This window comes from Mesorhizobium sp. M0960 (genome assembly GCF_040319055.1).
In the GTDB taxonomy this organism is placed as follows: domain Bacteria; phylum Pseudomonadota; class Alphaproteobacteria; order Rhizobiales; family Rhizobiaceae; genus Mesorhizobium.
In genome coordinates this window covers 112063-168012 of sequence record NZ_JAMYNN010000013.1, presented here as the reverse complement: position 1 = coordinate 168012, position 55950 = coordinate 112063, and the positions used below count along the sequence as shown (strand labels likewise).

The 55950-nt window shown below is 62.5% G+C and carries 56 protein-coding genes, 1 tRNA gene and 1 pseudogene (1 of these 58 only partly in view); 32 read left to right on the top strand and 26 right to left on the bottom strand.

The genetic code is table 11. The features are described from left to right. Positions 1-2: 2 nt before the first annotated feature. From rsmG to mnmE, 3 genes are all read right to left on the bottom strand, one after another. A complete protein-coding gene (gene rsmG / locus NKH63_RS22260; protein WP_352789145.1) occupies positions 3-641 on the bottom strand; it encodes a 16S rRNA (guanine(527)-N(7))-methyltransferase RsmG in 639 nt (212 codons plus the stop codon). Continuing rightward, positions 638-2527 (bottom strand): tRNA uridine-5-carboxymethylaminomethyl(34) synthesis enzyme MnmG, encoded by a 1890-nt coding sequence (gene mnmG / locus NKH63_RS22255; RefSeq protein WP_352918757.1) that lies wholly within the window; start codon positions 2525-2527, stop codon positions 638-640. Before mnmG ends, rsmG begins: the two co-directional genes overlap by 4 nt. 294 nt (positions 2528-2821) lie before the next feature. After that, entirely contained in the window at positions 2822-4150 is a 1329-nt protein-coding gene (gene mnmE / locus NKH63_RS22250; protein WP_352918755.1) for a tRNA uridine-5-carboxymethylaminomethyl(34) synthesis GTPase MnmE, read from the bottom strand. A gap of 59 nt (positions 4151-4209) precedes the next feature. Between mnmE and NKH63_RS22245 the strand changes: the two genes are divergently transcribed. Further along, positions 4210-6228, top strand: a complete 2019-nt coding sequence (locus NKH63_RS22245; protein WP_352918753.1) for a thioredoxin domain-containing protein — start codon at positions 4210-4212, stop codon at positions 6226-6228. A gap of 183 nt (positions 6229-6411) precedes the next feature. On the opposite strand, the gene rho is transcribed toward NKH63_RS22245, so the two are convergent. From rho to hemE, 3 genes are all read right to left on the bottom strand, one after another. Continuing rightward, positions 6412-7677, bottom strand: a complete 1266-nt coding sequence (rho, locus tag NKH63_RS22240) for a transcription termination factor Rho (RefSeq protein ID WP_023718755.1) — start codon at positions 7675-7677, stop codon at positions 6412-6414. Between the two features lie 161 nt (positions 7678-7838). Beyond that, positions 7839-8384, bottom strand: coding sequence for a protoporphyrinogen oxidase HemJ (gene hemJ, locus NKH63_RS22235; RefSeq protein WP_031193949.1), 546 nt, complete (start codon positions 8382-8384; stop codon positions 7839-7841). Positions 8385-8386: 2 nt separating this feature from the next. Continuing rightward, positions 8387-9415 carry a uroporphyrinogen decarboxylase gene (hemE, locus tag NKH63_RS22230; protein ID WP_352918751.1) on the bottom strand — a complete coding sequence of 343 codons (1029 nt, stop codon included), beginning with the start codon at positions 9413-9415 and terminating at the stop codon, positions 8387-8389. A 401-nt stretch (positions 9416-9816) separates the two neighbouring features. On the opposite strand from hemE, the gene NKH63_RS22225 reads away from it, so the two are divergent. The 5 genes from NKH63_RS22225 (at position 9817) to dnaQ (ending at position 13643) form a co-directional block, all read left to right on the top strand. After that, positions 9817-10635: a pyruvate, water dikinase regulatory protein gene (locus tag NKH63_RS22225; protein WP_023718758.1), complete on the top strand. Its 819-nt coding sequence runs from the start codon at positions 9817-9819 to the stop codon at positions 10633-10635. A 170-nt stretch (positions 10636-10805) separates the two neighbouring features. After that, the gene (locus tag NKH63_RS22220) at positions 10806-11405 is read left to right on the top strand and encodes a Maf-like protein (RefSeq protein ID WP_352592214.1); all 600 of its coding nucleotides are present in this window, start codon (positions 10806-10808) and stop codon (positions 11403-11405) included. After that, positions 11398-12240, top strand: coding sequence for a shikimate dehydrogenase (locus tag NKH63_RS22215; RefSeq protein ID WP_352918748.1), 843 nt, complete (start codon positions 11398-11400; stop codon positions 12238-12240). Before NKH63_RS22220 ends, NKH63_RS22215 begins: the two co-directional genes overlap by 8 nt. Then, complete coding sequence (gene coaE / locus NKH63_RS22210) at positions 12237-12839, top strand: dephospho-CoA kinase (RefSeq protein ID WP_352592217.1); 603 nt, start codon at positions 12237-12239, stop codon at positions 12837-12839. Before NKH63_RS22215 ends, coaE begins: the two co-directional genes overlap by 4 nt. Positions 12840-12923: 84 nt before the next feature. Continuing rightward, positions 12924-13643, top strand: coding sequence for a DNA polymerase III subunit epsilon (gene dnaQ / locus NKH63_RS22205; RefSeq protein ID WP_023718762.1), 720 nt, complete (start codon positions 12924-12926; stop codon positions 13641-13643). A 271-nt stretch (positions 13644-13914) separates the two neighbouring features. On the opposite strand, the gene secB is transcribed toward dnaQ, so the two are convergent. Both secB and NKH63_RS22195 read right to left on the bottom strand, forming a co-directional pair. Beyond that, complete coding sequence (gene secB, locus NKH63_RS22200) at positions 13915-14415, bottom strand: protein-export chaperone SecB (protein WP_023718763.1); 501 nt, start codon at positions 14413-14415, stop codon at positions 13915-13917. Positions 14416-14528: 113 nt separating this feature from the next. Next, positions 14529-15020: an FxsA family protein gene (locus tag NKH63_RS22195; protein WP_023718764.1), complete on the bottom strand. Its 492-nt coding sequence runs from the start codon at positions 15018-15020 to the stop codon at positions 14529-14531. A 198-nt stretch (positions 15021-15218) separates the two neighbouring features. On the opposite strand from NKH63_RS22195, the gene NKH63_RS22190 reads away from it, so the two are divergent. Genes NKH63_RS22190 through NKH63_RS22175 form a run of 4 tightly spaced genes read left to right on the top strand, consistent with a single transcriptional unit; the run spans position 15219 to position 17996 of the window. Next, complete coding sequence (locus NKH63_RS22190) at positions 15219-15926, top strand: Tim44/TimA family putative adaptor protein (protein WP_352918746.1); 708 nt, start codon at positions 15219-15221, stop codon at positions 15924-15926. A 23-nt stretch (positions 15927-15949) separates the two neighbouring features. Further along, positions 15950-17056 carry a murein transglycosylase A gene (gene mltA / locus NKH63_RS22185; RefSeq protein ID WP_352918744.1) on the top strand — a complete coding sequence of 369 codons (1107 nt, stop codon included), beginning with the start codon at positions 15950-15952 and terminating at the stop codon, positions 17054-17056. Further along, the gene (locus tag NKH63_RS22180; RefSeq protein WP_352481333.1) at positions 17053-17589 is read left to right on the top strand and encodes a Smr/MutS family protein; all 537 of its coding nucleotides are present in this window, start codon (positions 17053-17055) and stop codon (positions 17587-17589) included. Before mltA ends, NKH63_RS22180 begins: the two co-directional genes overlap by 4 nt. A gap of 38 nt (positions 17590-17627) precedes the next feature. After that, positions 17628-17996, top strand: coding sequence for a helix-turn-helix domain-containing protein (locus NKH63_RS22175; RefSeq protein WP_352481334.1), 369 nt, complete (start codon positions 17628-17630; stop codon positions 17994-17996). Positions 17997-18005: 9 nt separating this feature from the next. On the opposite strand, the gene NKH63_RS22170 is transcribed toward NKH63_RS22175, so the two are convergent. From NKH63_RS22170 to NKH63_RS22160, 3 genes are all read right to left on the bottom strand, one after another. Beyond that, positions 18006-18623, bottom strand: a complete 618-nt coding sequence (locus NKH63_RS22170; protein WP_023718769.1) for a transglutaminase-like cysteine peptidase — start codon at positions 18621-18623, stop codon at positions 18006-18008. A gap of 212 nt (positions 18624-18835) precedes the next feature. Further along, positions 18836-20113 (bottom strand): polyhydroxyalkanoate depolymerase, encoded by a 1278-nt coding sequence (locus NKH63_RS22165; RefSeq protein ID WP_352481335.1) that lies wholly within the window; start codon positions 20111-20113, stop codon positions 18836-18838. 253 nt (positions 20114-20366) lie between these two features. After that, positions 20367-20726, bottom strand: a complete 360-nt coding sequence (locus tag NKH63_RS22160) for a septal ring lytic transglycosylase RlpA family protein (RefSeq protein WP_352481336.1) — start codon at positions 20724-20726, stop codon at positions 20367-20369. A gap of 304 nt (positions 20727-21030) precedes the next feature. On the opposite strand from NKH63_RS22160, the gene NKH63_RS22155 reads away from it, so the two are divergent. Next, positions 21031-21216 carry a hypothetical protein gene (locus NKH63_RS22155; RefSeq protein ID WP_023718772.1) on the top strand — a complete coding sequence of 62 codons (186 nt, stop codon included), beginning with the start codon at positions 21031-21033 and terminating at the stop codon, positions 21214-21216. Between the two features lie 59 nt (positions 21217-21275). Here NKH63_RS22155 and NKH63_RS22150 read toward each other — a convergent pair whose 3' ends face one another. The 4 genes from NKH63_RS22150 to tauA all read right to left on the bottom strand — a co-directional run bounded on the left by NKH63_RS22150 (position 21276) and on the right by tauA (position 24209). Then, complete coding sequence (locus tag NKH63_RS22150) at positions 21276-21464, bottom strand: hypothetical protein (RefSeq protein ID WP_023718773.1); 189 nt, start codon at positions 21462-21464, stop codon at positions 21276-21278. 19 nt (positions 21465-21483) lie between these two features. Continuing rightward, a complete protein-coding gene (locus NKH63_RS22145; RefSeq protein ID WP_352481337.1) occupies positions 21484-22350 on the bottom strand; it encodes an ABC transporter permease subunit in 867 nt (288 codons plus the stop codon). Then, complete coding sequence (locus NKH63_RS22140) at positions 22347-23120, bottom strand: taurine ABC transporter ATP-binding protein (RefSeq protein WP_352481338.1); 774 nt, start codon at positions 23118-23120, stop codon at positions 22347-22349. Before NKH63_RS22140 ends, NKH63_RS22145 begins: the two co-directional genes overlap by 4 nt. A gap of 75 nt (positions 23121-23195) precedes the next feature. Then, positions 23196-24209: a taurine ABC transporter substrate-binding protein gene (gene tauA, locus NKH63_RS22135; protein WP_352918741.1), complete on the bottom strand. Its 1014-nt coding sequence runs from the start codon at positions 24207-24209 to the stop codon at positions 23196-23198. Positions 24210-25052: 843 nt separating this feature from the next. On the opposite strand from tauA, the gene NKH63_RS22130 reads away from it, so the two are divergent. The 3 genes from NKH63_RS22130 to NKH63_RS22120 all read left to right on the top strand — a co-directional run bounded on the left by NKH63_RS22130 (position 25053) and on the right by NKH63_RS22120 (position 27605). Next, complete coding sequence (locus NKH63_RS22130) at positions 25053-25505, top strand: RrF2 family transcriptional regulator (protein WP_352918739.1); 453 nt, start codon at positions 25053-25055, stop codon at positions 25503-25505. Between the two features lie 61 nt (positions 25506-25566). Then, the gene (locus tag NKH63_RS22125; protein ID WP_352481341.1) at positions 25567-26916 is read left to right on the top strand and encodes an FAD/NAD(P)-binding protein; all 1350 of its coding nucleotides are present in this window, start codon (positions 25567-25569) and stop codon (positions 26914-26916) included. 338 nt (positions 26917-27254) lie between these two features. Continuing rightward, on the top strand, positions 27255-27605 hold the full coding sequence (locus NKH63_RS22120) for a winged helix-turn-helix transcriptional regulator (RefSeq protein ID WP_352481342.1): 351 nt from the start codon (positions 27255-27257) through the stop codon (positions 27603-27605). A 111-nt stretch (positions 27606-27716) separates the two neighbouring features. Here the strand turns inward: NKH63_RS22120 and NKH63_RS22115 are convergent, their stop codons facing one another. Further along, entirely contained in the window at positions 27717-28364 is a 648-nt protein-coding gene (locus NKH63_RS22115) for a cysteine hydrolase family protein (RefSeq protein ID WP_352918737.1), read from the bottom strand. Continuing rightward, on the bottom strand, positions 28361-28690 hold the full coding sequence (locus NKH63_RS22110; RefSeq protein ID WP_023718782.1) for a hypothetical protein: 330 nt from the start codon (positions 28688-28690) through the stop codon (positions 28361-28363). The genes NKH63_RS22115 and NKH63_RS22110 overlap by 4 nt, the downstream gene beginning before the upstream one ends. Before the next feature lie 172 nt (positions 28691-28862). Between NKH63_RS22110 and NKH63_RS22105 the strand changes: the two genes are divergently transcribed. The 9 genes from NKH63_RS22105 to NKH63_RS22065 all read left to right on the top strand — a co-directional run bounded on the left by NKH63_RS22105 (position 28863) and on the right by NKH63_RS22065 (position 38298). Further along, positions 28863-29030: a hypothetical protein gene (locus NKH63_RS22105; protein WP_352918735.1), complete on the top strand. Its 168-nt coding sequence runs from the start codon at positions 28863-28865 to the stop codon at positions 29028-29030. Positions 29031-29051: 21 nt separating this feature from the next. Further along, positions 29052-29261 (top strand): RidA family protein, encoded by a 210-nt coding sequence (locus NKH63_RS22100; RefSeq protein ID WP_352918733.1) that lies wholly within the window; start codon positions 29052-29054, stop codon positions 29259-29261. A gap of 186 nt (positions 29262-29447) precedes the next feature. Continuing rightward, entirely contained in the window at positions 29448-30872 is a 1425-nt protein-coding gene (locus NKH63_RS22095; protein ID WP_352481345.1) for a pyridoxal-phosphate dependent enzyme, read from the top strand. Further along, positions 30869-32050 carry a cystathionine gamma-synthase gene (locus NKH63_RS22090; RefSeq protein WP_352481346.1) on the top strand — a complete coding sequence of 394 codons (1182 nt, stop codon included), beginning with the start codon at positions 30869-30871 and terminating at the stop codon, positions 32048-32050. Before NKH63_RS22095 ends, NKH63_RS22090 begins: the two co-directional genes overlap by 4 nt. A 162-nt stretch (positions 32051-32212) precedes the next feature. After that, complete coding sequence (locus tag NKH63_RS22085; RefSeq protein WP_352481347.1) at positions 32213-33190, top strand: GlxA family transcriptional regulator; 978 nt, start codon at positions 32213-32215, stop codon at positions 33188-33190. A gap of 292 nt (positions 33191-33482) precedes the next feature. Next, positions 33483-34787: a M24 family metallopeptidase gene (locus NKH63_RS22080; protein WP_352918731.1), complete on the top strand. Its 1305-nt coding sequence runs from the start codon at positions 33483-33485 to the stop codon at positions 34785-34787. Positions 34788-34807: 20 nt separating this feature from the next. Beyond that, positions 34808-35485, top strand: a complete 678-nt coding sequence (locus NKH63_RS22075; RefSeq protein WP_352481348.1) for an isochorismatase family protein — start codon at positions 34808-34810, stop codon at positions 35483-35485. Between the two features lie 16 nt (positions 35486-35501). After that, positions 35502-36509, top strand: coding sequence for an alpha/beta hydrolase (locus tag NKH63_RS22070; RefSeq protein ID WP_352918729.1), 1008 nt, complete (start codon positions 35502-35504; stop codon positions 36507-36509). A 148-nt stretch (positions 36510-36657) separates the two neighbouring features. Next, positions 36658-38298: an ABC transporter substrate-binding protein gene (locus NKH63_RS22065; RefSeq protein ID WP_023718789.1), complete on the top strand. Its 1641-nt coding sequence runs from the start codon at positions 36658-36660 to the stop codon at positions 38296-38298. A gap of 27 nt (positions 38299-38325) precedes the next feature. Here the strand turns inward: NKH63_RS22065 and NKH63_RS22060 are convergent, their stop codons facing one another. After that, on the bottom strand, positions 38326-39813 hold the full coding sequence (locus NKH63_RS22060; protein ID WP_352481350.1) for a pyridoxal phosphate-dependent decarboxylase family protein: 1488 nt from the start codon (positions 39811-39813) through the stop codon (positions 38326-38328). 25 nt (positions 39814-39838) lie between these two features. Further along, a complete protein-coding gene (locus NKH63_RS22055) occupies positions 39839-40924 on the bottom strand; it encodes a PLP-dependent cysteine synthase family protein (RefSeq protein ID WP_352918727.1) in 1086 nt (361 codons plus the stop codon). A gap of 222 nt (positions 40925-41146) precedes the next feature. Here NKH63_RS22055 and NKH63_RS22050 point away from each other — a divergent pair, with 222 nt between their 5' ends. Further along, positions 41147-43180, top strand: coding sequence for a transcriptional regulator (locus NKH63_RS22050; protein ID WP_352918725.1), 2034 nt, complete (start codon positions 41147-41149; stop codon positions 43178-43180). A gap of 125 nt (positions 43181-43305) precedes the next feature. On the opposite strand, the gene NKH63_RS22045 is transcribed toward NKH63_RS22050, so the two are convergent. From NKH63_RS22045 to NKH63_RS22035, 3 genes and pseudogenes are all read right to left on the bottom strand, one after another. Continuing rightward, complete coding sequence (locus NKH63_RS22045) at positions 43306-43524, bottom strand: hypothetical protein (protein ID WP_031212349.1); 219 nt, start codon at positions 43522-43524, stop codon at positions 43306-43308. Between the two features lie 135 nt (positions 43525-43659). Then, positions 43660-44336 (bottom strand): annotated as a pseudogene (locus tag NKH63_RS22040) (L,D-transpeptidase). Between the two features lie 11 nt (positions 44337-44347). Then, positions 44348-45319, bottom strand: coding sequence for an ABC transporter substrate-binding protein (locus tag NKH63_RS22035; RefSeq protein WP_352918723.1), 972 nt, complete (start codon positions 45317-45319; stop codon positions 44348-44350). Positions 45320-46224: 905 nt separating this feature from the next. Here NKH63_RS22035 and NKH63_RS22030 point away from each other — a divergent pair. The 8 genes from NKH63_RS22030 to NKH63_RS21995 all read left to right on the top strand — a co-directional run bounded on the left by NKH63_RS22030 (position 46225) and on the right by NKH63_RS21995 (position 53933). Then, a complete protein-coding gene (locus tag NKH63_RS22030; RefSeq protein WP_352717243.1) occupies positions 46225-46614 on the top strand; it encodes a hypothetical protein in 390 nt (129 codons plus the stop codon). A gap of 34 nt (positions 46615-46648) precedes the next feature. Beyond that, on the top strand, positions 46649-47134 hold the full coding sequence (locus tag NKH63_RS22025) for a hypothetical protein (protein WP_352918720.1): 486 nt from the start codon (positions 46649-46651) through the stop codon (positions 47132-47134). A gap of 67 nt (positions 47135-47201) precedes the next feature. Further along, positions 47202-48197: a PDZ domain-containing protein gene (locus NKH63_RS22020; RefSeq protein WP_352918718.1), complete on the top strand. Its 996-nt coding sequence runs from the start codon at positions 47202-47204 to the stop codon at positions 48195-48197. 39 nt (positions 48198-48236) lie between these two features. Beyond that, on the top strand, positions 48237-50561 hold the full coding sequence (locus tag NKH63_RS22015; protein WP_352918716.1) for a lysozyme inhibitor LprI family protein: 2325 nt from the start codon (positions 48237-48239) through the stop codon (positions 50559-50561). Between the two features lie 16 nt (positions 50562-50577). Continuing rightward, positions 50578-50994, top strand: a complete 417-nt coding sequence (locus NKH63_RS22010; RefSeq protein ID WP_352717238.1) for a lysozyme inhibitor LprI family protein — start codon at positions 50578-50580, stop codon at positions 50992-50994. Positions 50995-51009: 15 nt separating this feature from the next. Next, entirely contained in the window at positions 51010-52887 is a 1878-nt protein-coding gene (locus NKH63_RS22005; protein WP_352640388.1) for a M60 family metallopeptidase, read from the top strand. Positions 52888-52972: 85 nt separating this feature from the next. Then, the gene (locus NKH63_RS22000; RefSeq protein ID WP_352495428.1) at positions 52973-53473 is read left to right on the top strand and encodes a hypothetical protein; all 501 of its coding nucleotides are present in this window, start codon (positions 52973-52975) and stop codon (positions 53471-53473) included. An 88-nt stretch (positions 53474-53561) separates the two neighbouring features. After that, positions 53562-53933: a DUF4087 domain-containing protein gene (locus NKH63_RS21995; protein WP_352495429.1), complete on the top strand. Its 372-nt coding sequence runs from the start codon at positions 53562-53564 to the stop codon at positions 53931-53933. Between the two features lie 121 nt (positions 53934-54054). Here the strand turns inward: NKH63_RS21995 and NKH63_RS21990 are convergent. From NKH63_RS21990 to NKH63_RS21975, 4 genes are all read right to left on the bottom strand, one after another. Further along, a tRNA-Leu gene (locus NKH63_RS21990) sits at positions 54055-54139 on the bottom strand. Between the two features lie 73 nt (positions 54140-54212). Then, positions 54213-54833, bottom strand: a complete 621-nt coding sequence (locus tag NKH63_RS21985; RefSeq protein WP_352495430.1) for a 2,3-bisphosphoglycerate-dependent phosphoglycerate mutase — start codon at positions 54831-54833, stop codon at positions 54213-54215. Between the two features lie 25 nt (positions 54834-54858). Beyond that, on the bottom strand, positions 54859-55683 hold the full coding sequence (dapB, locus tag NKH63_RS21980; RefSeq protein WP_036244690.1) for a 4-hydroxy-tetrahydrodipicolinate reductase: 825 nt from the start codon (positions 55681-55683) through the stop codon (positions 54859-54861). A 5-nt stretch (positions 55684-55688) separates the two neighbouring features. Next, positions 55689-55950 carry the end of an ABC transporter ATP-binding protein gene (locus tag NKH63_RS21975; protein WP_352918712.1) on the bottom strand. It continues 1598 nt past the right edge of the window, so 262 of the gene's 1860 nt are visible here — the last part of the coding sequence; its start codon lies off the right edge, out of view — the gene reads right to left on this strand; it ends in the stop codon at positions 55689-55691.

The window sequence follows — 55950 nt, the reverse complement described above, 5'->3', positions numbered from 1 at the left end:
CACTAGCCAGGGTGCTGTCGCAAGTCGGATATTTCGAGAACGACGCCCTGCGCGTCGGTTACACTGGCATGTTCTACCAGATCGAAAGACCATCGTTGAGCGCTTTCTGCCACTTCGGCGCGGTAATCCCGGCCTTTGTGAAACAGGCCGCGCGCGCCCTTCGTCAGCCACGGCGCCGCCAGGTGGAGCAGGGCCGGCAGCGAGGCGAGCGCCCTGGCCGTGACGATTTGTGGTGCAGGAACAAGAGGATAGCTGTCGTCTATGCGCCGCGCGATGACCTTGGCAGGCAGGCTGAACTGTCCGACGACCGCTTGCAGGAACGATGCTTTTTTCCGGTTGCTTTCAACCAGGTCGATGCTGGCCCCTTCACGCTCGACCAGCAGAAAGGCCAGCACAAGCCCGGGAAAACCGCCGCCGGAGCCGAGATCGACCCAGCGCTTCGCGTCCGGTTTGATTCGCGCCAGCTGCGCGCTGTCGAGGATGTGGCGGCGCCAGACATCGTCCTGCGTCGATTGCGCGGCTAGATTGATCCGGCGATTCCATTTCTGGAAGACGGCCTCGAACTCGACCAGACGACCGAATGTTTCACGTGAAACCGGGCCTGCTGCCTGTTGTAGGTTCGCCCAGGACGCAGCGCTCACGCGACCTGCTTTCGCGCGGCCGCCTCGGCGTTGCGGACATGCGCGACGATAATCGCCAGCGCCGCCGGCGTCATGCCTTCCATACGCTGCGCGTCAGCGATGGAACGCGGCTGGCGTGCCAGCATCTTCTGCTTCAACTCATTGGACAGGCCGGGAACAGAAGCAAAGTCGAGCGACTCGGGAATAAGCCGGCTCTCCTCATGCCTGATCTGCGAGACGTCGGCCTGCTGGCGGTCGAGATAGACGGAATATTTGGCTTCCGTTTCAAGACGTTCGGCCGTTTTGGCGTCGATAGCGCCAAAAGCAGGTTCGATGCGCCCCAGCCAGGCGATATCGACGCCGGGATAGGCCAGCAGCTCATAGACCGAGCGGCGCACGCCGTCCCGGTTGATCTCGAGCCCATGGCGCGCCGCCTCATTGGGGGTCATCGTGGTGCCGAGGGCGAGCTGCCGCGCCTTCTCAAGGTCTTGCACGACAGTGTTGAACCGTTGCGTTCGCTCCGGCGAGGCGATCCCCAGCCTCATCGCCAGCGGCGTCAGCCGCTCATCGGCATTGTCCGCACGCAGCGACAGCCGGAACTCGGCCCGCGAGGTGAACATGCGGTAGGGCTCGGCGATGCCGCGGCTGGTCAAGTCGTCGACCATCACGCCGATATAAGCTTCGGTGCGGCTCAGCACGATTTCATCGCTCGCCGACGCCTTGCGCGCTGCATTCAAGCCGGCAAGCAGCCCTTGCGCGCCAGCCTCCTCGTAGCCGGTGGTTCCGTTGATCTGGCCGGCGAGGTAAAGCCCGGCGATCCGCTTGGTTTCCAGCGTCGGCTTGAGTTCGCGCGGGTCGACATGGTCATATTCGATGGCATAGCCGGGCTGCAGCATCGTTGCCCGCTCCAGCCCCGGAATGGTTTTCAGGATGTCGAGCTGTACGTCCTCGGGCAGCGAGGTCGAGATGCCGTTCGGGTACACCGTGTCGTCGTCGAGCCCTTCTGGCTCCAGAAAAATCTGGTGGCCTTCGCGGTCACCGAACTTGACGATCTTGTCTTCGATGGACGGGCAATAACGCGGCCCGACGCCTTCGATTGACCCCGAATACATAGCCGAGCGGCCAAGATTGGCGCGAATCAGCTCATGCGTGACATTGGTCGTGCGCGTAATCCCGCAATGGATCTGCGGGTTTTCGATGCGGTCGGTGAGCAGCGAGAACGGCACGGGATCTTCATCCGCCGCCTGGCTCTCAAGCGACGCCCAATCGATCGTCCTGCCGTCCAGCCGCGGCGGCGTGCCGGTCTTCAGCCGCCCGAGCCTGAAGCCGGCGCGGCTCATCGTCGCCGACAGGCCGATGCTCGCTTGCTCGTTCATGCGGCCGGCGACGATTTTCTTCTCGCCAATATGAATCAGCCCGCGCAGAAAGGTGCCGGTCGTCAGCACCACGGCGCCACAGGCGAGCCTGCTTCCATCCGCCAGCAGCACCGCCGCGATGCGCCCATCGTCGATTTCCCCGTCATTGATGTCGAAGTCCAGCACCTCGCCTTCAATGACATCGAGGCCGGCCTGCTGCCGGATTGCCGCCTGCATGGCGAGCCGATAGAGCTTCCTGTCGGCTTGCGTCCGCGGACCGCGGACCGCTGGCCCCTTACGACGGTTGAGCAGACGGAACTGGATGCCGGCCGCATCGGCGACGCGCCCCATCAGCCCGTCCATGGCATCAATCTCGCGAACCAGATGGCCTTTGCCGAGGCCGCCAATCGCCGGGTTGCAGGACATCACGCCGATCGTGTCGAAGCGCAGCGTCACCAGCGCGGTTCTGGCGCCAGCCCGCGCGGCAGCACTGGCCGCCTCGCAGCCAGCATGGCCGCCACCCACCACAATCACATCATAGCGATTGGTCATCTGTATATTCCGATTCAAATCTGCCGACACATGTGCCCGCCGGGACGAGCTGTCAAGAACAGAGAGGCTTCAGGCGCATAACTGCGCTGACCATTGCAGATAGAGAACGCCCGGCGCTGCCCTGTCTGCCTTCTCCCCTTGTGGGAGAAGGCGAGAGCTGCACCTAACCCCCTCAACCTGCAGCACCTGCGACATTTGCACAGCGAATCGTTTCACGTGAAACAATGCCCTCCACTGCCCGCCCAGCGTTTCACGTGAATCCTGGGGCGTATTCTTCCCAATGTTTCACGTGAGTCATTTCCCAATACAGAATTGCGAAAAGATCACGTCGAGCATGTCCTCGACATCGACCGCGCCGACGATTCGTCCGAGCCGATCCGCCGCCAGGCGCAGTTCCTCGGCGCGCAATTCCTGTCCGCGGTCACTACTTGCCGCTGCCGCAAGCAGGAAGCGTTTCGTCTCATTGAGCAGCTCGACGTGCCGCAGCCGCGACGGCAGGATATCGCCGGCCTGGCCGATCTGCGCTGCGGCGTGCCGCCCGATCTCGTCCAGCAATTCGGCCACTCCCGTGCCGTCCTGCGTCGAGATAGCGATATCGTAGTGCGCCGCAGGCGAGGGTGATTTGCCCCTCAGAAGATCAACCTTCGTTCCCACCCTCAGCGCCGGAATGGCGCCCGGCAGCACACCGATCGCCATTGGCTCAGCCATCTCCTCAAGCAGCAACAGCAGGTCCGCACTGTGCGCCTTGGCCCTGGCCTTCTCGATGCCGATCGCCTCGATCTTGCCGGACGCCTCGCGCAGACCGGCGGTGTCGGTTACCCGGACCCGCACCCCTTCGAGGTCCAGCACCACCTCCAGCAAGTCGCGGGTCGTGCCCGGCTCATCGGTGACGATCGCCGCCTCGCGCCGCGCCAGAGCGTTGAACAGGCTGGATTTGCCGGCATTCGGCGCACCGAGGATGACGACTTCGAACCCGTCGCGAATGATTTCGGCAGCGCGGAAGCCGGCGACATGGCGCTCGATCTCGGCGATCATGGCCCGCACGTCGGACCAGACTGTGTCGGCGACCGAACCCGGCACGTCGTCCTCGTCGGCAAAATCGATCTCGGCCTCGATCATCGCGCGGGCGTGGATCAGCCGTCGGCGCCAGCCCAGATAGAGTTCGCTCTGCACGCCTTCGGCATTGTGCACGGCAAAGCGCCGCTGCGCCTCGGTTTCGGCATTGATGAGATCGGCCACCGCCTCGGTTTCGACCAGATCGAGCTTGCCGTTGACAAAGGCGCGGCGGGTGAATTCACCCGGCTCGGCATGCCTGACGCCGTCGAAGGAGGTGATCGTTTCCAGCATCTTCGCCACGACGGCGCGTCCGCCATGCACATGGAACTCGGCAACGTCCTCGCCGGTAAAACTGTCGGGACCGGCAAAGAAGACGACCAGGCCGCTGTCCAGCACCGATCCGTCCGGCGCCCGTAACTTGCGATAGCTAGCAACGCGGTTCGGCACGGCCGATCCGGCAATCGTTTCGACTGCGAATCGACTCTGCGGCCCCGAAATTCGGATCACCGCAATGCCGGCCGGCAGGCGCCCGCTCGACAGTGCCACGATGGAGTCTTTTGAAATCATTTGCCCGCCCTGCCGAAGCGCCCTAGCTATGCCTGTTCAATCCGCCATCGAGTTGCGCCGTGACATTGCCTGCACAAAACCTGCTTGCCGAAGAGGCCAGTCCCTATCTGCAGCAGCACAGCGGCAATCCGGTGCACTGGCGGCCATGGTCGCCTGCCGCTCTGGCCGAAGCACAGGCGCTGCAGCGTCCGATCCTGCTGTCAGTCGGCTACGCTGCCTGCCACTGGTGCCACGTCATGGCGCATGAGAGCTTCGAGAACGACGGCGTCGCCGCCGTCATGAACCGTCTCTTCGTCAATATCAAGGTCGACCGCGAGGAGCGCCCCGACATCGACCAGATCTACATGGCGGCGCTGTCCTCGATGGGCGAGCAGGGCGGATGGCCGCTGACCATGTTCCTGACGCCGGACGGCAAGCCGTTCTGGGGCGGCACATACTTCCCTCGCGAAGCCCGCTACGGGCGCCCGGGCTTCGTCCAGGTGCTGGAGGCGGTCGACAAGGCTTGGCGGGAGAAGAAAGAAAGCGTTAACCAAAGCGCCGACGGTTTGACTACGCATGTCGAGGCGCGGCTGGCGGGCAGCCATGCCAAGGCCGTGCTCGACGGCAACACGCTGGCGAGGCTCGCCAACGGCATTGACGGCATGATCGACCGCGAGCTGGGCGGCCTGCGCGGCGCGCCCAAATTCCCCAATGCGCCGTTCATGCAGAGCCTCTGGCTGTCCTGGCTGCGCGACGGCACCGCAGCCTATCGTGACGCCGTTCTCCTCAGCCTCGAAAAGATGCTGGCCGGCGGCATCTACGACCATGTCGGCGGTGGCCTCAGTCGCTACTCGACCGACGCCGAATGGCTGGTGCCGCATTTCGAAAAGATGCTCTACGACAATGCCCAACTCGTCCGCTTGTGCAATTGGGCCTATGCGTCAACCGGCAAGGAATTGTTCCGGTTGCGAATCGAAGAGACGATTGCCTGGCTGTTGCGCGAAACGAGGGTCGAGGGCGGTGCCTTCGCTGCCAGTCTCGATGCCGACAGCGAAGGGGAAGAAGGGCTGTTCTATGCCTGGAGCAAGGATGAGGTCGAGCGTGCCCTTGATGACGAATCAGCATTGTTTTTCAAGTACTTCACACTTGCCGCCCCGCATGGCTGGGAGGGCAAGCCGATCATCCGCCAGACAGAAGCCCAGCAGACGCAAAGTGTGATCGACCGCCAACAGCTCGTCCCGCTGAAAGAAAAATTGCTCGCGGCGAGGGCACAGCGCATCCGGCCAGGGCGTGACGGCAAGGCACTGACCGACTGGAATGGTCTGATGATCGCAGCGCTTGCAGAGGCCGGGCGATCGCTTGGCCGATCCGACTGGATCGTAGCGGCGGCAGCGGCCTTTGCCGCCATTGCGGCTGCCGGGCGCGATAACCGTCTGTCGCATTCGATGCTCGGCGCAAAGAGGCTGTTCCCGGCCCTGTCGAGCGACTATGCCGCCATGACCAATGCGGCGGTCTCACTGTTCGAGGCGACCGGCAATCCCGACTATATCGATCGCGCCGGGAACTTCATTGAGCAACTCGATCTCTGGCACCGGGACAGCGACAAGACCGGCTACTATCTGACCGCATCGAACAGCACGGATGTGCCGATCCGCATCCGCGGCGATGTCGACGAGGCCATTCCTTCCGCCACTGGGCAGATCATCGAAGCCATGGTCCGATTGTCGTCGCTGACCCGCGATCTCGAACTCTGGGAAAAAGCCTGGACAGTCGCCGAGCATGCGGCCGGGCGGGCGGAGCACCAGCCCTATGGCCAGGCAGGAATCGTCAATGCCTGTGCCCTGGCGCTCGAACCGCTGAAACTGGTGATCGTGGATAAACCCGAGAATCCAAGGCTTGTTCCGGTTGCGAATCGAAATCCGGACCCACGTCGGGTGGACATCGTCGTGCCTGTTGGCTCGGCGACAAATCTGCCGGCCTTGCCGGGCGGCGTCCTGCCGCCAACGGCCGAGCCCGGCGCCTGGCTGTGCACGGGGCAGGTCTGCCTGCCGGTGGTAACGGAAGCTGAAGAGCTGGAAGGGTTATTGCGCCGAAGATAGGATTCGTAATCCTATGGCGAAGCAAGGAGTGAAGCGACGCAGCGCAGACCATAGGATCCATGCCGTGACTTTCGCGCGCTGCAACGGCGCAAATTCTGCTCCGCTGCTTTCTCCGGTAGAGCTCACGGCATGGATCCTCGGGCCAAGCCCGAGGATGACGAAGGCAACGGCCAGCCCCCAACCCTACGTATTCATCGAATCGAAGAAGTCCGCATTCGTCTTGGTCTGCTTGAGCTTGTCGATCAGGAACTCGATGGCATCGGTAGTTCCCATCGGCGCCAGGATGCGGCGCAGCACGAAGATCTTCTGCAGATCCTGCTTGGAAACCAGCAGGTCTTCCTTGCGGGTGCCGGACTTCAATATGTCCATGGCCGGATAGATGCGCTTGTCGGCCACCTTGCGGTCGAGCTGGATTTCGCAGTTGCCGGTGCCCTTGAACTCTTCGAAGATGACTTCGTCCATGCGGCTGCCGGTGTCGATCAGCGCGGTGGCGATGATGGTCAGCGAGCCGCCTTCCTCGATGTTGCGGGCGGCGCCGAAGAAGCGCTTCGGCCGCTGCAGCGCGTTCGCGTCGACACCGCCGGTCAGCACCTTGCCGGATGACGGCACGACGGTGTTGTAGGCGCGACCGAGACGCGTGATCGAATCCAGCAGGATCACCACGTCGCGACCGTGCTCGACCAGGCGCTTGGCCTTTTCGATCACCATCTCGGCAACCTGGACATGGCGTACCGCCGGCTCGTCGAAGGTCGACGAGATCACCTCGCCCTTCACCGAGCGCTGCATGTCGGTAACCTCCTCCGGCCGCTCGTCGATCAGAAGCACGATCAGATAGCATTCCGGATGGTTGGCGGTGATCGAGTGGGCGATGTTCTGCATGAGAACCGTCTTGCCGGTGCGCGGCTGCGCATTGATCAACGCACGCTGCCCCTTGCCGATCGGCGCGACCAGGTCGATCACGCGCGGCGAGATGTCCTTGGTGGTCGGATTGTCGATCTCCATCTTCAGCCGCTTGGTCGGATAGAGCGGCGTCAGGTTGTCAAAGTGGATCTTGTGGCGGATTTTTTCCGGATCGTCGAAATTGATTGTGTTGACCTTGAGCAGCGCGAAATAGCGCTCGCCCTCTTTCGGGCTGCGGATAGGGCCTTCAACCGTATCGCCGGTCTTCAGCGAAAACCGCCGGATCTGCGAGGGTGAAATATAGATGTCGTCGGGACCTGGCAGATAATTTGCGTTGGCCGAGCGCAGAAAGCCAAAGCCGTCCTGCAGCACTTCGACGACGCCGTCGCCGATGATCTCGATATCCTGTGCCGCCAGCTTCTTCAGGATCGCGAACATCAGCTCCTGCTTGCGCATGACGCTGGCGTTCTCGACCTCGAGCGATTCCGCATAGGCGATCAACTCTGGTGGTTTCTTGTTCTTGAACTCGGTGAGTTTCATTTCTTGCATGGACGGACTCTGAATGAGCTTTGGGAAAAATATCGGCGGGATGCGACAAATGCCGGGCGCGGCCGAAAGCGATGACGGGCGGCGCATGACGGGAAGGAAGACCCGTCTTTTATCGTCGGTCGGGTGAAAGAGCAAGCCGCCTTTTGCGGGCACCGAATACGTCAGAATGGTTTCACGATAACCAGGACGACGATGACGACCATCAGCAATGTGGGGATCTCATTGACGATCCGCCAGTGCCTTGCCGGTTTTTCATTGCGGTCTTCGGCAAATTTCCGGACGGCGCCGGCGAAATAGCCATGCACGGCCGACAGACCCACCACCGCAGCGATCTTGGCATGCAGCCAGCCGCCTTGAAAACCAAAGCCTTTCCAGGCGAGCCACAGGCCGAACGCCCAGGTAATCACCATCGCCGGATTGATGATGCCGCGCAGCAGGCGGCGCTCCATTACCTTGAAGGTCTCCGACTGGACGGAGCCTTTTTCGGCATCGGCATGATAGACCAGCAAGCGCGGCAGATAGAGCATGCCCGCCATCCAGGAGATGACGGCAATCACATGGATCGCCTTTGCCCAGGGATAGAAATCATCGGGCCCGAAGAGAAACAGCAGCCCGGCCAGCACGAGGAAAATGGCGATCGCGATTGCCGCGCGGCGCGTCGCCCCGCTACCGCTGTTCGTGCTGTTCGCATTGTCTGCGCCCATCATCGTCACGACGCGCTCCGCACCAGTTTGACCATCTGCTCGACATGCGCGAGCGGCGTCTCCGGCGTGATGCCGTGGCCGAGGTTAAAGATCAGCGGCCGGTCCCCTAACACCTTCAGGATCGCCCCCACGCCGTCGGCAAGCGCCTTGCCGCCGGCCACCAGCCGCAGCGGATCGAGATTGCCTTGCACGGCGCCGTCACGCTGCAATTCCTTCGCAGTCGACAATGGCACGGTCCAGTCGAGGCCCAGCCCGGTCACGCCGGTCGTCTGGCGATAGCTCCGGTAGTGATCTCCGGCGCCTTTGGGAAAGCCGATGATTGAAACGTCGGGATGGACAGCCTTCACCTGCCGGACAATCTCGGCCACCGGCCGGACGCAGAACAACTCGAAAGACGCTTCGTCGAGCACGCCGGACCACGAATCAAAGATCTGCACCACGTCGGCGCCGGCTTCGATCTGCCGGATCAGATAGGCAGCCGAATGATCGGCGAGCACTTTCAGGAGCCGAAGAAAGGCCGCCGGCTCGCGATAGGCGAACAGCCTGGCCGGCGCCTGGTCGGGCGTACCGTGGCCGGCAATCATGTAGGTCGCCACCGTCCAGGGCGCACCGCAGAAGCCGATCAGCGTCGTTTCATCAGGCAGTCTGGCGCGCAATCGCCGCACCGTCTCGTAGACCGGCTCGAGATTCACGTGAAACGTTTCGCCGTCGAGAGCCTCGATCTCCGCAGCCGAGATCGGCGTCAACAGCGGGCCGCGTCCTTCCTCGAAGCGCACGTCGCGGCCGAGCGCATGCGGCACGACAAGGATATCGGAAAACAGGATCGATGCGTCGAAGCCGAAGCGTTCGATCGGCTGCAGCGTCACTTCGACGGCGAGATCCGGGTCGTAGCAAAGATCGAGGAACGATCCGGCCCGTCTCCTCGTCTCCCGGTATTCCGGCAGATAGCGGCCGGCTTGGCGCATAATCCAGAGCGGCGGCGGAAACGCTGCCTTGCCTCTCAACACGTCCAGCACGATCCGGTCTTGAGGCATTGAGCGCTCGCCTTTCCAGGCTTCCCTATAATTAAATATTCTATTTTTAGGAATCTTATGATTCTAAGAGTCTGTTGGTTGTGGTGGTTGTCTCCTGTCCCGCTTTGCCCTGGAAAAGACCAGCCAGCATATTGTCGCGCGCTTCTCCAACGGGATTGCAGGACTTTGTGGAAAGCCGGGAATTTCCGACTGGAGTCAATGCGTTGCCGCCAGGCCAAGGAACTTGCCCTTGTGGATGAAGCGAAGGCAAAAAGCTCCGTCCCCGGACTTGTCCCCAACCGCCCGAAGAAGCCGACAGCACATCGAATTGTGGACAAACCGGCATCTGATACAGTCGCTTGGCGGTGGCCGAGTTTTCCGCCCGGCTTATCCACATCGGCCCACAGCCTGGAATGTATCCTGTGAACAAACCGCAGAGCTTCTTTCACCTTCACCTGATTTCCGACGCCACCGGCGAAACGCTGCTGGCCGCCGGCCGCGCCGCTTCCGCGCAATACAAGGATGCGCGCGCCATCGAACACATCTACCCGCTCATCCGCACCGAAAAACAGGTGACGAAAGTGTTCGAGGACATCGAGGAGGAGCCGGGCATCATCCTCTACACCGTCGTCGACCAGAAGCTTGCCCGTGGCATCGATGAACGCTGCGCGGCGATGGGCCTGCCTTGCGTCTCGGTACTGGAGCCGGTGCTGACGGTGTTCCAGTCCTATCTCGGCACGCCGGCCGGCCGCCGCGTCGGCGCCCAGCATGTGCTGGACGCCGAATATTTTCGCCGCATCGACGCGCTCAATTTCACCATGGAGCATGATGACGGCCAGCTGCCGGCCAATATGGATGATGCCGACATCGTGCTTGTCGGCATCTCACGCACCTCGAAGACGCCGACCAGCATCTATCTCGCCAATCGCGGCATCAAGACCGCCAACATCCCGATCGTGCTCGGCGTGCCGGTGCCGGAAAGCCTGGTCTACGCCAGGAGGCCACTGATCGTCGGCCTGATCGCCACTGCCGAGCGCATCTCCCAGGTCCGGCAGAACCGCGTTCTCGGCAACAGCGCCTACGAGCCGACCGATTACGTCGACCGCGCCGCGATCGCCGAAGAGCTCGCCTACGCCCGCCAGATCTGCACACGGCATGGCTGGCCGATGATCGATGTCAGCCGCCGTTCGATCGAGGAGACCGCGGCGGCTATCGTTGCCCTGCGCGGCAAGACGCGCTAGGGCGTGTGATATTCAGGTGATGCCGGCCTACAAACGGCGGCTTCCTGCGCTTCCGGTGCTCACGTACGAAAAGTACGCTCCGCTCCGGTTCTCGGAAGCCACTATTTTCGGCTCGGCCTGACCTGAATCTCGACACACCCTAGTGAGCACCAGGAACGGGGGCGAAAAAAATGGCCGAAAAAATCATCCTGGCCTCGGGCAGCCCGTTCCGCAAGGCGCTGCTTGTCAATGCCGGCGTTGTGGTCGAAGCGGTTCCGGCTTCTGTCGACGAACGTGCGCTGGAGGCGCCGCTGCAAAATAGTGGCGTGTCGCCGGAGGACGTCGCCCTGGTGCTTGCCGAGGCCAAGGCCACCGAAGTCAGTGAGCGCAAGCCCGGCGCCCTGGTGCTCGGCTGCGACCAGACGCTGTCGCTCGGCGACGAGCTGTTCCACAAGCCGGCCGACATGGAAGGCGCGCGCCGTCATCTGCTGGCGTTGTCGGGCAAGACGCATCAGCTCAACAGTGCCGTCGTGCTGGCCCGTGACGGCCAGGTTCTGTGGCGGCATGTCGGCATCGCCAGCCTGACCATGCGCAAGCTCGATCCGGCCTTCATCGGCCGCCATCTGGCGCGCGTCGGCGCCAAGGCGTTGTCCAGCGTTGGTGCCTACCAGATCGAAGGCGAGGGCATCCAGCTGTTCGAAAAGATCGAGGGCGACTACTTCACCATTGTTGGCCTGCCGCTTTTGCCGGTGCTGGCCAAGCTGCGTGATCTCGGGGCGATCGATGGCTGAGGCCTCGAAAAAAGCCTTCGTCACTGGCCACCCGATCGGCCATTCCAGGTCACCGAAGATCCACGGCTACTGGCTGGCGAAATACGGCATCGACGGCGTCTACGAGGCCATTGACGTTGCGCCAGAAGCGTTTGCCGAATTCCTGCAAACGCTGCAGGCACAAGGCTATAGCGGCGGCAACGTCACCATCCCGCACAAGGAGGCCGCCTTCGCATTGGCGGCGCGCCGCGACGACGCGGCCGAACAAATCGGTGCGGTCAACACACTGTGGTTTGAGGATGGCGAATTGTGGGGCGGCAATACCGATGCCCATGGCTTTGCCGCCAATCTGGACGAGTATGCATCGGGTTGGGCGGCCGACGGCACGGCCGTTGTGCTCGGTGCCGGCGGTGCCGCTCGCGCGGTCATCCATGCGCTGAAGCAACGCGGCGTCAACGATATCCGCATCGTAAACCGGACGCTTGCGAGGGCGCAGGAGCTGCGCGACCGCTTCGGTGCCGGCATCTCCGCCCATGGCATGGCGGCGACCGGCGAGTTGCTCGAAGATGCCGGCCTGCTGGTCAACACGTCAGCGCTCGGCATGCATGGCAATGAAGGCCTGTCCGCCGATCCGGGCAGACTGCCCGACCGCGCCATCGTCACCGACATCGTTTATGTTCCGCTGGAAACGCCGTTGCTCGCCGCAGCCAGCGCGCGCGGCCTCAAGACCGTCGATGGGCTCGGCATGCTGCTGCACCAGGCGGTGCCCGGCTTCGAGCGCTGGTTCGGCACCAGGCCGCAGGTCACCGCCGAACTGCGGCAAATGATCATTGCCGATATCGGCGCGAAGCCATGATCGTGCTCGGCCTCACCGGATCGATCGGCATGGGCAAGTCGACCACGGCAAAGATGTTTGCCGAGGCCGGCGTGCCGGTCCATGATTCCGACGAGGCGGTGCATCGCCTCTATGCCGGCAAGGCCGCCCCCATGGTCGAGGCGGTCTTTCCCGGGACCACCCGATCCGGTGCGGTCGATCGCACAAAGTTGGCCGAACGGGTGCTCGGCGATGCCGCCGCGCTGAAACGGCTGGAAGCGATCATCCATCCGCTGGTCCGTGCCGACGCCGATGCCTTTCTGGCGCAAAATCGTGCCGCCGGCGCGCCACTTGCCGTGCTCGATATACCGCTGCTGTTCGAGACCGGCGGCCGCGATCGCGTCGACAAGGTTGTGGTCGTCACCGCGTCGGCCGAGATCCAGCGCGCCCGCGTGCTGGCGCGCCCGGGCATGAGCGAGGAAAAGTTTGCGTCGATCCTGGCCAGGCAGGTTCCCGACGCCGAAAAGCGCCGGCGCGCCGACTTCGTCGTCGACACCGGCCAGGGCTTTGACGCCGCCCGCGCGGCTGTCAATGCGATCGTCGCCGAACTAGTCGGGGATAAAGCAGCCAGTCCGGGTTAAGAGGCTTGCAGCCCACATTACTTGTTGCCATTTTGTTCCGGGTGTGATTCGGCTAGAATGACGCGGAACCAATGGACTGATTCGATGCGTGAGATCATCTTCGATACGGAAACCACCGGCCTCGACACGCGCGAGGACCGCGTCATCGAGCTTGGCGGCATCGAGCTGGTCAACCGCTTTCCGACCGGCCGCACCTTCCACAAATACATCAACCCACAAGGCCGCCCGATTCATCACGAGGCGCAGGCCGTGCACGGCATCAGCGCCGCCGATCTTCAGGGCAAGCCGACTTTCATGGAGATCGCCGAGGAGTTCCTGGCCTTCATCGACGGCGCCAAGCTGGTCGCCCATAATGCCGGCTTCGACATCGGCTTCCTCAACCTCGAATTCGGCCGGCTTGGTCATCCGGCCATCGATCCGGGACGGATCGTCGACACGCTGGCGCTGGCGCGCCGCAAGCATCCAATGGGTCCCAATTCGCTCGACGCGCTCTGCCGCCGCTATGGCATCGACAATGGCCGTCGCACCAAGCATGGCGCGTTGCTCGATTCTGAATTGCTGGCCGAGGTCTATATCGAGCTTATCGGCGGCAAGCAGGCCAGCCTCATCCTCGACAGCATCATGACGCCGGCGGGCGGACGACAGAATGTCGACGATATCGACATTTCGATCGGCGTCAGGCCCATCGCCTTGCCCTCGCGCCTGACCGATGCCGAGCGCGCAGCACACGCGGGCATGGTTGGCAGCCTCGGCGAAAAGGCGCTTTGGCTGCGCATCGGCCGGGAAGCGAGTTCCGCGGCATAGTGATTTTGAGCGGAGTGATCCGTCGCCCCCTCTGTCCTGCCCTTTTAGCCACCACTTGGCATCTCCCCCTCAGTGGGAAAGATTGGCAGTCCCAGCGCCTCGCTCATTCCTGCGACGATGAAGGATTGGCGAAGGCTGACGTGAAGTTCCGATCTCCCCACTTAAGGGGGAGATGGCCGGAAGGCCAGAGGGGGCACTGTCCCGCCAGCGGCTCATAAAAAAACCCGGCGCAAGGCCGGGTTTCTCAAACGCTATCGAGACACAAACGCCTTCAGCTCACCTTGACCTTGGCGGCGGCCTGGTCCTCGGCCAGCTTCTGCTGGAACATCTGCGCGAAATCGATCGGGTCGAGCATCAGCGGCGGGAAGCCGCCATTGCGCGTTGCCTCGGCAATGATCTGCCTGGCGAACGGGAACAGCAGCCGCGGGCATTCGATGAACAGTATCGGCAGCATGTGCTCCTGCGGGAAGCCGCTGATGGAGAAGACGCCGCCATAGACCAGTTCGACATTGAACAGCACTTCCTGGTCGAACGATGCCTTGGCATTCAGCGTCAAATTGACGTCGAACTGCTTGTCCGAAAGCGGGTTGGCGTTGACGTTGACGTTGATGGCGATGCCGGGGGCCTTGTCGCGGCCGCGCAGCGAGTTTGGCGCGCCGGGGCTTTCGAAGGACAGGTCCTTCACATATTGCGCAAGCACGTTGAGCGAAGGCTGCTCCGCATTTCCATTACCGTTGGCTGCGCCGGTCGGGGCGTCGTCGTTGCTGGCCATAAGCTGTGATCCTTTTGCCTGGGCAGCGTTGCTGACCGGATTGAAATTCGGGCGTTCGCTATCATGGCCGGCACGACAAGACAAGTTTGCAAAAGACGCCGGTTGCCTTGCGGCTACTCGTCCTTGAGGCGGCGCCAGGGAGAGTCAGGCCCGCGCGCATGGTCGTCGGCGCGCGAATAGTCGCCGTCGTCGAGATCGATGGTCTTGCCGCGTTGCCTTGCCCGCAAACCAACGCCGAAATCGGTGGCCAGCACGATGCGGCCTTTCAGCATCCGCCAGGCAAGATCGCGCACCGGTGGCAGGAACAGTAGAATGCCGAAAATATCCGAGATGAAGCCGGGGATGATCAAAAGGATCGCGGCCAGAACGATCATGGCGCCGTGCGCAAGCTGGCGGCTCGGATCGTGGCCGGCATCCATTTCGGCACGGACCCTGGCCATGACGCCAAAACCCTGGTGTCGAAGGAGCAAGGCGCCGGCGACGCTCGAGGCCAGCACCAGCCCGACCGTCGCCAGCGCGCCGATCTGGCGGCCGACAATGACGAAACCGGCTATCTCCAGCAGCGGAAGCGCAAGAACAAACAGGGGAAGCAGCGAGATACGCAAATCTTGACCGATCGTTTCGATGTTTTGCCGGCCGGCGAGCAATCGCCGCTGGCACCAGAGCTGTTAGATAGGTATGGCTGCCTTTGATTTGAATGATTGCGCCATGCGTTCTATATGCTTTGGATACTGAACGCTATGTGATCGCGGCCCTTGCTTGGCCGCTGGTCCGGCCAAAGCAGGGATTGATTGGCGCAAGATATGGGCTTCTTCGACTTCGGCACAATTTTCTTTCTGATTGCGGCGGTGGTGATCTTCTTCCAGCTGCGCAACGTGCTTGGCCGACGCACGGGCAACGAACGCCCGCCCTTCGATCCATATACGGCAGGGCGCAAGAACGAGAAGGATGCCGCCCAGAAACCCGAGAACGTGGTTTCGCTGCCGCGCAAGCGGCTGGCGGGAGAGCCGGCGGCCGATGCCTATACGGCGATCGACGCCTTTGCCAAGCCCGACACAGATCTCAACCGGGGCCTGCGGGCGATCAAGGACAATGATCCGACCTTCGACCCGAAGACCTTCGTCGACGGCGCCAAGATGGCCTATGAGATGATCGTCATGGCCTACGCCGATGGCGACCGCAAAACCTTGAAGAACCTTTTGTCGCGCGAGGTCTATGACGGCTTTGTCGCGGCCATCGGCGACCGCGAGGCAAAAGCCGAAAAAATCCAGTCCTCCTTCGTCGGCATCGACAAGGCCGACATCGTTTCGGCCGAGATGAAGGGCAGCGAGGCGCACATCACGCTGCGCATTGTCAGCGAACTGATTTCAGCGACCCGCGACAAGGCCGGCGCCGTCATTGACGGCGATCCCGAGACCGTCGCCGAGGTCAAGGACGTCTGGACCTTCGCTCGTGACGCGCGCTCGCGCGATCCGAACTGGAAGCTCGTCGCCACCGAAGAAGAAGACTGAACTGGACGGCGGCGGGGGCTGTCGTGTCGCTTTCTCGAGTCTTCAGCGAAAAGTCCTTTGGCGAATTGCCGGGCTGGGACGAGGACGACCAACTCCCTGCCTTTGACGCCTTTCGCCGCTCGGCCTTTCATGTCGTGACGAAACCCTACCGCTCCGGCGCGCTCGGCGTCGATTTCGGCGCCTTTGCCGAAGCCTATGCCGCAGCGCGCACCGTTTCGCCGGCGAATCGGTTGGAGGCCCGAAGCTTCTTCGAGCGCTACTTTGTGCCGGCCCATATAGGGGCGGAAAACGGCGGCCCAGGCCTCGTCACCGGCTTCTACGAGCCGGAGGTCGACGCCTCGCCGGTGCGCACGCGACGATTTTCGGTGCCGTTGCTAACCCGCCCGGCCGACCTTGTCGACATCGACGATGGCAATCGTCCTTCCGGCATGGATCCTTATCTTGCCTTCGCTCGTGCGGCGCCGAACGACCCGGTCGAATATTTCGACCGCGGCGAGATCGAACGCGGCGCGCTCGCTGGACAAGGCCTGGAAATCGCCTGGCTCGCCGACAAAGTCGATGCCTTCTTCATCCACGTGCAGGGCGCGGCGCGGCTCAACATGACCGACGGGGAGCTTTGCCGCGTCACCTATGCCGCCAAATCCGGCCAGCGCTTTACCGGACCGGGCACGATCCTGAGCGGCGAAGGCGAGATCCCGCTGGAAAAAGTGACGATGCAGTCGATCCGTGCCTGGCTCAAGGCGCGTCCGGAGCGCGTCGACGAGATCCTTTGGCGCAACCGCTCCTACATCTTCTTCCGCGAGATGGGCGTCGATGACCCGGAGCTCGGCCCGGTCGCTGCCGCCAAGGTGCCGCTGACACCCGGCCGCTCGATCGCCGTCGACCGGCTGCTGCACACGTTCGGCACGCCCTTCCATATCGATGCGCCGTCGCTGACCGCCTTCGACGAAAAACCGTTCCGGCGGCTGATGATCGCACAGGACACCGGCTCAGCGATCATCGGGCCGGCCCGCGGCGATCTGTTCGCTGGGTCGGGCGATGCGGCCGGCGAGATCGCCGGCGTTATCCGCAACGCCGCCGATTTTTATGCGCTGATCCCCCGGCCGCTGGTTTCAGGAGCAGACCGATGACCCGGCGCATCGACAGGCTGAGCGAGGACGACCGGGTCCTGTGGAACCTGGTGGCGCGCACGGCAAAGCCGCTGAAGGGCAAGATCGCCGTCGATATTCCCAAGCTTGGGCCGGAGATCGACGAAACCAGGCAGGTGCCGCCGCCGGCACAGGTCGCGGGCAATGCTGCCGCGGTCGCGAAACCGAAGGCGCAGCATGTTTCCCACGCACTCGACGAACCGACGCTGGACAAGCTGTCGAAGGGCCGGCTGCCGATCGAGGGCCGCGTCGACCTGCATGGCCTGACCCAGGACGAAGCCTATTCGCTGCTGTTTTCCTTCCTGCACCGGGCGCATGCCGGCGGCATCCGCTATGTCCTGGTAATCACCGGCAAGGGCTCTTCGTCGGGCGGCGACGGCGTCTTGCGACGCGCCGTGCCGTCATGGCTGTCGACGCCCGCCTTCCGGCCCCTTGTCTCCAGCCACGACCATGCCGCCCGCAATCATGGCGGCTCGGGCGCGCTTTACGTCCGTCTGCGGCGGGCGCGCTCTTGAGGATGCGCCCATGAGGATGCGCCAATGAGGATGTGCTCGTGACCCCGTTCGGCGAAAAGCTTCGCGTGCTGCGAAACGAGCGCGGCGTCACCCAGAAGGACATGGCCAAGGCGATCGGCGTCAGCGCAGCCTATCTCTCGGCGCTCGAACACGGCCGCCGCGGTGCGCCGAGCTGGACGCTGATCCAGAAGATCATCGGCTATTTCAACATCATTTGGGACGACGCCGAGGAACTGGCGCGGTTGGCCGAAACCTCGCATCCGCGCGTCAGGCTCGACACGTCCGGCCTTAGCCCGGCGGCGACCGAGCTTGCCAATCTCCTGGCCGACAACATCGAAAAGCTCGACGAAGCCGAGCTTCGCCGCATCATTGCGTCGCTCCGCGCCGCGCTGAACCGGCCGAAATGAGTTGCTTTGTTACTGGACCGAGCCGACCAGAACCTGCTGGCCGCCGCGGATCGAGACCCAACGGCCGGTATTGTCGATCGCCTGCCGCTTGAGGAAACGATAGCCGGTCTGGTCCCAGGAACGGACCTGGTCGGTCAGATTGTCGAGGATGTAGTCGCCCTTGTCGGTGCGCACCGTCAGCACGGCGTGGCCTTCGCCATCCGGCTTGCGCACGACGGTCATCAGCAGATCGGCAAACGAGACGCCCAGCCGGTTCAGCTCACGGCGCTTTTCCAGGACATAGTCCTCGCAGTCGCCGACACCCTTGTCGGGATAGGCCCAGACCTCGTCCTTGCCGTAGATGTCGAAGTCGCTCTCAGGCTTGACGGCGGCGTTGACCTTTACCGTGACGCTGAGCAGCTTGCGCCACAGCGAGCCGGTCATGCTGGCGGGCGACAGATCCTTCGGGCGGATCGAGCATTCCGACGGGTAGGTCTTGCAGAAATCATAATGGCCGATCGGCTGCGACGTCGGACCACCTGTTATCATCGGGCTGGCTGCCGAGGCCGAACTGGCCCAACCTGCCGCCACAGTAAGTCCAGCCAGCGCGCACAGGCGTAGCGTTCTCGCCATTGGTGAGGAAATCATTGTCCCCGCTTGTCCCTTGTTGTTAACGAAACGTTAAGGGGTATTTACAGTCGGTGTCAATTATGAGGATGGATTGATTTTTGCGGCATGGTTACCTGCGTGGCGCCAACGCGACTATTGTGCAACAGGTCGACCGGCCGCACGGCCCCGCCAACCGATGATTTTGGCATTGACCGACCTGATGCGGATTGACGGGCATCATCGCTGGTCGCCTATTTCTTGCCGGTCCTGACCAGCTTGGGCTTCACCGCAACACGGTTCTGGCGGCCGTAGCTGGTAATGAAATCGACGATGCGCGGCACGATTTCGGAGCGGAAGCGCGAGCCGTTGAACACACCGTAATGGCCGACCGCCGGCTGCATGTAATGGGCGTGCCTGTCGGCCGGAATGTTGATGCAGAGGTCGTGCGCCGCCTTGGTCTGGCCAAGGCCGGAGATGTCGTCGTTCTCGCCCTCGACGGTGAACAGGGCGACATTGCGGATCGCCGAAGGGTCGACCGCCACACCGCGATGCGTCATTTCGCCCTTGGGCAAGGCCTGGCGGACGAAGACGGTATCGACGGTCTGCAGGTAGAATTCCGCCGTCAGATCCATCACCGCCAGGTATTCGTCATAGAATTCGCGGTGCTTCTCGGCATTGTCGCCGTCATGCTTCACCAGGTGCATGAAGAAGTCTTTGTGGGCGATGATGTGGCGATCCAGGTTCATGCTCATGAAACCCGAAAGCTGCAGGAAACCGGGATAGACCTCGCGGCCGAAGCCCGGCACCGGCCAGGGCGCGCGCATGATGACGTTGTCGCGGAACCAGTCGATGCCCTTTTCCTGGGCCAGCAAATTGACCGCCGTCGGGTTGCGGCGCGTGTCGATCGGGCCGCCCATCAGCGTCATCGTCGAGGGCACGAAAGGATCGCCCTTGGCTTCCATCAGCGCCACCGCCGCCAGCACCGGCACCGACGGCTGGCACACCGCCATCACGTGGGTGTCGGGTCCCAGCGCATGCAGCATGTCGACAATGTAGTCGACATAGTCGTCGAGGTCGAAGCTGCCGTCGGCAAGCGGCACCATCCGGGCGTCGACCCAGTCGGTGATATGCACGTCCGCATAGGGCAGCATCGCCTCGGCCGTGCCGCGCAACAGCGTCGCATAGTGGCCCGACATCGGTGCGACGATTAACAGCTTCGGATCCGGCCGGCGCCCGGCCGGGACAGCCCGCTCGAAACGGACCAGATTGCAGAACGGCCGCGACCAGACGGTGCGTTCGCTGACCTCGACGGTTTTCCAGTCGACCACGGTCTTGGTCAGGCCGAATTGCGGCTTGCCGTAGCGGCGTGTCGTGCGTTCGAACAATTCGGCCGTTGCCGCGACCGAGCGGCCCCAGGACGTGTGTGAAACCGGATTGAGCGGATTGGAGTAGAACAGGCGCACCGCATCGGCATAGAGGCGGGCCGGCTGCAAGGCGGCATGGTTCAGTTCGTAAAGCTGGTAGAACATCGAGAACCCCGCTGCCGACTGCGATCGAAGGGCCGACGAGCAGCGCCGAGCCTTGTCTTGCGGGAGGTTAGCAACAATTTGCTGCGATGCAATACGTCAACTTGCGTGATTTATGCTCATTCTTTCGTCCAAGATGTTGGGAATCCGCCTTCAACGGCAACAGCCGGCTCAATGTGCACCTGCGAAGGCGTAGCCAAGGGTACGCCTATCGGTGCGATCGTCGGAGGAGGTGTCCGGCCTGGCGCTCTGACTGTTAGACGCGTGCCATGCAGACGGCGGTATGGCCCGAGCTGATGAAGCCGAGCTGGCTGGCGGCGCCCTTCGACAGATCGAGCACGCGGCCCCTGATAAACGGGCCGCGATCGTTGATCCGCACGACGACGCTGCGGCCATTGTTGCGGTTGGTCACCTTCAGCTTGGTGCCGAACGGCAGGCTGCGATGCGCTGCGGTCAGCGCCGACGGGTTCATGCGTTCGCCGGAAGCGGTTCTGGAATGCAGTGAGTACCAGGAGGCACGGCCGCACTGAGCGGCGGCGCTGGCAGTGGATGCGCCGACCATCAGGCCAGCCGCGATCATGGCCGCGGCAAGCGCGGTCTGGTTGCTTTTGTTCATGTGTTGGGGACTGGCTCCGTTGACAGACCCGCAGCGGTTAGAGGCGAATGAGGCAGCAAATGCGGCAATGATCTGTCGGTTCCATGACAATGTTACACGTTTGGAGTCGGTGCGAAACAATTTGTCAGAGAGTTTCCGCGGCAAGGCACAGCTTCTTTGATGATCTTCGCATCGACCTCAGCACGTCTTGCACAAGATCAGAGATTTGCATCTAAGTAGAAGTTGGCCTGACCGGGCCGCTTCTTTCGCTGTTCCATTCCGGCAGGAGCGCGGCCGATGATCGACTTGGAAAGGAGTTTTAGCAATGAGATTGATCAAAAATCTGCTGGCGTTGATTGTGCTCGCCATCGGCGTGCTGTGGTCATTGCAAGGCATCGGCCTTATCGGCGGCAGCTTCATGACCGGCCAGTCGCAATGGCTCTATGTCGGCATCGTCACCGCGCTGGTTGGCTTGGCCGGCCTGGCCTGGGCGAACCGTTCGCGCGTTTGAGCAGGCGTCGATCCTCAGGCTCCCGCCAGAGCAGCGCACAGCGGACCTGTGGCGGCCGGTCACCGCGACCAGTATTGCCAGCCCCAGTAGAAACTTTCGTCGCGCGGCGGTAAGCGGTTGCGCTCCGCGTCCAGATGCACCGGCGTCGGCGCTTTGCGTTCGTCCTCAGGCGGCTGTTTGTCTCCGGCCTTGATCAGGCGGAGCCAATGGCCGAAACGCGCCAGCAGCACAGCGGTGGAATGGGGCATCGTCACGTCTCCGATCCGGTCACTCCCGCCCCGCCCACGGGACGAGCACCCGCTCGATCCTGCGGATGATGAATTCGAGCACGAAGGCAATGGCCGCGATCACCAGTATGCCCATCACCACCACGTCGGTGACGAGGAACTGGGCGGCGGACTGGATCATGAAGCCGAGCCCGCGCGTCGCCGCCACCAGCTCGGCGGCAACCAGCGTCGACCAGCCGGCGCCAAGCGCGATGCGCAGGCCGGTCAGGATCGAGGGCAGTGCGCTGGGTAGGATCACGTGCCGGACAAGCTGCGTGCGGGTCGCGCCAAGCGCGCGTGCCGCATTGATGCGTTCCTGCGAGACGCCGCGAACACCCGATGCCGTCGACAGCGCGACCGGCGCCAGCATGGCGATGGCAATCACCAGGATCTTGGACGGCTCGCCAATGCCGAACCAGATAATGATTAGTGGCAGATAGGCCAGCGGCGGGATCGGCCGCAGCAATTCGAGCAGCGGATCGAAGATGCCGCGCCCTATGATGCTGATGCCGATAGCCAGCCCGATGGGAACGCCGACGAAAACGGCCGCGATCAGCGCTGCAAATACCCGCCACAGACTGGCGGCGATATGCTGGAGCAGCGTCGCGTCGACAAAGCCGTCACGGGCGACGACGACAAATTTGTTCCAGACTGCCACGGGCGACGGCAGGAAAACCGGCGACACCAATTGCAGGCGGGCCGACAGTGCCCACGCCGCCAGCACCACCAGAACAGTGATCGCGCTGACCATGCGGGCCGAAACGCGGCTGCGTCTCGGCCGCGACCGCGACCATGGCACGGACAGCGCGTCGGCTCCGTCGTCGGCCTTGGAGCGCTGCGGCCGCTCGGTATAGGAGGTAACGGTCATGCTGCCTCTCCTTCGAAGATCGCATCGGTCAGCTCGCCGCGCGCCGCGGCGAAGGCGGGATCGGCCTTGATGCTGCGAATGGCCTCGCCGGCTGCATAGCGCCGGCTGAAGCCGGTTTCGAAACTCCGCACCACCCGCCCAGGGTCGGGAGCCAGGACAATGATGCGGGTTGCGAGCACCAGCGCTTCCTCGATGCCGTGCGTCACCATCAGCACGCCGACATTGCTTGCCGTCCACAGATCGAGCAGCGTTGTCTGCATGCGTTCCCGTGTCAGCGCATCGAGCGCGCCCAGCGGCTCGTCGAGCAGCAGGAATTGCGGCTCGGCCGCCAGCGCCCGGGCCAGGCCGACGCGCTGGCGCATGCCCCCGGAAAGCTCCCAGATGCGCTTGTCGCCGGCACCGTCGAGCTTCACCAGCGCCAGCAGCGCATCGGCGCGCCGCGCCCGTTCACTTGGACCGACGCCGCGCAGCCTGAGCGCAAAGGCGACATTTTCCCGCGCGGTCAGCCACGGAAACAGCGCGTCGTTCTGGAACACGACGGCGCGGTCCGAGCCTGGCGCCGTGATCGGCCTGCCGCCTACCGTGGCGCTGCCGCGCACAGGCTCGACCAGGCCCGCAGCGACATTGAGCAGCGAGGTCTTGCCGCAGCCGGAGCGGCCGACCAGGACAACGAAGTCATCCTTGGCGACGTCAATCGACACGCGTTCGACGGCCGGCGCCGGCTGGCCTTCATAATGAATCGAGACTTTGTCGAGCAGGAGATGCGTCATGTGGCGTCGCCGATATTCTGAATCTGCAGGCAACGCGCGCGTCAGGGAAGGGAGGACGCGCGCATTGAGCGGTCGCTAATTCGAGGCAAGCGCCTCGCCGACATATTTCGACGACACGTATTTCGAATAATCCGGCAGCACGGCGTCGATCTTGCCCTGCTCCTTGAGGAAGGCCGACGTCGCCTCGACTGCCTTGACCGTGCCGCCACCGAGGAACTTGTCCGAGGCCTGCTCCTCGAGCGTCGGGAAGACATAGCCCCTCAGCAGTTGCGGCACGTCTTCGAGCTTGGCCCCGGTGATCCTGGCGATCTTGGCCGCTTGCGGCGAGGACACCGACCATTGATTCGGCTTGGCCAGGAATTCGGCATAGGCAGCGCCCGTCACTTTGACGAAGTCGCGCACTGCCTCCGGGTTCCTTTCGGCGAAGTCGGTGCGCACGATCCAGGCGTCGAAAGTCGGCGCGCCCCAGGCGGCGACCTGCGAGGAATCCAGCACGACCTTGCCCGACGTCTTGATCTGGCCGAGTGCCGGATCCCAGACATAGGCGGCGTCGATGTCGCCGCGCGCCCATGCCGCCGCGATCTCCGGTGGCCGCAGATTGAGAATATCGACCGACTTCGGCTCGACACCCTCATGCTTCAGCGCCGCAAGCAGGCTGTAATGCGTCGTCGAGACGAAGGGTACCGCCACCTTCTTGCCGGCAAGGTCGGCGACCTTCTCGATGCCGGCGCCGTTGCGGGCGACAAGGGCCTCGGATTCGCCGATCAGCCCGACAATGAAGATGGTCTGGATGGGAAGCTCGCGGCTCGCCGCCGCCGCCAGCGGGCTCGAGCCGACATAACCGATGTCGACCGAACCGGAAGCGACGGCGGCGATCACGTCGGCGCCGGAATCAAATTTCCGCCAGTCGATTGCCGCCTTGGTCGCGCTCTCATAGGCGCCGTCGGCCTGCGGCACCTTCGAGGGTTCGACGACCGTCTGGTAGCCGATAGTGATCTTGAGGTCCTTCGCATGGGCTGGGCCGAGAAAGCCGGCACCAGCCAGAGCCGCCGAGGACAGGAGAACGACGCGTCGCGAAATGGTGGACATGAAAGGCTCCTTGAAAAGAGAAAAATCGGATCGCTCCCTCATAGTCAGCTAAGTCTATAAGGCTTGTAGAGTTAAATCCTTCCAACCATTGCCGTCTTGTTAGAAAAAAGCCATCAGTGGCCCGGCGCGAAGGCGGATATGGCGGCTGCAGCGGGCCTCGGCCTAAGGTCTGTTGACGGTCAGGTCAGCCGAAACAGAGACGGAATGGCGCGCACTATTGGATCTGCATTCGTTGGTCAGTATAGCGGCATCGATCCTCGGGGTCTCCGCTGCGTCGCTGCTTTGAACAATGGCGCAGCACCTCAATTGCCTTCTTGGCTCCACCTCACCTCTGGCTTCGCTGTCCGTTGGAGCGACCGGTGATTGCGCCATCAGCCGCAAACAAGAATTTTCCGTTTTGGCCCGGTCACCGGCAAATCCATGCTGCGAACGGCCGAACAATTGAAAGTGAATTTCCTGTGCTCGGGGTTAAGTCTAGTATTCTTATGGACATTGAAGGATTGGAGAGGACGATGAGCGACGCCACCCTCCTTGTTGCCGCGCGCGGCATGCTTTGGCCTTCAAATTCAGGGACAGAAGCTGCTGTCGGCCGGTCGGGACATTCCTGTCGCCGGCCAGTTTGCCGGTGTCCCATTGGCGGCGGCTCCTGTGCTCGTAGGGGCACAAGCCCCGGCCAAAATGGCCATTGCGGCTTGAAAACGAAACAAAATCAACGTTTCTTGGCTTGTATATCATGTCACTAGAATTTATCTGTAGTGACAGCTTGGACGCGGCGGGGAGGCACGCCAGGCGTTTCGCAACCGATGGCCTTGGGTCATCGCATGACAGAGAAACGTTCGGGTTATGCTCACGAAAAAAGGTAAGTACGGCCTCAAGGCGCTCGTTCATCTGGCGCGCCTGCCGGTTGGACAGCTCGCCTTCGTCAACGACATCGCCCGCGCAAACAATATTCCGAAAAAGTTCCTCGATGCCATCCTTGGCGAATTGCGCAATGCCGGTTTCGTCCAGAGCCGCAAGGGCAAGGAGGGCGGTTATCGCCTGGCGCGCCCAGCGGACGAGATCAAGGTCGGGCACGTCGTGCGCGTGCTCGACGGGCCACTTGCCCCCATTCCTTGCGCCAGCCGCACCCAGTATCAGCGCTGCGAAGATTGCAACGAGGCGACATGCCAAGTCCGACATCTGATGCTGGAGGTCCGGCAGGCCACCGCCGAGGTGCTGGACCAGCGCAGCCTCGCCGAGATGCGCGACATCGCCGGCGACGAAGACCTTTCGGTGCCGTTGAAAATCCAGGCCTGAATCAACAAAGCCTGACCCGAGAATTCCGGAACCAATGGCTCCCAAGACAATTGGTGCGCGCATGACCGGACGCGCAAATTCGATCATTCCAACTTCGATCATCATTGTCGGTGGCGGCGCCAGCGGCGTCGTGCTTGCCGCGCATCTGCTGAAGTCGCCCAATCCCGATCTCCGCGTCAGCCTGGTCGAAAAACGCCCGCATTTTGGGCAAGGCATGGCCTATTCAACGCTGCTCTCAGCCCATGTGCTGAATGTCAGCGCGTTGGGCATGAGCGCCTATGCCGACGATCCCGGCAATTTCTCGCGCTGGCTACTTGAACGCGGCCTGGCAACGCCGGAACAGGCACCGGTCTATGCGCCGCGCAGCGTCTACGCCCGCTATCTCAAGGAGCTGCTCGACGAACTCGAGGCGCGTGAGCAGCAGACGGGCCGGCTGCGCCTGATCCGCGAGGAGAGCCTGTCGATCTCGCCGACCGCGTCCGGCGTCGAGGTGGCGCTGGCCAACGGCACCAGCGTGGTTGCGCATCTTGCCGTGCTGGCGACCGGCCATGACGAGGAGCCGGGGGCGGGGCAGGGCCACGCGATCAGGATGGGATCCGAGGCCGACAGCGCGCTCGACCCCGAAGCCCGAGTCCTGGTGCTGGGCACGGGGTTGAGCATGGTCGATGCCTTTCTGTCGCTCGAGCAGCGCGGTCATCGCGGCGCGATCGTCGCGGTGTCGCGGCGCGGCCTGCTGCCTTCGCCGCATCGCAAGGGCAATCCCATCAAGCTCGACGTTGCCGATATCCCGCTCGGCACCCAGCTTTCCTATTTCGTCGGCTGGTTCCGCGACCTGATCCGGGAAAACCAGAAGGCCGGCATCGACTGGCGCGACGTCGTCGACGGTCTGAGGCCCTTCAACCAGAAGATCTGGCAGAACTGGCCGTCCTCGGCCAAGCGCCGCTTTGTCGAGCACACCAAGGCGTGGTGGGACATCCACCGCCATCGCATGGCGCCGCAAGTCTACGCCCGCGTTACGGAGGCGGTGCAGGCCGGCCGCATCCGGCTTGTCGCCGGCCGCATCGTCGACATCGCCGCAGGCTACACCGTAGAGGTCCAGTCCCGCCACACGCAGCGCCTCGAAAGGTTCGATGTCGCCCGCATCTATGATTGCACCGGCATCGCCAGGGATATCTCGACCACCTCGAACAGCGTGGTGCGGTCGCTGGTCGACCGTGGGCTGGCACGGCCGGATCCGCTGCGGCTCGGCCTCGATGTGACCGCGGACTGCGAGGTCATCGCCGGCGATGGCACAGTATCGGCCAAGATTTTGGCGGTCGGGCCGCTGACGCGCGGCACCTTCTTCGAGATCGACGCCATTCCCGATATTCGCGTGCAGTGTGCGCGGCTAAGCAAGCGATTGCTCGGATAAGGCCCCCTTTGTCTTGACGCAATTTCGGATGCAAGACCGCCGCCGTTGGGTGAAAAGATCTCGACCGCATAACCTCGCGGTGAAGGCGAACCAGGGGTGCGGGAGCTAGCTCCGCCAGAAGCCGACCGGCCAGCCCGTGGTGGTCGAGACAGCCGGGTTGGCGATGACGATCGCCACACGTTTCGGCTGTTGCGCGTTGACCGGATTGGCGTCGCGTACGCTCATCTTCGTTCTCCTCCCTGGATTTTGTGGCCGGCGAGGCCGTGAGCCGCGACCCCTGGCCAGATGACCGGGCGAATTCTGCTTCCGTCGTCACCATGCCTTGCCTACCATGGCGCATGACCCAACGCGGAAGACTCTACGGCTGCCCGGTCGAGTTCGCGCTCGACGCGCTCGGCGGCAAATGGAAGACGGTGATCCTGGCGCACGTCAAGGAACAGCCGATGCGCTATTCCGACCTGCGCCGGCTGATCCCCTCGCTCTCGGACAAGATGCTGACGCAGCGCCTGGCCGAGCTTGTCGAGATCGGCTTCGTCACGCTCGAGATGTCGCCCGACGGCAAGGGGCGCTACGCCTTGACCGGGCGCGGTGAAGATCTCGCCGCCGCGCTCCAGGCGCTCTACGACTGGGGAAGCGTGCATGGCCGCGCCGAGGGCGTGCGTTTTCGCACCGATAGCGCAGCCACCTAGATCAATTCCGGGAAGCGCGGAGCGGTTTTCTGTCCGCAATTGCGAGACAAAGCGATGGAGCGGTTCGACGTTTGCGTGAAAGGGTGGATCGCTCTAGCAAGCCGACTGTCCTCAACCCGGTCCGGCAAGCGCGCTGCAGAAGCTGGCGACATCGGTGACAACGGCTTCGCCGAGGAAGCGTAGCGTCGCCATCGAGCGGTCGCGCGCCTCGCGGTTGCCGAAGCCACAGGCATCCTCGATGACCACGGCGACAAAGCCATTGTCGGTCGCCTGGCGAACGGTTGGCTCGATGCCGATCTCCATGGCGATGCCTGCGAGCGCTATCGTGCGCACGCCGCAATCGCGCAAGGCAAAGCCGAGCGCGGTGGAATCGAAGGCCGACATCGTGAGCTTGTCGAACACCGCCTCGTCATCGCGGGGTTCCAGCTCGGGCACGATCCGCGTCGCTTCGGCGTCGCGCGGGAACCACGGCTTAACTGTGTCGGGGCTGTCGCGCCGCTGCCAGGCCATGGCGGTGCGCAGCTGCGTCGCGCCCATCCATTTGCGCGGCAGCGACAGATGGCGCGTGAACGCCACCCGCATTCCGGCCACGCGCGCCGCTTCCAGCACCGTGCCGGTGCGCTCGACGATGGTGGCGGCGCCGGCCACCTGGCGGCAGATGCCGACCTGCATGTCGTAGACCACCAGCGCCGTGCGGCGCGGATCGCACCACTCAGCCAGGCTGGCCGGGATTTCGATCCCGTCGCGCGACCGGATCATGCCGCCGTCCGGTCCCACGGCTTGGCGATGTCGACGGTCGGGTCGAACAGGAATTCCAGCGGCAATGGCGCGTCGAAGGCGATGAAGTGCCATTCCAGCAGCCCGGCCTTGGACAGCGGGAAGTCCTCGGTATAGCGCCGCGCTTCCGCGACGCTGTCGAGCTCGAAGACGATGATGACGCCGCCAATATCGCCGCGCGCATAATTCTCGCGCACGATCCCCGCCTTCCAGAGCCGCCAGACGTTCGACACTTCGTCGCGCAAATAAGGCCGCAGGTCGTCGAGCGTGACGCCGGGCTTGAAATTGTCATAGGCAAGAATCTTCATCGGCCATTCCTTGCATTGCTGTTCGACCAGCGCCGGGTAGCATGGCGGAATCAGCGGCGGCAACGAACGAGATGGTGCGTTGAAACGGCCGCACGATTGCCGTTCTGTGCCGTGCGACCCTACGGACGGCCAGGCGGCCGCGGTATAGTTTTCGCTGAGGAGGAAAAGCGCAGTGACCATCGAAAGGCTGAACCCCGAGGGCATGCACAGCAACCCGGCCTATTCGCAAGGCGTGTCGCTGCCGGCATCCGCGCGCATCGTGCTGGTCGGCGGCCAGCATGGGGTCGACGCGCAAGGCCGGATCGTCGCCAGGGACGATCTCGCTGCGCAGACCGCTTAGGCGCTTGCCAACCTGGCAAAGGTGCTCGAAGCCGGTGGGGCAAAGCCTGAAGACCTTGTCAGCCTCTCGGTCCATATCGCCGGCGACCTGGACATAGGGCCGGCATTCGGCGCCTGGATCGCCTTCGGGGCAAATCGTGGCGCGCCGCCGATCATCAAAGTGCTGCGCGTCGCCGGGCTCGGCAATCCGGATTTTCTGATCGAGATCGAAGCCCAGGCGGCGATCGCCTGAGTCCTAAACAGGTTCTGCAAATCTTTTGCCCTGCCTGGAGGCCGGCGAAGCTTTCGCGAAATTCCATTCCCCTGCTGGCGGCCGGATTGGCACGATCTATCTTCTTTCCAACTGCAAACGGCTGGAAAAGACGGTAGGTTGCCGTCTTCCAGGGCGGTTGCTCATTCTGGCAACGGAGCATCTGACATGAGCAAGCACAAGATCGTAGCACCGGACGATGCATCGTCCCGCCTGCGCCCGCCCTATGCCTCGGTTCTCGACCTGATCGGGCAGACCCCGGTCGTCGAGCTGACCAAATTCGACATCGGCAAGTGCCGGCTGTTCATCAAGCTCGAAAGCCAGAATCCCGGCGGCTCGATCAAGGACCGCATCGCGCTGTCGATGATTGCCGCCGCCGAAAAACAGGGCAGACTGAAGCCCGGCGGCACCATCGTCGAGGCGACCGCCGGCAACACCGGTCTCGGCCTCGCCCAGGTCGGCATCCCCAAGGGCTACCGCATCATCCTCGTCGTTCCCGACAAGATGTCCCGCGAAAAAATCCAGCATTTGCGCGCGCTCGGCGCCGAAGTGCGCATGACGCGCTCCGATGTCGGCAAGGGCCATGCCGAATATTACCAGGACATGGCCGAAAAGATCGCCGTCGAGCTGCCCGGCGCCTTCTATGCCAACCAGTTCGCCAACCCGGCTAATCCGCTGGCTCATGAAACCACGACCGGACCGGAAATCTTCCAACAGCTCGAAGGCGACGTCGACGCGGTTGTCGTCGGTGTCGGCTCCGGCGGCACGCTGACCGGGCTCGGCCGCTATTTCGCGAAAGTCTCGCCGAAGACCGAGATGATTTTGGCCGATCCGGTCGGCTCGGTGCTGGCGCCTTTGATCAAGACCGGCAAGATGGTAGAGGCCGGAAGCTGGACCGTCGAAGGCATCGGCGAGGATTTCGTCCCGCCCAATGCCGATCTGTCGCTGGTCAGGAAGGCCTATTCCATCCCCGACAAGCAGAGCATGCTGGCGGTGCGCGACCTGCTTTCGAAGGAAGGCATCCTCGCCGGCTCGTCTTCCGGCACGCTGCTTTCGACGGCGCTCCGCTATTGCCGCGAGCAGACCGTGCCGAAGCGCGTCGTCACCTTCGTCTGCGACAGCGGCAACAAGTATCTGTCGAAAGTGTTCGACGACTTCTGGTTGGCCGAACAGGGCCTTGCCGAGCAGGAGCAGCATGGCGATTTGCGCGATCTGGTGATGCGCTCGCATCGCACCGGCGACACCGTGTATGTCGGCCCCGACGAAAGCCTGCTCAACGCCTATGGCCGCATGCGCCGCTCGGATGTTTCGCAGCTGCCGGTGCTGGACGAGGGCAAGCTCGTCGGCATCATCGACGAAAGCGATATCCTGGCCAAGGTCGAAGGCCCCTATGACAGCCGCTGGGACCGCTTCAAGGCCCCGGTCAGTACGGCCATGACCTCTACCCTGCACACGCTGCAGGCCAGCCAGACGCTGGATGCGCTGCTGCCGGTGTTCGACCGCAACGAGGTCGCTATCGTCTTCGATGGCGACGAATTCATTGGCCTGATAACCCGTATCGACCTGATCAACCATCTGAGGCGCGCCCGATGACCGTCAAAGCCACCGTATCGGGCAGGAACCGCCTCGCCTTCTCGACGCGCACCATCCATGGCGGCCAGAGCCACGACCCGACGACGGGCGCGGTGATGGTGCCGATCTACGCGACCTCGACCTATGGCCAGCAGAGCCCGGGCGTGCACAAGGGTTTTGAATATGCCCGCAGCCAGAACCCGACCCGCTTTGCCTTCGAGCGCGCTGTGGCCGACCTCGAAAGCGGCACAGCCGCCTTCGCCTTCGCTTCGGGGCTGGCGGCGATCGCCACTATTTTCGAACTGCTCGATTCCGGCGCCCACATCGTCGCCACCGACGACATCTATGGCGGCACGTTTCGGCTGCTTGAGCGGGTGCGCAAGCGCTCGGCCAACCTCCAGGTCGACTTCGTTGACTTCACTGATCTTGCCGCGGTCGAAGCGGCGATCCGCCCGGAAACCAAGCTGCTCTGGGTCGAGACGCCGACCAATCCACTGCTGCGTGTCGTCGATCTCGAAGGCGTCGCGGCATTGGCCAGGCGCAAAGGCGTGCTGTCGGTCGCCGACAACACTTTCTGCAGCCCCTATCTGCAGCGGCCGCTGGAGCTCGGCATCGATATCGTTGTTCACTCGACGACGAAATACCTCAACGGCCATTCCGACATGGTCGGCGGCGTCGCCGTGGTCGGCGACAACAAGGATCTCGCCGATCGGCTGAAGTTCCTGCAGAACGCCATCGGCGCCATTTCCGGGCCATTCGACAGTTTCCTGGCGCTGCGCGGCCTGAAGACGCTGGCGCTGAGGATGGAGCGTCATTCGTCGAACGGCCAGAAGATCGCGCACTGGCTGGAAAGCCGCCCCGACATCCGCCGTGTTATCTATCCCGGCCTGCCCAGCCATCCGCAGCACGCCATCGCCAGGCGGCAGATGCACGCCTTCGGCGGCATGATCACCATCGAGCTCGACCGCGACCTCGCCGGCACCAAGCGCTTCCTCGAGCACACGCAACTGTTCACGCTGGCCGAAAGCCTCGGCGGCGTCGAAAGCCTGATCGAGCACCCCGCACTGATGACGCACGGCTCGATCCCGGCGAAAAAACGCGCGGAGATCGGGATATCCGATTCGCTGGTGCGCTTGTCGGCCGGCATCGAGGATGGCGACGATCTGATTGCGGATCTGGATCAGGCGCTGGCGAGTTGAGCCCGGTAACAAGAAACCTTGCGAGACGTCGGCAGGACAGAGGGGGGTGAAGGATCACCGACAAGCGACAATTGTTCTGTGTCGCGCCCCGCACGCTATTCCGTTGACCCAGGCCAATTCTGCCTGAATTGTAGCGACCCGATCCTCCCGGCTCCGGAAGCTATGAACAACCGACAACGCAACCAACCGACGGCAAGCGAAGCCCCTCTCACCTTCGCCGTCCTGGTCTTCCCTGGCTTTCCGATGATGGCGTTCAGCTCGGTGATCGAGCCGCTCCGCGCCGCCAACGTGCTGGCGAAGCGGAACTGCTATCGCTGGATAATCGTCGGCGCCACCGAAGGCCCGGTCGAGGCTTCTAATGGCGTCGTCATCCAGCCCGGCTTTGCCGCCCATGACGCGCCGAAGGTCGATCGTGTCGTCGTCTGCTCGGGCGGCGATGCCGATCATCTCGTCGCGCACGATGCGGTGAGCTGGATCCGCAGGAGCCTGCGCGGCGGCGCCCATATCGGCGCGGTGGCGGATGCCGCCTTCTTCCTGGCTCGGGCCGGCCTGCTCGACGGCCATGCCTGCACCTTGCACTGGACCAGCCAGGGGGCTTTCATCGAAGCGTTTCCGGATATCGAGCTCAGGCGCGATCTCTATGTCATCGACCGCAAGCGCTTCACCTCGGCCGGCGGCGTCGGCAGTCTCGACATGATGCTGGAGATCATCACCAACGATTATGGCGCCGAGCTTGCGGCCGGCGTCGCCGAATGGTTCGTGCACAGCCCGCTGCGCTCCAGCGTCGACCGCAAGCTGATGCCGCTCAGGCTGCGGACCGGCGTGCAGAACGAACTGGTGCTGTCGGCCATCGCCATCATGGAGGATGCGGTCGAAGAGCGGCTCGGCATGGCGGAACTGGCCAACAAGCTCGGCGTCTCCTCCGATAAGCTCGAACGCAATTTCCGCTCCGAACTCAGCATCTCGCCCAACGGCTACTACCGCCGTCTGCGCCTCAAGCGCGCCGCCGACCTGCTGGCGCATTCGACGCTGATGGTGCGCGACGTGGCGCTGGCCTGCGGCTTCGCCTCGATGTCGAGCTTTGCCCGCGCGTTCCGGGAGGAGCATGGCCACGCGCCGAAGGTGATGAGGAGGCACTAGCGGCGTTAATCGCTCCACGCTGAGTTCCCGCCCACCCCCCTCTGGCCTGCCGGCCATCTCCCCCTCAAGGGGGGAGATTGGTAGCTTCGCAAGCAAAGCTCACTCGACAACTTTGGAGATTGGCGAAAGCTGAAGTGACGTCCAATCTCCCCACCTGAGGGGGAGATGGCCGGCAGGCCAGAGGGGGGTGCTGTCCGGCCAGCCTGTCTACGGCATCCAGCACAACATTTGCGGTTTTCCGCACAACGCCCGCACGTCCTTTGCTCCATGGTCTCGCTTCCAGGAGGCACCCATGAGCATCGTCGTTTTCGACCCCGACAGCACCGAGGACGTTGACTTCAAGGACCGCATGCGGCATCCGGCTGCGGCCGATCCGGCCGGCGGCATGTGGTTGTCGGATACCGAGCCGTCCTTCATCAATGCCGACGCGCTGCGCAAGGGGCGACTGGTCAAGCTGCGCGCGTGGATGCGCGAGGCCGGCTATGGCGGCGTCGTGCTGTTCGACCCCTACAACCAGCGCTACGCCACCGGCTCGCGCAACATGTTCGGCTATTTCCTGCGCAACTCGACGCGCTACTTCTTCATCCCGACCGAAGGGCCGATCGTGTTGTTCGAATATCCGCAGAGCTACCATGTCTCGATGGTGCTCGACACGATCGACGAGGCGCGGCCGTCGAAGCTGGTCTGGTCTTCGGTGTCGGGCCGTGACGACGAAACAGCCGGCCCGTTCGCCGATGAGATCGCCGAATTGCTCAAGGCGCATGGCGGCGGCTCGATGAAGCTCGGGCTCGACCGCTGCAGCCATCTGCAGGCACTGGCGTTGGAAAAGCGCGGCTGCGACGTCCGGGATTGCCAGGGCGAGATTTTGGCGGTGCGCGCGGTCAAGACGCCAGAGGAAGTAAAATGCCTGCAGGTGTCGATGGCTGGCGCCGAGGCTGCGGTCTATGCGGTGCGCGAGGCGATCAAGCCCGGCGTATCCGAAAACGAGTTGTTCGCCATCATGTATGGCGAGGTGATCCGCCAGGGCGGCGAATTCATCGAAACCCGTTTGCTGACCTCGGGCCAGCGCACCAACCCATGGTTCAATGAGGCGAGCGGCCGCAAGATCAGGCCGGGCGAACTTCTGGCGCTCGATACCGACACGATCGGCTGCTACGGCTATTATTCGGACTTTTCGCGCACCTTCCGCTGCGGCCCGGGCAAGCCGACCGATTATCAGAGATCGCTCTACCGCATGGCGCACGATCAGGTTCAGCACAACATCGGGGTCGTCAAGCCGGGCATGGCGTTTCGCGAGATTGCCGAAAAGGCCTGGAGGATCCCGGACCGCTTCGTCGACCAGCGCTACACCTCGGTCATGCACGGCGTCGGCATGCATGGCGAGACGCCGTTCATCGCGCATGCCATGGATTACGAGACCTATGGCCGCGACGGTGTCATCGTGCCCGGCATGGTGGTCAGCGTCGAAAGCTATATCGGCGAAAAGGGCGGCCGCGAGGGCGTCAAGCTGGAGGACGAGATCCTGATCACCGAGACCGGCACCGAACTCCTGTCGCGCTTTCCCTATGAGGACGATTTCCTTGACAGGCACGTTTGAGTGCTGACAGGCAGTTTTGCATGAAAAGCCCGATCTCGATCAAGCGCGGCAAGGCGGCGGCGGTGTTCATCGATCTCCAGGAGGAGCATCGGCGGGACAAGCGCTATCTGGTCGAAGGCTATGGCGACATTCTCGCCAACGTCCAGCGGCTGCAGCAGGCGGCTCGGGCCAACAATGTGCCCCTGTACCACTGGGCCTATATCGTCGATCTCGCCACGGCACGGCCGTTCCACCCGGTCGAGGCCAACGGCAAGTCGGCGTTTTCCGACAAGGACGATCCACTGACGGCGATCTGTCCGGAAGTGGGCCCGGCGACAGGCGAGACGATGCTGGTCAAGACCGATGCCAGCGCCTTCCGCGCGGGGCCTGCCGCCGAGCGGCTGAAGGCCGATGGCGTCGAGTGGCTGGTCGTTGCCGGCGTCTGGACCGAGGCCTGCATCGATGCCACCGTAAAGGACGCGGTGGCGCTCGGGTTTCGCGTGCTGCTGGTCAAGGATGCCTGCGGCAGCGGCAGCACGGCGATGCATCAGACGGCCATTCTCAATCTCGCCAACCGGCTCTATGGCGGCGCCGTCACCACCACCGACGGCGCCTGTCGGCTGCTGGCCGGCGAGACGGTCGAAGCCTGGCAGGTCGAGGGCTCGGTGCCATTGCGCTTCAGCTACGAAAACGCCGCCCGCCTCTACGCCGAGCTCTGAGCGGGACCGCGCCGCGATGATCACCGAGGCCGATCGACCAGAAACGACAGAGCGCGGAAAATACCAAACGCTGCTCGATCCGGAGCTGTGGGCCTATATCGACCGGGTCAATGAGTCGTATCCGCCCGAGATCGTCTACATGCCGATCGACAGGCAGCGGGCGGTCTATGACGCCATGTGCCGGGCGTTCCGCGAGCCCTATCCGTCCGGTGTCAAGGCCAGCGACAGCGCGGTTCCTGCCATTGACCATGCGATCCCGGTCCGGCGTTACCAGATGGCGGGCACGGCGCCACAAGCGATGGTCGTCTATTATCACGGCGGCGGCTTCGTCCTTGGCGGGCTCGACAGCCATGACGACATCTGCGCCGAGATTTGCGCCGGCACTGGCTTTCCCGTTCTGTCCGCAGACTACCGGCTGGCGCCCGAGCATCTGCATCCGGCGGCCTTCGAGGATGCGCTGGCCGTATTCGAATGGGCTGCGGCGACGACCGGCCTGCCGATCGTGCTCTGCGGCGAAAGCGCCGGAGGCAACCTGGCTGCCGCAGTGGCGCAGGCGACACGCCGCCATCCTCGCCATGCGATCGGCCAGGTGCTGATTTATCCCGAGCTCGGCGGTGACGAGCTAGACGGCCCCGAGCTGGACGGCAAAGCGCGCGCCGGCTCCTATGTCGAGCACGCAGAGGCGCCACTGCTGACATTGCGCGACGTCGAATTCTATCGGCATATCCGGGCAGGGAAGGGGCAGTCGCCGGAAGACCCGACATTTTCGCCGCTCGGCGATACGGACTTCTCTGGCCTGCCGCCGACCGTCGTCATCACTGCCGAATGCGACCCGCTGTCGGCTGACGGCAAGGCCTATCGCGATCGCATCCTTGCCGCCGGCGGCAAGGCATGGTGGCGCGAAGAGCCGCGGCTGGTGCACAGCTTCCTGCGCGCCCGCAAAACCGTACCGCGCGCCGGCCAGGCGTTTGAGCGCATAATCGCGGCAATAGCCGCGCTGGGCGGAGGTGATTGGCCTGAGTGACGCGGACCGTCCTCCAATCTCCACTGTCGCGGAACAGCGCACAACAACTGCGGAAACCCGAACACTGCTTCGGTCAGGCCAGCCCTATCATCACGCCACGTAAGGAGCCCGCATCCGCGATGCGCCGGCCCGACAGGGAGGATTTACGATGAAGTTCATGCTGACCGACCGGAAATTGCATCCGCAGGCGGAGCCCGTCGCCGATGGCTTCAAGAAAGGCCAGATGAACCGGCGCGAATATCTCGCCACCATGGCTGCGCTCGGCGTCAGCGCTGCCGGCGCGCTGGCGCTGGGCGGGCTTGCGCCGTCACCGGCCAGGGCCGAGGAACCGAAGCGCGGCGGCATCTTGCGTGTCGCCATGAACGTCAAGGGCTGGAAGGATCCGCGCACTTTCGACGGCGTCGAGATGTCCAACGTCGCCCGCCAGTGCAACGAATATCTGGTGCGCTGGAAGCGCGACTTCACCTTCGAGCCATGGCTGCTCGAGAGCTGGGAAACCAGCGACGACGCCCGCGTGCTGACGCTGCATGTCCGCAAGGGCATCACTTGGTCGAACGGCGACACCTTCAACGCCGACGACGTGATCCACAATCTGACGCGCTGGTGCGATGCGTCCGTCGCCGGCAATTCGGTCGCCGCGCGCATGGGCGCACTGGTCAACGCCGATACCAAGAAGGCCGTCGACGGCGGCATCGAGCGCGTCGACGATTTCATCGTCCGGCTCAATCTGCCCAAGCCCGACATTTCGCTGATCGCCGGCATGGCCGACTATCCGGCGCTGATCATGCACCGCAGCTATGAAGGCGACGGCGATCCGCTGAAGGCATTGGCGATCACTACCGGGCCTTGCGAACTCGTCGCATGGGACGCCGAGGTCGGCGCCGAAGTCCGCCGTAAGGACAAGCCATGGTGGAAGGGCGACTTCTACCTCGACGGCATCAAATGGGTCGACTACGGCTCCGATCCCAACGCCATGCTGTCGGCCTTCGAATCGGGCGAGATCGACACCGACCATGAAACCGCCTCCGACACGGTTGCGCAGACCGACTCCATGGGCCTGAGCAATTCGGAAATCGCCACCGGCTCGACCATCGTCGCGCGTTTCAACATCGGCAATCCGCCCTATGACGACATCAAGGTGCGCCGCGCCGCCCAGCTCGCGGTCGACAACGCCGCCGTGCTGAAGATCGGCATGGACAATCGCGGTAAGCCTGCCGAGAACCATCACGTCGGGCCGATGCATCCCGAATATGCCGATATCGGCCCGGCCGTCCGCAACACCGATCAAGCCAAGGCCCTGCTCGCCGAGGCCGGCAAGGCCGACCACGAATATGAACTCATCTCGGTCGACGTCGACTGGCAGAAGAGCACCGGCGACGCCATCGCCGCGCAGATGCGCGAGGCCGGGCTGAAGATCAAGCGCACTGTGCTGCCGGCCGCGACGTTCTGGAACGATTGGAGCAAATATCCCTTCTCCTGCACGGAATGGCTCGGCCGGCCGCTCGGCGTCCAGGTGCTGGCGCTCGCTTATAAGTCTGGCGCCGCGTGGAACGAGAGCGCCTATGCCAATCCGGAGTTCGACACTCTGCTCGACAAGGCCCTAGCGATGCCTGATCCCGGCGCCCGCAAGGAGCTCATGGCCAAGATCGAACAGAATCTGCGCGATTCCGGCGTTATCATCCAGCCCTACTGGCGCTCGGTTTACCGCACCTACCGCAAGGGCGTCCATGGCTGCGAGCAGCACCAGTCGCTCGAGCAGCATTTCGAGAAGGTCTGGCTCGATGCCTAGTCTCGCCGCTCGAAAGAAAGGCCGGCGTTAGCCCGTCGCGCCCGTCGCTGAAATCTCCTGCCCGAGCCGCACCGTTTCCCGGATCAGCAGGTCAAGATCGTCGCGACGGGTGCGGTGGTTGTTGATCGCCACCCTGAGGCAATGCTGGCCATGCACTGTCGTGTCGGAAATGGCGGCGATGCCTTCTTCCTGCAGCCTCAGCATGATCTCGGTGTTGAGCGCCTTCTGCCTCTCTCCCGTCTGCCCGTCGCCGCGGTGGCGAAAACAAACGATGTTAATGTTCACCGGTGCCACCAGTTCGAGAGCCGGTTCCGCCTCGATCAGCGCGCTGAGATGATGTCCCTGCGCAATGTTCTGATCGATCAGCCGGCCGAACTTTTCGATGCCGTGCTCTCTCAGCGCCATCCACACCTTCAGCGCGCGGAAACCGCGTGACGTCTGCAAGCCGAAATCGTGCAGCCAGTGGCCGGAGGCGAGTCCGCGCGGGGTCGATTCCAGATATTCCGGCGTCACCGCGAACGTGCCGCGATGCGCGGAGGCATCCCTGATCAGCGCGCAGCCGACCTCGAATGGCGCGTGCAGCCATTTGTGCGGATCGAGCGCGATTGAGTGGGCGCGTTCAATGCCGGCAACGCGATGCGAATTGTCCGGCGCAATCGCAAGCAGGGCGCCGATGCACCCGTCGACATGGAACCACAGATCCTCTTGTGACGCCAGGTCTGCCAGCGCTTGCAGATCGTCGATCGCGCCGGTGTTCACCGTGCCGGCCGTGCCGATCACGCAGGCCGGCTTGAAGCCCGCGTTACGGTCCTCGACAATCGCCGCCCGCAACGCAGCGATGTCGATGCGCAGCCCCGCATCGCTCGGGATGCGACGCAGTGCCCGGTTGCCGAGGCCGAGCGCCTCCATCGCCTTGCGATGGCAGGAGTGAAGCTGGTCGGAGCCATAGAAACGCAGTGGCTTGTCGATGCCGGCAACCCCGTGCTCGCGTATGTCGATGCCCGCCTTGGCGTTGCGCGCCACGGTCAGCCCGATGATGTTGGCCATCGAGCCGCCGCTGACCAGCGTGCCGCTGGCCGATTGCGGAAAGCCCATCATTTCCTTGCACCAGTCGACGACCTGGTTGTCCATCAACGCGGCGGCATGGTTGCCGCCGCCGAGATTGGAGCCCTGGATCGCCGCCAGGAAGTCGCCGAGCGCGCCGGTGAAATTGCTAGAGCCCATATACCAGGACCAGAAGCGCGGATGGATGTTGCCCATCGGATAGGGCATCAGCTTCCCTGTGACGTCGCCGTAGATTTCGGCCAGCGGAGCCGGCGAACGCGGCAGCGGCGCCGTGAAGAAAGTCCTCACATCAACCGGCATCTCCTGCCACACCGGACGCTCTCTGACATCGCGCAGGTAAGCGACGGCATCGTCGACGATCCGATGCGACAGGACCTGCACGTCGGCCCAGTTCGAGGGGTCAAGCGTTTCCTCGGTGGCCGTGATGGCCAATCCAGGCCTCGTGTCCATACAGGCCGCTCCCGATGTGCCGCCGTCACGCCGGAAACTGGCAGCCGGGCGTCGACTGCGAAAGCGCAGTCTCCTCGGCGTCCATCTCGGCTTCGATGCCGTCGAACAGCGGTGTCGTCATGTAGCGTTCGCCAGTATCGGGCAGCATGCACAGGATCACCGAGCCGGGCGCCGCCTTTTCCGCGATCTGCCGCGCCACAGCGAAGGTCGCTCCGCCGGAGATGCCGGTGAAAATCCCTTCCTTCTGCGCCAGCGCCTTGGCCCATTTCATGCCCTCGGGCCCGGCAATCGGCACCACCTCGTCATAGAGGCTGGCGTCGATCGCCTCTTGCAGCACGTCCGGAATGAAGTCGGGCGTCCAGCCCTGGATCGGATGCGGCTCGAAGGCCGGATGGCTGGCGGCAGGCGCGCCACCGGCGCCGCGCTGCTGCGGCTTGCCGCTGCCGATCAGCTGCGCGTTGGCCGGTTCGGCGAGCACGATCCGGGTCTCCGGACGCTCCTGCCGCAGCACGCGCCCGACGCCGACGACGGTGCCGCCCGTGCCATAGCCGGTGACGAAGCAGTCGAGCCGCGAGCCGGCGAAATCGTTGATGATCTCGCGCGCCGTCGTCGCCTCGTGAATGGCGGCGTTGGCCTTGGTTTCGAACTGGCGGGCCAAAAACCAGCCATTGGCTTCGGCCAGCTCCACCGCCTTCTTGTACATGCCAAAACCCTTCTGGGCGCGTGGCGTCAGCACCACCTTGGCGCCCAGCATGCGCATCAGCTTGCGGCGTTCGATGGAAAAACTGTCGGCCATCGTCACCACCAGCGGATAACCCTTCTGGGCGCAGACCATGGCAAGGCCGATTCCGGTGTTGCCGCTGGTCGCCTCGACTACGGTCTGGCCCGGCTTCAGGGCGCCGCTGCGCTCGCCTTCCTCGATGATGTTGAGCGCCAGCCGGTCCTTCACCGAGGCGGCGGGATTGAAGAACTCGGCCTTCACATAGATCGTCGCATGATCCGGCCCGAGATTGTTGATGCGGATCACCGGCGTATCGCCGACCGTGTCGAGAATGCTGTCGAACAGGCGGCCGCGCCCGGCCGTGGTTCTGATTTTCTGTTGATGCAACATGTCGATCTCCTCGCTTCCTCGTTGTCTCTTGTCGTCACGGGCCGGTTACAGACCGGTGGCTTGGGCGGCGAGGTTTCGAGACCTTGCCGCGCTACATTTGCCTCCCGGCAATGTGGCCATGGCGGCATCCGGCGCGGAAATTCGCCGCCGGATGCACCGTGTCGCGTTTGGTGATAAAACAAAGGCCGACTGGCCAGCGTGGGAGCAGGCGTGGAAACGCACGTGGAATCCACCCGATCGAGCCTCGACGGCGAGGTGACCGGCCTTTCCGTGCGCCTGCTCGGCCCGCTGACCATCGCACGCAATGGTACCATCATCGCGCTTCCGAAGTCGCGCAAGCTGCGCGCGCTGTTCGCCTATCTGGCGCTGGCGCCGCATCCTGTCGGGCGCAGCCGCCTCTGCGAGCTTTTGTGGGATGTGCCGAACGACCCGCGCGGCGAGCTTCGCTGGTGTCTCAGCAAGCTTAGAGGCATGCTCGATGAACCCGATCGGCCCCGGATTGAGACGCAAGGTGACACGGTTGCGGTCGACCTGAACGGTGTATCCGTGGATGCCGTGGAGATTGCCTCCGCCGCGACGAAGGGAATAGAGACGCTCGAGCTCGAACGCCTGCTGGCGCTTTCCCGGCTGTTCCCCGGCGATTTCCTCGACGGGCTGGAGATCGACCGCAGCCCGCATTTCAACAGCTGGTTGACCGCTCAGCGCCGCCGCTTCAGCTCATGCCACGCGGCGGTGCTGCAACAGCTTGTCGAGCGTCTCCCCAGCGATTCCGATGACGTGTCCGCGCACCTCGAAAAATGGCTGGAGCTCGCTCCGTTCGACGGCCGTGTGCATCTGGCCTTGCTGACGAGGCTCGCCCAGCGCGGCCAGTTCGGCGCGGCCGAGGAGCATATTGCGGCCGCCGCACGGCACTTCCAGTCCGAAGATCTGGATTTCGGACCCGTTCGCGACGCATGGCGGACAATCCGCTGTCAGCACGGCGCGTCATCATGGGTGCAGCCGGCCGTTCCGCTCTCGGTACCTCCTATCATGCTTGCCGATCCCAACGCCGGAACGTCGCGCAAGGCTTCGCTTGCGGTGATGCCGTTTATTGAACAGGCCGGCATCGGCGGCGTTCCTGGTGGCCCTCGCGGAGGGATTGCCGACGGCCTGACCCACGACATCATCACCCGCCTGGCCAAGCTCAGGGATTTCTTCGTCATCGCGCGCGGCTCGGTGTTTGCCTTGGCGGAGAAAAACATCGCGCCCGAAGATGCCGGGCGGCGGCTCAACGTCGACTATGTCGCCACGGGCATGGTGCGCTGCCAGGTGGGCCGCGTCACCGTTGCGGTCGAGCTGGTCGAAGTGCGCACCGCCAGGATAGTCTGGGCCGAGACGTTCGAGCGCAAGCCGGACGACATCTTTGCCGTGCTCGATGATATCGGCAACAGCATCGTCTCGTCGATCTCGGCCGAGATCGAGACGGTCGAGCGCAACCGCGCCATGCTGAAGGCGCCCAATTCGCTGAACGCCTGGGAGGCCTATCACCGCGGCCTGTGGCACATGTACCGCTTCACCCGCGCGGAAAACGAGCAGGTCCGGCATTTCTTCGACCTGGCCTTGAAGCTCGATCCTACCTTCGCCCGCGCTTATGCCGGGCTCTCCTTCACTCATTGGCAAAATGCCTTCCAGCGCTGGGGCGACCGCGATCAGGAGAGCGCCATGGCCTTCGAGGCAGCCGGCCAGAGCCTTCTCGTCGACGATCACAATCCGGCCGCGCATTGGGCCATGGGGCGGGCGCTGTGGCTGCGCGGCGAGCAGGACGGCTCCCTCATCGAGCTGGAACGCGCCGTCGACCTCAGCCCTAATTTCGCGCTTGGCCACTATGCCCTGTCTTTCGTCCACTCGCAGTCCGGCGACCCGAAGGCCGCGATCGGCTCATCCGACCATTCCAGGCATCTGAGCCCCTTCGATCCGCTGCTGTTCGGCATGCTGGGCGCCAGGGCGATGTCGCATGTCCGGCTCGGCCAGTTTGACGAAGCCGCCGAATGGGCGCTGAAAGCAGCCGCGCGTCCCAACGCCCATGCCATCATCCTGGCAATCGCCGCGCATTGCCTTGCGCTGGCGGGACGGCTGGACGAGGCTCAAGGTTTCGCCGCCGCGTTGCGCAAGACGCTGCCGAACTACTGCGCCGATGATTTCATCGGCACCTTCCGCTTCGAGCCGGACGCCGAGGCGCTGTTCCGGCAAGGCGCCAAGCGGATCGGGCTGAGGTGAAGCAGGCGCGGTTAGCCCGGGTTCTCTAAACCGCTCATCGCGGCTGGCCGCCCCCAACATCGTCATGTCCGCAGCCCAAGGCGCCAATGGTCAGATCGGTCGCAAAATTCGTCGACCGGAGCGGATCAGACGGGCTCAACGGATTTGACATTGCCGTCGGTATCCACGAGGCAGCTTGTCTTCTTGCCGCTGGCATCGAGTTCGACCTGATAGGTCTTGGAATCGAGCTTGCTTGATGAAACCGGAAGTATCTTGGTGCTGTCGACGCCGCTGGCCTTGGCGACCGCATTGGCGCAAAGCAGCTGAAGGTCCGCCGGCGCCGTTTCGACCTTGGTCCTGGACATCTGGTCCTGCGGCGGCGGCGATGGCGCGCTGACGCAAGCGCCAAGGGCTCCAGCCAGCAATCCAATTGCTGTCGCCCGAATCGAAGTTCTCACTGCATTTTTTGCCGACATTGCTTGTCCCTCTCCGAATGCCGCTCACACACCTTTGTAAAGTGCCGCCCCCTGCATGAGGACGATGACCTTGGCCCCAACCTTGACGCGCGATGCAAGATCGACGATGTCGTCGTTCCTCATCCGGATACATCCCGACGACACGTCGAGCCCGATCGTCCAGGGCTCCGGGTGCCGTGTATCCGGTAGATCGTGTCCTGGTCGCGCTCATAGAGGTAGAGCGCCCTTGCGCCGAGCGGGTTGTCCGGCCCCCCCTTCATGCCTCCGGCATATTTCACCGCCTTTGGATCGCGAGCGACCATTTCGGCCGGAGGCGTCCAGGTCGGCCACTCCGCCATGCGGCCGACGCGCACGATGCCGGCCCAGCCAAACCCCTCCCGGCCCACGCCGATACCATAGCGCATGGCCTGCTGACCCGGCTGCACAAGGTAGAGAAAGTGCTGGTTGCCATCGATGATGATCGTGCCCGGCACTTCCGCGGTGCGGAACTTGACCATCTGCGGACGAAATGCCTCGGGCACTTCATTATGCGCGGCATAGTATTTGCGCGCCTTGGTGCGATCGTAGTCCACCCATTTGTGGGTTTTCGGGTCAAAAACCTGTGTTCCCGCAGCCACCGCCGCCACGGCGACAAGACCGAACGCTACCGCGACAATTGTTGCAAGGGAGCTCCGCTGGAGAGTGGCGCGCCCCACGGTCATCAGATTTCGGGTCATGGATTTGCCCACCCCTGCACCCGGGCGCCTTGTGCGGCAACCCATTGTTTGGCGTATTCGTAAGGATCCTGACGCTCCACCTGGAGCGCATAACTCATCTTGGTGATTTCCTCGGGCTTCAGCTCGACCCGTTCCAGGAACGCCACCACCTTCGGATATTTTTTGCGCAGCGAGGTGGCGTAGGCGATATGGAAATGGGCGGTATCCCATGACACCGGCGCACTGGACTTCGAGACCCAGAGCGGGTCCTCTGACGGCAGTACGATCTTCCACCTTGCCGGATCGAAGGGCGGCTCGGTAAGCCGGACAATGTCGTGCAGCTCAAAGACGTAGTGCGGCGCGTAGCAGGCAAACACCATTGGATGATCCGTGGCGACCGCGGCATCGACAGCCGCCATTCCGGCATCCTCGGGCGTCTCCAGCAAGGTCATTGTCTTGGCATAGCCATAGCTGTTGGCGCGGACGCGCTCGATAGCGGTTGAGGACCAACCCTCAGCGCCTATCCGGAGTTCGCCACGCCCGTCACCGTCGGTATCCAGCGCGGCGGTTTTCTTCGGGTCGCTGAGATCCGAAACGTCGTGAATTCCAAATTTGTCGGCTGCTTCACGCGTCGCGCATATGCCTTGCCAGGCCGGCACTCCAATGGGGCTGATGGCCACCGTGCCGGCCCCGTCCACATACTTCTTCACTAGATTATCCAGATTGGACAGCCAGATTTCGGGATGAATATCCACCTCACCAGAATTGAGGCCGGCAAAGGCAATAAGCGTCCCCATCTCGCGCACATCGGCATCGAGCCCGAAATTTTCCTTCAGGCTGACCTTGAGGATATTTGCCGTCGCCTGGCCGGACGGCCAGTTCGGCATTGCAATGACGAGATCAGCCGCGTGGACCGGGATGTTTAGCGCCAGCATCGTCAATGCCGCCAGCGATACTTTCCGCAGGCACTGCCGAAATCGGTTGTGCATCTCTTCCCCCTCGCTTCGGTACTGAAATGAACCGGGACGGGAACAATCTGTCGCGGCAAGCACCGGATTGTGACACCAGCCCCATGTCTGACGGGCAACTGCTGAAGGTGCGGCAGTGCGTTCGCCAAAGAGAGCGCCTTCACGTGCCGCCCCTGCACGCTACCCGATGACAATCCGACTGGGAAGATGCTCACAACGCGGCCGCGGCGCCCCCACTGCGCCTCTATGCGGCACGCCGCAGCGTTGAAAAAGTCGAATGATTGAGCGGCGTTTCTTTCGGCCTGCGCAACGGCTTGGCTGGATTCGAAAAAAATACCACAATAGATTCGGATTATAGCGATCATATAAGAAGCGATGCCGTCGCGCCATTTTACAAGGCTGGGCGAGAATTCACAATAACATATGAAACTACTTGCAATAACGCGAGATAAAGAGAATGAAGCTAAAAGCGTATTCCGCAAACTTGCTTCCGATCATATTTCAGCATCTGCTAAGATAGCCGGCGCTGGTTCCGAATTATTAAGCATTTGCAAAATTCATCGCCGCAATATTGTGGTTTTTCCTTGCCGCAGGCCGAATCGGATGCAACTTTTTAGAAGCACAGCCGCGTCAGCGGATCGTTGAAACATGCTTGGGCGGACGGGGCACTAAGCATGGAGAGGAATATTGACATTCTCTAATGCGGCGGCCCCCGCCGGGAGCGTTCCCTCCCACGTAAGAGATTACCGCAACCGTCGGCTAACTCGTCGAATGCATCGTCCACAGCCGGGCTCTCGTTCGATGGCCGGCGAAGCTTTGCCCTCCTCCGATTGGCGCCAGACTTCGCGACAAAAGCGGGGATCGCCGCCTGCGATAGCCTTCCGATGCGGACGATCCGAGCCGCCAGCCAGTCGGAGGAATGAATCATGAAATTCGTAATCTATGCGGCCTTGGCCACTGCTTTGATGGCGATCTCCGGTTGTACCACCGACGACTACGATGGTTGTCGCGGAAAGGGCTGCCTGGTTGATCGGTCCCATAAAGGGAGCCGGAAGATAGACGACCGGCCGCAGTTCGACAGGAACGGCAATCCCAACTTCGATACCAGGGGCCGTTACATCGGCTGCCATGGGCTCGGATGTAAAGTCGACGATCCTGATGACGGGGATCAAAGCATCGACGACAGGCCGCAGTACGACAAGGAAGGCAATCCGAACTTCGATACGCAAGGCAACTACCAAGGCTGCCGCGGCATCGGCTGCGAGGTCGATACACCGGACGATGACAACTCATCGGACGACGACGATTCCGATTAGTGGACCCTCCAATACGAACGAAGAGGATGCCCTCATGTTTGAATCCAACGGTCTTATCCTGCGATGTGCCAAAATCGTGATGATCGGTCTCATGGGGTTGGGAATGACGCTGACCTTCGCTTTCGCCGCGAATGGTGCCTGCGACGGCGTAAAGGTCGATGTGACGAAGGCGCGCAAGCAGGAATATGCCCCCCTCGTTGCCTCGGCGTTGGACAACAAGGTCAAGCCTGCTCGGGTGAAGTTCATCACGATCATGGAGAACGGCAACTGGAGCGCCGCCTACGTCTCCACGCCGGTGAGCGACGACGGCGTGATGTTCTTCCAGACGGTCGACGGAAAAAAGCAATTTCGCGACGTGTGGGGCGGCTATGCCGACCCGTCGGAAAACCTGAACTGGTATCCTGGGCGAAGAAGCTCGGAGCGCCGCAAGATCTGGCAAAGTGTTTTGCCGAGGAAGTTACGGAATGACGGTGATGATCGCTGGAAATTGCCGCTGACCGTTGGTGCAGGGGGAGAATGATTGGTGAGCGCTCCGGGGCGCCGGGCCTCTGAGATCGGTTCCAATGATCAGCTGCAGGATGTGCAAAATGCAAACTGTTCGAAAGTCCAGACTGATAATGCAGTTCGCCCGTGCATTGGCAACTTCAGTGAAAATGACGGCTGTTGTGAGTGTAGCCGTCCCGCACACGATCAATGTTGCGTATGCCAGCAAATATGATCTGCCGAAACCCTATGTTTCCCGGGCTCTTAACGCGGTTTTGATACCCATCAACCACGCCTCTCGGCACCGCTACCAGATCCCGCCCAAGCTTCGCGGGGTGTATGTCTTGGCCGTTGCACCCCATGGCGTTGCCGCGCGGCAAGGCATCCGGCCGGGTGACGTGCTTGCCACAGTGCGGCATCAACCGATTTCGACGCCGACCGATGTCGACCGACTCGTATGGGCCGCTCTTGCCGTGAGCGCTACCAGTTTTCTGTTTGGCGTGAACCGCGGAACAGAAGTCGCAGATGTCGTCGAGGTCAATACCAACATCACCGTCAACAACTTCAATACCGACATCTCGGTCAACAATATCTCGCAATGGACGAGCGTCGATAACCATGAGGAGTGGACGCAGATCGTCGATCAGTACGACGACGAGATGGAGACAAGCCTCGAAGACACAAGCTATCGCGAAGACGACTCCCTGCCCGGCGACGCCAGTCCAGACGCTAACGCGACTTCTGCCGATGCTGACGACGATTCCAACGATAGCAGCGCAGACACCGATGGCGATACCTCGGACGAGAGCACCGATGACAGTTCCAATGATCAGGACGATTCAAGCGATCAGAATGACGATGAACAGCAGTCGGACGATAGTGATGACGACAACACCGACGACGATAGCTCGGATGACAATACCGACAACAATAGTTCCGATGACCAGGACAATTCTGGCGATCAGAACGACGATGAAGACTCAGCGGGCGGTGACGATGACCAAAACAGCACTGACACCGACGATGACAGCACGGATGGCGATGCGTCGGATGACAGTAGCGACGACAGTAATGGATCGGACGATGACGATTCCAACTAGCGGTCGTCCGGGCCTGCGGTTCTAAACAGAGCACAGTCGATGAAAACCTCGATCCTGACCTCTGCCATGATCTTGGCCACGCCAGCGTCCGTATTTGCCCAGGACAAGTGCTATGACGCCGCCAAGAACCAGGCCACCACGAACGAATGCGCCGACGCTGCATTCAAGGAATCCGACAAGAAGCTGAACGAGCTTTACAAGCAGATCGAAGCCCGCCTGAACGACGATGCGGATACCAAGACGCTTCTTGTTCAAGCACAGCGGGGTTGGGTCAAATTTCGCGACGCGGAGTGCAGTTTCCAGACCGCAGGATCGGTCGAAGGAAGCATGACGCCAATGCTCATCGCGCAGTGCATGGACAGCCTGACGCAATCCCGGGTCAAGGACTTCGAGGGTTACCTGAAGTGCCAGGAAGGCGATCCGAGCTGCCGCGTTCCGGCAGCGAACACATCACCTGCCGTATCCCCTGTGGCCGATGAGAACGGCCGGACCGGCCTTGCCCAGGCTACCGGCCCGATATCCATTCCATTGCAACATGTCAGGGAATACGGACTCGACAGTGATGAAGTCATCTATCACAAACTCGGGATCGTGGTGGGCATCAATGGTGCCACGCCTCGTTTGTACGAATTCGACACCGGGTCGGATGAGTTCAACGCGGAGATCGATTCGAGTGTCCCCGGCATAAAGCCGGTGCCCGGCAGCAAGCCTGGAATGTACCCGTATGGAGACGGCACCTATGGAGATTGGGTACAACAGGTCCGTTTCGACAGCCTGTCCTATTACGATCCGGATGATCGCTCAAAGCCTGTCGTAACCCTCGATGGCGACTTCGCCGCTGGTCGGGTGGTGGATTACGTCTACACAAAGGGTTTCGGCGACCTCGAGGATGTGAAATTGACGCAAAAGCCCGTGGGCCACCACGGCGATACGCCGGTCTATGCGGATCTTAATGCGCGCAAGAGCATGCAGAACGGCGAACCCGGTGATTCGACGACGTTTTACGGCGTCTTTGGAGCCGCCGATTTTATCTTTGCGGGAGATCAGACCACTGCCCCCGGCAGTCAAACCCAAAGCGGCTATGTGGTCTCTGCCAATGCAAATCTTGGAAAAAAGAAGACCACACCGGGTTGCGTTCCCTGCCTGGCGCTGAATTTGTCCCCCAGTTTGAGATCCCAGTTTACGGCCCTGATGCCTTGGGGCGAACTGGGTTCTCAGCTTTACGAACATTACCAGAAGAGATTCCCGCAAACAGGCGCGAACGCATCCAATGTGAACGAAGGCTCTTACCGTTATACAATTTCTTTTGACTATATGGGAAAGAAACGTTCGGTTGATTTCAATGGGCCCGTGTTGTTGGATACAGGAACGGCGACTTTTGTCTCCATAACCTCAGAGGGTGTTTTAAATAAGCTTCGATCGAGAGGATTTCAACTCAAGGAATATAGTTCTGATATAATGGACTTAAAGTTTTTTGGATTTGACGATAGCTTTAACAACAAGGAATACAGCGATGTCGTTATCGATCGCCAAAGTGATGAGGTTGACGGCAATGGAATTACTATCGGCTTACCCTTCTTTCAGTCCAATTCCGTAATGTATGATCTGGAAAACAAGACGACCGCATATTCACCCTATTTTGTCAGCGCTGGCAACTTTACGACTGACGCGGCTGCCAAGGATCAAGTTCAGCTGAATCGCGCGACCAGCGATGCTGGAAGCAAAGGATGGCTCGGACTGGCCGGCATCGTCTCCGGCGCCGGCGACTTCACGATCGAGAAGGACGCGGACGTGCGCATGACCGGGGGCAATACCTACACCGGCACAACCCATGTCGCGGCCGATGGGTACCTTACTCTGGCCGGGCCGGGCAGCGTCGAGCATTCCTCGCGCGTCACGGTCGACGGTGTGCTCAACCTCGACCAGAAAGGAAACCACCTGAAGTCCTGGGGAGTGGCGCACTCCCTGAACGATACGGCCATTCGCAACCTGAACGGAAAAGGCGAGGTCTATCTGGGTGCGGGCAGACTGATCCTGACAGAAGCCAACGGGCAATTTGATGGAACCATAGCGGACTTTGATGACGCCGGCGGCATGAGCGGCGGCCTCGTTGTCGCCGGCGGCAAGCTGACGCTGAGCGGCAAGAACACCTATTCAGGCGTGACGGAAGTCGCGTCAGGGGCGCAGTTGCGCGTGACCGGGTCCTTGACCGGCGACGTTTCCGTCTCGGGACTCCTTGCCGTTGACGGGGAAGTCTCCGGCAAAGTCACGGTCAAGGAAGGCGGCAGGCTAACCGGTTCGGGAAAGGTCGGCAGCGTCACGGTCGCCGAAGGTGGCAAAGCGGATCCAATGAAAACCAGATAATGGGAAAGGGAAATCGATGAAAACCGCAATTCTGACTGCTGCCATGGTTCTGGCCATGCCGACGTTCACCTTTGCCCAGGACAAGTGCTACGCCGCCGCCAAGGATCAGGCCTCGCTGAATGCGTGCGCCGATGCGGCGTTCAAGAAATCCGACAAGAAGCTCAATGAGCTTTACAAGCAGATCGAAGCCCGCCTGAAGGACGATGCGGATACCAGGAAGCTTCTTGTCCAAGCTCAACGGGATTGGGACAAATTTCGCGACGCCGAGTGCAGTTTCCAGACTTCAGGAGCGGCCGGAGGAAGCGTAATGCCGATGCTCACCGCGCAGTGCATGGACAGCCTGGCGCAATCCCGGGTCAAAGCCTTCGAGGGTTACCTGAAATGCGGCAAGCAGGGCGATCCGATGAGTTGTCCCGTTCCGGCCGCGAATTGACACCTCGGTGCCGGGATGAAGACCTTCATCGTATCTGCAGTGCACTTGATAGCTGGGCTGTTGCTGGCGGCAGTTGTTACGGTCGCAAGTGCCGCTGAGATCCCCGAAGGGGACTATTACATCGTCGCGAAGCATTCCTACAAAGCGCTCACCGCCTTTGAAGGCAGGCATGGCGAGATCGTGCTTGGTCAGTCCGCTCGCAAACCCAAGGATGGTCCCGCGCAGCTGTGGACCATCACCAGGGCGACCGGGGAAACGAACGGCGCAACCTATCAGATCCGGTCTCGACGATACGGAACGTATCTTGCTGGGGGCGACGAAGACGAAAACGGGAATACGAGTGTCGTCCTCAAGGACGAGCAGTCCGCTGAGGGGCAGGCATGGCGCTTCAAGCCGCATCTGAACAGCTATGGCATCGAGCTGGATGACAGCGGCACGACGCTCAACGTCAGGGCCGATGAACGTGCGGACGACGCTCAGATCATCGTCTATGACGCCAGCCTGGACGATAACGCCCAGTGGTTGCTTTATCCGGCCGGCAATGGCGACCGACCGGCAGCGGCGTCGGCAGCGGTGTCGGAATTCGACAATCTGAACAAGCGCTATCGCCTCGCTCCGATGCCTGCAGCCACACCCGAGGCCAATAGGCTGAGACGCACGAAGCTGATGGACGATCAGCCAAGCGGTGTGTTCGTGAGAAAGGGAGAGGCAGTATCGGTTACGGCCGAAGGCCTGCCGCCTTCCCCCGACGGCTTGATGATCATGATCGGCCCGATGAACAGCTTCTATGACGAAAGACCCCAGGATGACCCGCAATTGGTCATTGCCAAGGAAGGGCGCACCGACTTCACGGCGAAGCGCGACGGGCTGATCCATTTCCGCTACGCCTACAGCGGCTTCAGTGCGGCTCTGCCTCCGATCGACGTGGCAATCGTGCGCGGCGGCAGTTCGATCCCCCTCTACGTCAAGGGAAAAACAAGCTTCGAAGACTGGCGTAAAATGCTCACCGACATGCCCGGTGCGCCATTCGTCGAGATGATAAGCGAGCGTGTTGCCATTACCGCGACCCGCAAAGTCTATATGAGGGCGCCTCAGGGCGACCCTGCGGAAATTCTCGACACCCTCGAGCAAATTCTAGGCTGGTACGATGCACTATCCGGTCTCGACGGTTCCCCCAAACTTCATCGGGCATCCCGTTTGCGCATGCACTATCAGCAGGACACGGTGACACCGGCGAAGGTCTTCGACGACGGCATATACATGTACGCAGGCAACTATTTTATGGGTGTCCCCGGCAGCAACATGGGTGATTTGCTGGACGTGAATAAGCTGCGGCAAGCGTGGTCGATCTGGCATGAAACCGGCCATATGTACCAGCAGGAGGATTGGACCTGGGGCGAGATCGTAGAAACTACGGTCAATATCTATTCCCTCAATGCCCAGGCACATTTTGGCCATCCGTCCCGCTTGAAAGAGCGCGATGACTCTACCGGCAAGACGCCGCTGGATCTGGCGGCGCGATATCTGGCGCGGAAGACGCGCGATTTCGACAATGAAAAACAAATACGTGCCAGCGCGGATGACGACGATGAGCTTTGGGTGCGGCTGGTCATGTTCGATCAATTGCGCCGGGGTCTCGGCGAGGACTTCTATCCGAAGCTTCACCGATATTACCGCGAGCATCCACTGGACGATGCCAATAAGCAAGATGCGGTCAAGGTACGAACCTTCATCCTGCGTGCCAGTACGGTCGCAAATCAGGACCTGACCCGGTTCTTCTCCGATTGGGGGATGCACATAGAGCAGGAAACCGCCGACAGATTGAAGCGTTTGAATCTGCCTCCAGCAGATCCTCAATTGTCGCGCGTTGGTCTGAATGTTGTTTCACGGTGAAGCCGGCGGCGAGCGCGATGCGGGAGCCAGACACGAAAGGATGCGGGGGTATCGGCATTGCGTGAGGGGCTAAAGGAGGTGGATTGTGAAACGCTATAGATCACTGCCCGCAGTAACGATTGCAGCATCTGCGCTGTTAGCATGTGCTGTGCCGGCGACAGCCCAGGGCGACCTCGGCTTCGACGTCAACGTCACGCTGTCCAAAAAAGCAGCCGCCAAGCTCGCGACTGAAAAGGAAGGGATCGTTGTCCTCGCCTCCTATTACGGTGACCCGAAGCGGAGTGCCGAGAAGCACGCCAACGAAGTCGGCCAGATCGATCTCACGCCGCAGGACGAAGAGGTCGAGATAGCGGGCACAGCGGGCCACGCCCACATCGGCGGCACAAAGGTCGACACGAAGCGTCTCGACTGGCTTGCCGGCCCTCCCGAGGTCAACGTCAACGTTGCATCCGCACGCAAGAGCAGTCCGGACAATCTGCTCAGCTGCGATTTCATCGACGGTCCACTAAGCGATGTCCAAAGGAAGCCTGTGACGCTTCATTGCGGATTGATCGAAGAAAATGTGGACACGAAGTTGAGGCCATAAGGCCTACAAAATCATGCCGCCTCGTTACCTGCGTCAACGCAGATTATCGGCGGCATGACCTGCTTTACTTAAGGAGGTAAAGGTTCTCATGCGCCCATTATTCGCTACCTGTTTCTGCCTGGCCATCATGTCCTTGCCTGCCGCCGCCTACGCCGAGCGCCGTTGTGGCTGGTACTCCAGCCCGACACCCGGCAACCTCGTCCTGACCGACAGTGACGGGGATTGGTGGATCCAGATGCAGGGGCGACCGGATCCCAAAGGCATCGACAATGTGCCGGCCTTTGACGAGCGGCAATTCGTCGAGACCAATGTGCCTGGTTCCGGCCACGGCTACGGATGCGCGTGCATGACCGTCGTAACCAACGCCAAGCAGCAAAAGATCACCAGAATAATCTCGGGCGAAATCCTTCCGCTCGTGCGCTGTCGCAACGACAGATCGCTGCCTAACCCGGACGGATAATTATTGGATACTTATGGGGTACCATGGGCGACAGCGGACATCGGCTCAAGAAAAAGCCCCGGCAAAACCGGGGCTTTTTCTTGGGGTTTCTGAACCTTATCAAAAGTTCGAAACGGGAATTTGGTGCCCAGAAGAGGACTCGAACCTCCACTCCTTGCGGAACACGGACCTGAACCGTGCGCGTCTACCAATTCCGCCATCTGGGCTGGTGCGCGCTCATTAAGCGGGCAAAGGATGAGTGTCAACGCGCTTTTTTGAAAGCCGCGTTCCTTCTCCGGCTCAGTGCTCCAGCACTTCCTTCGACGCTACCGTGGAATCGGCGTTGAGCGTGTAGATGATCGGCACACCGGTGCCGAGCTCGAGCTTGACGATCTCCTCGCCCGACTTGCCGTCCAGCGCCATGATCAGCGCGCGCAGCGAATTGCCGTGCGCCGCCACCAGCACGGTACCGCCGCGCAGCACATGCGGCTGCAGATCGTGCAGGTAATAGGGCCAGACGCGTGCGCCGGTGTCTTTCAGGCTTTCACCGCCGGGCGGCGGCACGTCGTAGGAGCGGCGCCAGATATGCACCTGGTCCTCGCCCCATTTTTTGCGCGCATCATCCTTGTTGAGGCCGGAGAGATCGCCATAGTCGCGCTCGTTCAGCGCCTGGTCGCGGATGGTCTCGAGCCCGCTCTGGCCGACAGCGTCTAGAATGTGCTGACAGGTCTTCTGCGCCCGGATCAGCGACGACGTGAAGGCGATGTCGAATTTCATGCCGCGCGCCCTGAGCTTGGCGCCGGCCGCCTTGGCTTCGGTATGGCCTAGTTCGGTCAGGTCGACGTCGCGCCAGCCGGTAAAAAGGTTCTTCAGGTTCCACTCGCTCTGGCCGTGGCGCACGAGCACGAGAGTTCTCGACATATTTGCTCCTTCAAATTTTTATGGATCAACTGGTCAGGCCGAGCACGTCCCGCATCGAATAGAGGCCCGGCTTGCGGCCGCGCGCCCACAGGGCTGCCTTGACTGCGCCGCGGGCAAAGATCGCCCGGTCCTCGGCATGGTGGGCGAGCGTGATGCGCTCGCCGGTACCGGCCAGCACCACACTGTGGTCGCCGACGACCGAGCCGCCGCGCAAGCTGGCGAAACCGATCGAGCCTGCCTTGCGCACGCCGGTATGACCGTCGCGCGACCGCACGCTGTTCCCGTCAAGGTCGATGCCGCGCCCATTAGCGGCGGCTTCGCCGAGCAGCAGCGCCGTTCCCGACGGCGCGTCGACCTTGTGCCGGTGATGCATTTCCAGGATCTCGATGTCGAAATCGTCGGCATCGAGCGCGCGCGCCGCCTGCTCCACCAGCACCGCCAGCAGATTGACGCCGAGGCTCATATTGCCTGACTTGACGATCGTCGCGTGCCGCGCGGCGGCCGCGATCCTGGCGTTGTCTTCGGCCGAACAGCCGGTGGTGCCGATGATGTGGGCGATGCGCGCCTGCGCCGCGTAGCCGGCGAATTCGACGGTCGCTTCCGGGGTGGTGAAATCGAGTACGCCGTCGGCCTTGGCGAAGACCGGCAGCGGATCGTCCCCGATCGCCACGCCGAGCCGGCCGACGCCGGCCAGCTCGCCGGCATCCTTGCCGATATGGGGCGATCCGGCCGGCGCGATGGCGCCGGCGACACGCGCGCCCGGTATGGTGTGGATGGCGCGGATCAGCGCCTGGCCCATGCGGCCGGCCGCGCCGACCACCACCAGGCCCATTTCACTCGCGGTCGGCATGTCACTCATGAATGTCTCCCGACCACCTTTTTCGCGCGGGCATTTTGCGCCGCACTCTGGATTGGCTTGCCGTCATCGACAAGCCCCAGCCCTTTCCTGCCTTGCACCCGGTGAAACCGCGCATAGACGCTGTGCGGGTCGGCCATCAGCGAGGCGTGCGTGCCCTGTTCGACCAGCCGGCCCTGCTCCAGCACGATGATATGGTCGGCATTGACCACCGTCGACAGCCGGTGCGCGATGACAATGGTGGTGCGCCCTTCCATGACA

Bases quoted from the DNA above. Each gene is read 5' to 3' on its own strand.
- mnmG (WP_352918757.1), bottom strand. From the start codon at position 2,527: ATGACCAATCGCTATGATGTGATTGTGGTGGGTGGCGGCCATGCTGGC.
- mnmE (WP_352918755.1), bottom strand. From the start codon at position 4,150: ATGATTTCAAAAGACTCCATCGTGGCACTGTCGAGCGGGCGCCTGCCG.
- rho (WP_023718755.1), bottom strand. From the start codon at position 7,677: ATGCAAGAAATGAAACTCACCGAGTTCAAGAACAAGAAACCACCAGAG.
- hemJ (WP_031193949.1), bottom strand. From the start codon at position 8,384: ATGATGGGCGCAGACAATGCGAACAGCACGAACAGCGGTAGCGGGGCG.
- hemE (WP_352918751.1), bottom strand. From the start codon at position 9,415: ATGCCTCAAGACCGGATCGTGCTGGACGTGTTGAGAGGCAAGGCAGCG.
- NKH63_RS22220 (WP_352592214.1), top strand. From the start codon at position 10,806: ATGGCCGAAAAAATCATCCTGGCCTCGGGCAGCCCGTTCCGCAAGGCG.
- NKH63_RS22215 (WP_352918748.1), top strand. From the start codon at position 11,398: ATGGCTGAGGCCTCGAAAAAAGCCTTCGTCACTGGCCACCCGATCGGC.
- coaE (WP_352592217.1), top strand. From the start codon at position 12,237: ATGATCGTGCTCGGCCTCACCGGATCGATCGGCATGGGCAAGTCGACC.
- dnaQ (WP_023718762.1), top strand. From the start codon at position 12,924: ATGCGTGAGATCATCTTCGATACGGAAACCACCGGCCTCGACACGCGC.
- secB (WP_023718763.1), bottom strand. From the start codon at position 14,415: ATGGCCAGCAACGACGACGCCCCGACCGGCGCAGCCAACGGTAATGGA.
- NKH63_RS22190 (WP_352918746.1), top strand. From the start codon at position 15,219: ATGGGCTTCTTCGACTTCGGCACAATTTTCTTTCTGATTGCGGCGGTG.
- NKH63_RS22180 (WP_352481333.1), top strand. From the start codon at position 17,053: ATGACCCGGCGCATCGACAGGCTGAGCGAGGACGACCGGGTCCTGTGG.
- NKH63_RS22170 (WP_023718769.1), bottom strand. From the start codon at position 18,623: ATGATTTCCTCACCAATGGCGAGAACGCTACGCCTGTGCGCGCTGGCT.
- NKH63_RS22165 (WP_352481335.1), bottom strand. From the start codon at position 20,113: ATGTTCTACCAGCTTTACGAACTGAACCATGCCGCCTTGCAGCCGGCC.
- NKH63_RS22160 (WP_352481336.1), bottom strand. From the start codon at position 20,726: ATGAACAAAAGCAACCAGACCGCGCTTGCCGCGGCCATGATCGCGGCT.
- NKH63_RS22155 (WP_023718772.1), top strand. From the start codon at position 21,031: ATGAGATTGATCAAAAATCTGCTGGCGTTGATTGTGCTCGCCATCGGC.
- NKH63_RS22150 (WP_023718773.1), bottom strand. From the start codon at position 21,464: ATGCCCCATTCCACCGCTGTGCTGCTGGCGCGTTTCGGCCATTGGCTC.
- NKH63_RS22145 (WP_352481337.1), bottom strand. From the start codon at position 22,350: ATGACCGTTACCTCCTATACCGAGCGGCCGCAGCGCTCCAAGGCCGAC.
- NKH63_RS22140 (WP_352481338.1), bottom strand. From the start codon at position 23,120: ATGACGCATCTCCTGCTCGACAAAGTCTCGATTCATTATGAAGGCCAG.
- tauA (WP_352918741.1), bottom strand. From the start codon at position 24,209: ATGTCCACCATTTCGCGACGCGTCGTTCTCCTGTCCTCGGCGGCTCTG.
- NKH63_RS22130 (WP_352918739.1), top strand. From the start codon at position 25,053: ATGCTCACGAAAAAAGGTAAGTACGGCCTCAAGGCGCTCGTTCATCTG.
- NKH63_RS22125 (WP_352481341.1), top strand. From the start codon at position 25,567: ATGACCGGACGCGCAAATTCGATCATTCCAACTTCGATCATCATTGTC.
- NKH63_RS22120 (WP_352481342.1), top strand. From the start codon at position 27,255: ATGACCCAACGCGGAAGACTCTACGGCTGCCCGGTCGAGTTCGCGCTC.
- NKH63_RS22115 (WP_352918737.1), bottom strand. From the start codon at position 28,364: ATGATCCGGTCGCGCGACGGGATCGAAATCCCGGCCAGCCTGGCTGAG.
- NKH63_RS22110 (WP_023718782.1), bottom strand. From the start codon at position 28,690: ATGAAGATTCTTGCCTATGACAATTTCAAGCCCGGCGTCACGCTCGAC.
- NKH63_RS22095 (WP_352481345.1), top strand. From the start codon at position 29,448: ATGAGCAAGCACAAGATCGTAGCACCGGACGATGCATCGTCCCGCCTG.
- NKH63_RS22090 (WP_352481346.1), top strand. From the start codon at position 30,869: ATGACCGTCAAAGCCACCGTATCGGGCAGGAACCGCCTCGCCTTCTCG.
- NKH63_RS22085 (WP_352481347.1), top strand. From the start codon at position 32,213: ATGAACAACCGACAACGCAACCAACCGACGGCAAGCGAAGCCCCTCTC.
- NKH63_RS22080 (WP_352918731.1), top strand. From the start codon at position 33,483: ATGAGCATCGTCGTTTTCGACCCCGACAGCACCGAGGACGTTGACTTC.
- NKH63_RS22075 (WP_352481348.1), top strand. From the start codon at position 34,808: ATGAAAAGCCCGATCTCGATCAAGCGCGGCAAGGCGGCGGCGGTGTTC.
- NKH63_RS22070 (WP_352918729.1), top strand. From the start codon at position 35,502: ATGATCACCGAGGCCGATCGACCAGAAACGACAGAGCGCGGAAAATAC.
- NKH63_RS22065 (WP_023718789.1), top strand. From the start codon at position 36,658: ATGAAGTTCATGCTGACCGACCGGAAATTGCATCCGCAGGCGGAGCCC.
- NKH63_RS22060 (WP_352481350.1), bottom strand. From the start codon at position 39,813: ATGGACACGAGGCCTGGATTGGCCATCACGGCCACCGAGGAAACGCTT.
- NKH63_RS22055 (WP_352918727.1), bottom strand. From the start codon at position 40,924: ATGTTGCATCAACAGAAAATCAGAACCACGGCCGGGCGCGGCCGCCTG.
- NKH63_RS22045 (WP_031212349.1), bottom strand. From the start codon at position 43,524: ATGTCCAGGACCAAGGTCGAAACGGCGCCGGCGGACCTTCAGCTGCTT.
- NKH63_RS22035 (WP_352918723.1), bottom strand. From the start codon at position 45,319: ATGCACAACCGATTTCGGCAGTGCCTGCGGAAAGTATCGCTGGCGGCA.
- NKH63_RS22030 (WP_352717243.1), top strand. From the start codon at position 46,225: ATGAAATTCGTAATCTATGCGGCCTTGGCCACTGCTTTGATGGCGATC.
- NKH63_RS22025 (WP_352918720.1), top strand. From the start codon at position 46,649: ATGTTTGAATCCAACGGTCTTATCCTGCGATGTGCCAAAATCGTGATG.
- NKH63_RS22020 (WP_352918718.1), top strand. From the start codon at position 47,202: ATGCAAACTGTTCGAAAGTCCAGACTGATAATGCAGTTCGCCCGTGCA.
- NKH63_RS22015 (WP_352918716.1), top strand. From the start codon at position 48,237: ATGAAAACCTCGATCCTGACCTCTGCCATGATCTTGGCCACGCCAGCG.
- NKH63_RS22010 (WP_352717238.1), top strand. From the start codon at position 50,578: ATGAAAACCGCAATTCTGACTGCTGCCATGGTTCTGGCCATGCCGACG.
- NKH63_RS22005 (WP_352640388.1), top strand. From the start codon at position 51,010: ATGAAGACCTTCATCGTATCTGCAGTGCACTTGATAGCTGGGCTGTTG.
- NKH63_RS21995 (WP_352495429.1), top strand. From the start codon at position 53,562: ATGCGCCCATTATTCGCTACCTGTTTCTGCCTGGCCATCATGTCCTTG.
- NKH63_RS21985 (WP_352495430.1), bottom strand. From the start codon at position 54,833: ATGTCGAGAACTCTCGTGCTCGTGCGCCACGGCCAGAGCGAGTGGAAC.
- dapB (WP_036244690.1), bottom strand. From the start codon at position 55,683: ATGCCGACCGCGAGTGAAATGGGCCTGGTGGTGGTCGGCGCGGCCGGC.